Source organism: Lachnoanaerobaculum saburreum DSM 3986, from assembly GCF_000185385.1.
In the GTDB taxonomy this organism is placed as follows: domain Bacteria; phylum Bacillota; class Clostridia; order Lachnospirales; family Lachnospiraceae; genus Lachnoanaerobaculum; species Lachnoanaerobaculum saburreum.
The window spans coordinates 1,225,103-1,282,773 of record NZ_GL622296.1; the positions used below are offsets into that span (position 1 = coordinate 1,225,103).

Below are 57,671 nucleotides of genomic sequence, written 5' to 3' on the forward strand. Positions count from 1 at the left end.
ATATCAGAACAAAGATAGCTTAAGTTGCAGGCACCACCAAAGGTGGTGCTGAAATTTTTATATGGGAAGAATATTTGATAAATTAGTGGGACCGCTTCCGCCTTGTGCATTTCATGAACTTACAGGTTTGTATTGCCCGGGATGCGGAGGTACAAGGGCGGTCAGGTTTTTGGTAAGAGGTAATATAGAAAAAAGCTTTATTTATAATCCGGTGGTATTGTATACAGTTATTGCAACTTTTATTTTTTTCTTTTTTGTAGTAAAGTATAAAATCGGCGGAAGACATTTGAATAAGGATAAACTTATTTTGCCGATGCTGTATATCGGAGTCTTTATAATGCTTTTAAATTGGATTGTGAAGGACTGGTTTCTACTTTTTAGAGGCATAGACTTACTTAAATAGACGGGGATTATAGATGAAAAATACTGAAGAGAAAATAAAAAACAGGTGGGAAAACAGATCCCTCGTATTTGGTATCATATCAATACTGTCATGTATGTGTGCAATGCCTACGTCAGGAGTTCCTTTAGGCATCCCGATTGGAATATTTGCAATTGCATTTGCTGTCATATCTGCTAAAGGCGGAATGAGGGGAAAGGCGGTGGCCGGAATTGTGACCGGAACATTTGGAATAGTTATCGGACTTATTATATATGCCATGATACTTTTTGTGGTAGTACAGCTAAGGGATAAAAGAATTTTAAATCAATTCAGACCGGAACAGCTTAAAGTTATACAGGATTATATTCAACTGTATATAACACATTGATAAGGAGGCAATTTTGACTGACATAGTAAAAATACTTGCGGATGAGTTGGGTATAAATATCTCACAGGTAGAGGCTACCGTTAAGTTGATAGATGAGGGAAATACTATTCCTTTTATTTCAAGATACAGAAAAGAAGTCACAGGTTCACTAAATGATGAGATACTTAGGCAGTTTGATGAAAGATTAAAATATCTAAGGAACCTGGAGGAGAAAAAGGCTCAGGTACTCTGCGCCGTCAAGGAGCAGGGCAAGCTGACTGATGAGCTTAGAAGGGATATTGAAGCTGCCTGTACTTTAGTGGCGGTGGATGATCTGTACAGACCTTTCAGACCGAAGAGGCGTACAAGGGCAATGATTGCTGTTGAAAAGGGGCTTGAAGCCTTTGCAAATGATATATTTGAAGAAAAACTTGAAATAGAGGCAATAAAGGAAGCAAAAAAATATCTCTCTGATAAAGAGGGGCTTGAGGTGGAGACTGAAGCGGATGCTATAGCAGGTGCTATGGATATTATAGCTGAAAAGATTTCAGATGATGCAGGCTTTAGAAATAAGATAAGAGAGATGAGTTTTAAACAGGGTATTTTAATGTCTGCCGCAAAGGATGAGACTACAGAGTCCGTGTATGAAAACTACTATAATTTTGCAGAGAGTGTTTCAAAGGCGGCAGGTTATAAGATACTTGCAATCAACAGAGGTGAGGATGAAAAGATCCTTACTGTAAAGGTTGACCCGCCGCTTGAGGATATTATCAGGTATCTGGAAAGAAATATTATAAAAAAGCACAATAAATTTACAGAGCAGATATTAAAAGATACTATAGATGATGCATATAAGAGACTTATTGCACCTTCTATAGAAAGAGATATAAGGTCAAGTCTTACAGAGGCGGCAGAGGATGAGGCTATAAAGATATTCGGTAAAAATCTGACACAACTTCTTATGCAACCGCCTGTAACAGGCAGGGTGGTACTTGGATGGGATCCTGCTTTTAGAACAGGTTGTAAGCTTGCGGTGGTGGATGAAACGGGAAAGGTTTTGGATACCACGGTTATCTATCCTACAGCACCTCAAAATAAGGTGGAAGCAGCCAAGAAGGTGCTGAAAGAACTTATAAAAAAGTACAATATAAGCCTTATCTCTTTAGGAAACGGTACGGCTTCAAGAGAGTCCGAAAGCATAATTGTAGAGTTGATAAAGGAAGTTGATACTAAGCTTGAATACATTATAGTAAATGAGGCGGGAGCAAGTGTATACTCCGCAAGCAAGCTTGCAACTGAGGAGTTTCCAAACTTTGATGTGGGTCAGAGATCGGCAGCATCAATTGCCAGACGACTTGAGGATCCTCTTGCGGAACTTGTAAAGATAGATCCGAAGTCTATAGGTGTAGGTCAATATCAACATGACATGAATCAAAAAAAGCTCTCGGAGGCACTTGGTGCAGTGGTGGAAGATTGTGTAAATAAGGTGGGAGTAGATTTAAACACTGCATCCGCACCGCTTTTAGAGTATATTTCAGGTATTTCAAAGGCTGTTGCAAAGAATATAGTTGTATACAGGGAAGAGAACGGAAGCTTCAAAACAAGAAAGGAGCTTTTAAAAGTTTCAAAGCTTGGACCTAAAGCCTTTGAGCAATGTGCAGGATTCCTTAGAATAAATGACGGAAAAGAACCACTTGATATGACAAGTGTGCATCCGGAAAGCTACAGTGCTACCAAAAAGTTGCTCGAGAGCCTTGGCTACAGTGACAAAGATATCACTTTATCAGGTCTTGGCGGTATATCAAAGAAAATACTTGATTTTAAAAAGGTAAGTGATGAACTTGAGATTGGTGAAATTACATTAAGAGATATAGTAAAGGAACTTGAAAAACCGGGCAGAGACCCAAGAGATGAGATGCAAAAGCCGATACTTCGTACAGATGTAATGGAAATGGAAGATTTAAAAGAAGGCATGATTTTAAAGGGTACTGTAAGAAATGTTATCGACTTCGGAGCATTTGTGGATATCGGAGTACATCAGGACGGGCTTGTGCATATATCAAAGTTAAGTAAGAAGTTTATAAAGCATCCGCTTGAGGCGGTAAGTGTAGGAGATATTGTTGAAGTAAGGGTGGACAGTGTGGATTTAAAGAAAAAAAGAATATCCCTGTCTATGGTATTTGATTGATATGAATAAAATAAAGATAGATATGAAGCTGAATGCAAAAGATATCTGGCTGTTTTCCATGTATCACAGCAACAGAGGATTTTTACTTATTTTCAATATATTATTCACAGTGGCAATGTATTACTTTATGATTACCACATGGAACAGAATTGATATTCCAAGAAGGATTTTATTTGTGGTAATGTCAAATATGTTTCTTATAGTGCAGCCGGCAATGCTTTACTTAAAGTCACAAAAGCAGGCAAGGACAGATGCCGTTAGGGCAGGCTTTTCTCTTTCGCTTAACGACGAGGGCATAGAGGTGGTATCAGGAGAAGAAAAGGTGGACTTTAAGTGGGAAATCGGATTTCGTTCAAGGATATTACCGGGAATTATAGTGATATATGTGGACGCTATAAGAGGCTATCTTTTACCTGACAGATATACAAAGGCAAATAAAGAAAGGATAGTCGCTATTTTAAAAGAAAAGACAAGAGTGAGCATATTTTAGAATGAGTAAAGTTATTTTTGAGAGCTTTTGTGACAAGGATACATTTGATATTGCATTTAAGATTGCAAATAATCTAAAGGCAAGAAGTACTCCTGTGGCAGTCTGTCTGGACGGCGACCTTGGAGTAGGCAAGACTGTTTTTGCAAAGGGATTCGGTGCAGGGCTTAATATAAAAAAGGATATTGTAAGCCCTACTTTCAATATAGTAAAAACTTATGAGGGTGAGAAAAGACTTCACCACTTTGATGTATATAGGATTAGTGATATAGCGGAGCTTGATGAGATAGGTTTTGATGAGTTTTTGTTTGATGATGCCGTCATCCTTATAGAGTGGTCAAACTTGATAAAAGAAGCATTGCCAAAAGATGCGATAAAAGTGGTTATATCAAAGAACCCTGAAAAGGGATTTGACTATAGACAAATAGCTGTAGAAGGTATGGATGATGAAGATTTTAGGAATTGAAAGTGCCGCATTGGTGGCATCGGTTGCGATAATAGATGAAAATGTGACAATAGCGGAATATACTACAAATTTTAAAAAGACACATTCAGAAACATTATTGCCGATGCTTGATGAGATAGTAAAGATAACGGGAATAAGCCTTAGTGAGCTTTCGGCTATAGCCGTTTCAGGAGGTCCCGGCTCATTTACCGGACTTAGAATAGGAGCAGCAAGTGCAAAGGGACTTGGGCTGTCACTTGATTTACCTCTTATCCATGTTCCCACACTTGACGCAATGGCATTAAATATATATTCAAGTGATGCGCTTATAGTGCCTATAATGGATGCCAGAAGAAATCAGGTATATACAGGGATATATAAAAACGACACAAAACTTGAGGTTAAAGTACCGTCTATGGCGGTGTCTGTAGATGAGCTTTTTGAAATTTTAAAAGAAACAGATGCAAAGGAAAAAGCGGGAAGGGCGATATTCTTAGGCGACGGTGTGCCTGTATTCAGGGAATATATTGACAAAAACCTTGAAATATCACATGATTTTGCACCTGCAAATTTGAACAGACAAAGAGCATCAAATATTGCAATGCTTGGAATGGAAATGTTAAAGAGCGGCAATATTATATCGGCAGATGATATGAGACCGGAATATCTTAGAAAAAGTCAGGCGGAAAGGGAGAGGGATGTGGATAAGACCGATGCTGATCTCTGATATGGAAGCAATAAAACAACTGGAAAAAGATATTTTTGGCGACGCATGGAGCGAAAATAATATAAAAGACTCTATAGAATCTAAATTTGATTACTGCGTGGTTATCGAAGAAGACTATAGAGTCTTAGCCTATATTATTTTCAGAGTAAATATGGATGAGGCCGAACTTTTCCGTATAGCTACAGATAAAAACAGCAGAAACGTTGGGTTTGCACATGAGCTTATGAACTTTATGATTTCATATCTTAGAGATATGAAGGTGAAAAAAGTGTTCCTTGAGGTCAGATGCCAAAATAAAGATGCTATAAGGTTATATGAAGATTACGGTTTTAAAAAGCTTGGCATCAGGAAAGAATATTATAATAATCCTACAGATGATGCTCTGTTAATGGAAGGATATATAAAATGTTAGATATTTGTTTATTAGGTACAGGGGGTATGATGCCGCTGCCTTACAGATGGTTGACTTCAATGATGGCAAGATGTGAGGGAGTAAATCTTTTGATAGATTGCGGTGAAGGCACTCAGATTGCTATAAAGGAAAAGGGATGGAGCCCGAAACCTATAGATGTGATTTGCTTTACACATTATCATGCGGACCATATAAGCGGACTGCCGGGGCTTTTACTTACAATGGGAAATTGTGAAAAGACTACACCGCTTCTTGTAATAGGACCGAAAGGGCTTGAGAGGGTTGTAAATGCTATGAGAGTCATAGCACCTGAACTCCCGTTTGAAATACAGTTTAGAGAACTTAGAGAAAGTGAAGAAGTTATAGATTTTGCCCCTTATAAAATAGAGGCATATAAGGTAAATCACAGAGTGACCTGTTACGGCTACAGGATTTCTATTGAGAGAAAAGGCAAGTTTGATGCCGAAAGAGCAAAGGCACTGGATATTCCTCTAAAATACTGGAACAAATTGCAACATGGTGAGATTATCATAGACGGAGATAAGACCTATACTCCGGATATGGTAATGGGCGAGGCAAGAAGAGGTATTAAGGTCAATTATTGTACAGATACAAGACCTGAGCCTGTTATTGCGGAGTATGCCGCAGATTGCGACCTCTTTATATGTGAGGGTATGTATGGAGAGGATGATAAGGAAGAAAATGCCAAAGGCTACAAGCATATGACTATGACCGAGGCGGCAAACCTCGGAAAAGAGGCAAATCCGAAGAGAATGTGGCTTACACATTATTCGCCCTCAATGAACAAGCCGGATGAATATATTGAAGGTTTAAAGAAAATTTTCCCGGCTATAAGGACTGCAAGAGACGGATGGAGCATAGAACTGGGTTATGAAGAAGAATAATATAAAAATACTTGCAATAGAAAGTTCCTGTGATGAGACTGCGGCAGCTGTAGTGGAAGACGGAAGGAAGGTACTTTCAAATATTATTTCATCACAGATAGATTTACATACAATATATGGAGGAGTAGTCCCTGAGATTGCCTCCAGAAAACATATAGAGAATATAAATTTTGTAATAAGAGATGCACTGAAAGAGGCAAATGTCACCTTTGATGATATTGATGCCGTAGCGGTTACCTACGGCCCGGGACTTGTAGGGGCTTTGCTTGTAGGAGTAGGCGAAGCAAAGGCACTTGCCTACGGATTAAAAAAGCCCTTGATAGGAGTACATCATATAAAGGGACATGTTTTTGCAAATCTTATAGAGCATGAAAATTTGATGCCTCCTTTTGTATGCCTGATTGTTTCGGGAGGACATACGGAAATAGCTATTGTAAAGGATTATAATGATTTTGAAATAGTTGCAACCACAAGAGATGATGCGGCAGGTGAGGCATTTGATAAGGTGGCAAGAAGTGTAGGTCTTGGTTATCCGGGAGGTCCAAAGATTGACAAGGCGGCAAAGCTTGGCAATCCTTTTGCAATAGAGTTTCCAAAGGCAAGAGTAAATGATTCAAAATATGATTTCAGCTTTTCAGGAGTAAAGTCAGCTGTTTTAAATTATCAAAATAAAGCCAATATGACCGGTGAAAAGATAAATGTAAATGATTTGGCGGCATCTTTTCAAAGAGCTGTGGTGGAGGTATTGGTGGAACATACTGTTACTGTAGCAAAGGATTATAATATAAAGAATGTAGCAATGGCAGGGGGAGTGGCGTCAAATACAGCACTCAGAAGTTTGATGGAGGAAAAATGCAGTGAAGAGGGGTTAAAACTTCACTTTCCGTCACCGGTATATTGTACGGATAATGCGGCAATGATCGGTGTGGCTGCATATTATGAATATTTAAACGGAAACTTTAAGGATTTGACATTAAATGCGGTACCAAATCTTGAACTGTGATTGTAAAGATTATTTTGATATTGGAATATGATTATGAAAAGTACGGCGATAATACTGGCTGCGGGCAGTGGAAAAAGATTTAATGCCAAGGAAAAGAAACAATTTGCAAAGCTTTATGATAAGCCTCTATTATACTATTCCCTGAAAGCATTTAGTGAAAGCAAAGCAGATGAGATTATAATAGTTACATCAGAAGCCGATATTGACTATGTAGGAAAAGATATCGTAAAAAAATACGGATTTTTTAAGGTAAAAGATATTGTTTCCGGCGGAAATGAAAGATATGATTCTGTATATAGTGGATTAAAGGCTGTATCAGGGAATATTTGTCTGATACATGACTGTGCCAGAGCCATGATAAATGTGGAACTTATAAACAGATGCATTGATGCAACGCTTAAGTATAGGGCGGTGGTGCCGACAGTAGCTCCAAAGGATACCATCAGAATAAGAGACGGTGAGTTTGGCGGTGAGACAATTGATCGAAATACCCTTTGTATTATACAGACTCCACAATGTTTTTATACGGAACTTATAAAGTCGGCATTTGAAAAGATGTATAAAACCGATTATAAATCTCTTGGAATTACAGATGATGCTATGGTAGTGGAAAAGTTTAGTGATACAAAGGTAAGACTTATAGAGGGTGATTATAAAAATATAAAGGTAACCACACCTGAGGATATAATGATAGCTAAGGCGTTTTTAGATGCCGAGAATGGTTGATAAAAAGCCGATGCAGCATGTGGTTGCATCGGCTTTTTGGGTGTTTATAAGATATATAAATTTGAAGTTGTAAGGGGGAGTAATGGACATGGGTGTTAAACTTATCCAAGCAATAAAAGAAGATATGGAGACTATTTGGAAGATGCAACTGGAAGCATTTGCAGGACTTTTGGAAAAATATAATGATTATGATATAAGCCCTGCCGCTGAAACATTTGACAAGTTAATGTCAAAGTTTGAACAGCCATGCACAACTTATTATTTTATTTTTGCTAATTCCAAAAGAATTGGTGTGGTTCGTATCATCGATAAGAAAGATGGAAGCAGGAAGAAAATATCTCCAATATGGATAATGCCGGAGTTCAGAAATAAAGGATATGCTCAACAAGCCATCAAGGCTGCTGAAAAAATACATGGAAGTGAAAATTGGTGTTTAGGTACTATTTTACAGGAAAAAGGTAATTGCCATCTCTATGAAAAGCTTGGATATCATAGAATTGAAAAGATAGATAATATCAGCGATATTATGGATATAGTGTACTATGAGAAAGATAGCTGAGACTGATAGATCTCGGTTTTTGGTGCTATAACATAATAATTTACATATTTGCAAAACTACATACCGAAAAGGTCAGCATGAGTACCGGTTTCAGTTGCAACGATAATAAGTCTATCATCTTCAACACGATATATTAATAACCAATCCGGTTCTATGTGACATTCTCTAAAGTCTGACATATTACCGGATAGTTGGTGGTCTCTATATTTGGACTCAAGTGGTTTTCCTGTACTAAGTGAATCAAGTACATCTACTAACTTTGCAATATTTTTACCACGCTTCTTGATTCGCTTTACATCACGCTTCATCTTATTTGTAAATAGAATTTGATACATCTAATCCTCCAACATAGCTAAGACAGCTTCTTTAGCAGAATTATACGGTCCATTTAAGTTTCTATGTAACCTTGCATCTTGAATTGCACTAAGACTTTCATTATATTGCTTTTTATGTACAACAGGAAATGGTAATCCATTGTGTTCAAGTGAAGCATTTAAGAAAATCCTTATTGCTGTTGATGTATCCAAACCCAGACTTGAAAATAGTGAGTCGGCGTCTTTCTTTAGCTGCTCATCTATACGAATTTGTAGTGTTGACATATTGCACCTCCAATACTTAAGCAATTATTTGTAATGTAATTATAGTATAAGTTTAGCATATATGCAATGCTGATAACCGGATTAGATAAAATTAGAATTTGACAAAGTTTAAAGGAGATAACTGTGAAGATAGATATTGTTAAAACAAAAGAGTACTACAATTCATTGTCCTTAGATATGCTATGTGACTGTGATTATTGTAAGCTATACTATGTTAAGTCACGAAAAGAATTTCCTGAATTGGCATTATGGCTGGATAAATATGGTATAGACATAGAGAAACCTTTTGAGGTTATGAGTCTTCAACCGGATGAGAGTGGTATGCTTGAATATATAGGAGTACAGTATATTGTTTTTGGTACTTTTTCGAATAATAATTCATATTATGTTGGAGATTTTAATATAAAGATTGCAAATTCACACCCAAATACTGGAATTAGTGATGAACATTTTGTTTTAGAAGTAATTCCCATGAATTCTATAAAATTATCGCTTAACGGATGAATATTAGGTAAGTCAAATTATGGCTCATCTTTTTTAAAATAAATTATGATATAATATATCTGTAAACATGGAGGAATACTATGCTCAGAGTGTGGTTTGGTGACAGAGATAATGTAATATATAATACATCGGTATATTTTAGAAACAGATATAAAGACAGCTGGATTACAGATGAATTTGCAAGAGCCGCTATTAAAGATATTGACCGATCGGAAGTTTTGGATGCAAATACTATTCAAAGCCCTGTTTTAGGGCAAATTCCGCCGGATAAGCTATCAGGTGGTGTAAAGGCTTTGATATTGATGAAAAATGAACCGGGTAAGACATTTAATGCATCTAACTGTGGAGATAATTGTGCAAAATGGATACTAAAGCTTGGGAAAGAAAAAAATTTTACAATAGCTCTATATCATATAATGGATTTTGGAAAGGAAGATTTTGAAATTCGTATTTTAAATGACAAAAAACTCATTGTACATAATATGAGAGAGTTTTTAGATGCGGCGGATAAATATCTTAAGGAGAATATGCAGTAATGATTGGTAGGGTAAGTATTAAGATAAGCAATCAAAGAAACTCTTATAAATTCACACTAAATCGGAATATTACTATTCTTCGTGGAGACAGCGGCACAGGGAAGACCACATTGTATGATATGATTAGAGATTACAACAATCTGGGAAGAGAAAGCGGAGTAAAGATTAGCGGTGGAAATATTGTAACGCTGGAAGGAAGAAATTGGGAAGACGAACTTGATAAGTTGAGTAAAAAAATTGTAGTGATTGATGAAGGAAGTAAGTTTGTATTTTCAAAGGAATTTGTAAATAAGGTAAAGGGTTGCGATAATTACTTCCTAATAATAACAAGAAGTTATCTTTCACAGTTGCCATACAGTGTTGATGAAATATATCGTATTAAGGGTACCGGAAAGAACAAAGAATTTGAGAGAGTTTATACTGATATTGATAAATTTTATGATAATCCTGATCCAAATAGATTTCCATTCATGCCGGATATTATTATTACAGAAGACAGCAAGTCCGGATATGAGTTTTTCTTAGATACTGTAAAAAATACAAATATAAAATGTGAAGCAGCAGGAGGAAAGTCTAAAATTAAAGGACTTTTGAAAAAATATAAGAGTTCTAATATCATTATTGTAGCAGATGGTGCTGCCATTGGTTGTGAGATGGAGAGTCTTGTAAAAGAACAAGAACTCAGTTACGGTAAGTTGGCATTATTTTTGCCGGAGTCCTTTGAATGGCTAATTTTAAAATCAGGTATATTTGGAAACAGTGCCGGAATAACGGAGACCTATGTTTATGCTGACAGTAAAAAATATGAGAGCTGGGAACAGTACTTTACAGATTTATTGATGAAATTAAGTGAAAAGGATGTTTATAAGAAATATAGTAAAGGAAAGTTACCCTTATACTACATACAGCCGGACATAAAGGGGAAAATAATGATGCAGATTGCACATATTAAGTTGGATAATTAAGGTGTAATATGAAAAGAAATAAATTATATTTACTATTGTTTATGATATTTTTTTATTCTCAGGTTGCATGAGAAAAGATGAAAACATCATCACAAGTGAGGGAGCAGAAAGTACAATTATTGAAGATAGTACGGTTGCCAAAGCTAATGACAATGAGAGCAAAGAAGAGAGTTTTAAGGATGTTTGGTGTAATGTTAAACAATAAAGACTTGAAAATTTAGTATGCAAATAACAGGACACCTTTTAGGAAGCTTATTAAAAAAAGTAATTAAGAAATTCCGGTTTACCAGTCAGGATAAATTCGAATTTGGTGGTTTGAAGCATGAATTATATAAGACAAGCAACGATTAATGATTTAGTGAGAATAGCTGAAATATTTGTATTTAACTATAGGCTAAATTTTTATCCGATATTTCAAGAAGATACTTTCTATTTTGAAGAGTTAACAGTTTTTAATATGGTAGAAAGTTTTGCAAAAGAATTAGATAGCATATGGGTATATGATGATGGTGTAGTAAAAGGATTTATTCAAATCGAAAAACGAGAAGTGAAGAGATTATTTGTTGAACCTGTTCTTCAAGGGAAAGCAATCGGAACTGAATTGTTAGAATATGGAATAGCAGAAAGGGATGCTAATCATTTATGGGCATTAGAAAAAAATATAAAAGCAATAGCATTTTATAAAAGACATGGTTTTGACACGACAAATGAAAAGAAATATGAAGAAGACACAACAGAGTTTCTTGTTCGTATGGAGAAATAAATCTCAGTTTGCTAAGCTCGGTAATTATAATTTAAAAAGCCGAATTATAAAAACAATGAGGGACAAATAAAATATGAAATTGAAATTGAAATTAGAAAATATTGAATCGAAAAGAACTGAAGAACCGGCAAATTTAATCAGAGCATACAATAGATCCAATAGAGAGCCATCTAAAAGTGAGCCTTTAAATATTTATTTGGAAGATGAACAGGGCAATTTAAAGGCAGGAATGGTAGCGGAAACTTTTGGCAATTGGCTTGAGATTGAATATTTATATGTCAGTGATGATTTACGGGGACAAGGGATCGGTTCAAAAATTTTGAAAGTGGCGGAAAGAGAGTCAAAAGAGAGAGGGTGTAAGTATTCATTCGTGGATACTTTTAATTTTCAAGCACTGAAATTTTATGAAAAGCATGGTTATAAAGAGGTGTTTGCATTGAAAAAATATCCTTATACAGGTGAGAGATACTATTATACAAAAGAGTTGTGATTTGAAATGTAGTTTGGAAATTAGATTATTTAATATGATAAATATTATGGGTAAATCAGTATTTATAGAGGAGGGATGATGAAAGATATTAGACCGGATTTTAAAGATATAAAATCATTTGAAGAATTTAACAGATACTATTGGTATCGAGAAGAACTTTCACAAATTTGTAAGTCTCTTGGGCTGGAATATAGATGCACAAAGCAAGAGCTGAACTTAATTATAGAACAATTTTTTAAGGGAAATAGAGTAGAAAAATCTGTAAGGAAAGTAAAGAAAAATCAAACTGAATCGATAAATTTAAATATGCCATTGCTTGAATCCGGATTTTCCTTTAACAAAAAATTTAGAGATTATTTTTCTGCCGTAACAGGTGTTAATCCATTTAAATTTAATGCTGATATGGCAACAGCTTGGAGGAAAGTAAAAGCCGAAAATGATTTAAACTTTACGATACAAGATATGCTGAAAGTATATTATGGTGAATCAAATTACGCTAAGTATGATAATTCAGCTTGTCAATGGAATCAATTTTTAAAAGATTTTTGTTTAGATGAATGTAGCAATAATTACTCTGATAAGTTAAAAGCTGCAGCTACCCTTTGGAAAGAAGTTAGAAACTCAAAAAATGAAAAAATATATTCACGGGAACTTTTAAAAAAATATGAAGACAAAATAGAGGAGTACTTAAAGTAAATAAATCTGATTTTAAGAGTTTGAAAGGGGGTATACAGACATTGATGAATTTTATGAAGAGAAATAAATTTTATTTACTGCTTACTATGATTATTTGCATATGCTGGGGTTGTAAGAGTAAAAATATGAATACCGTCACAAATGAGGAAGCAGAAAGTACAATTGTTGAAAATAGTAATGATATAAAAACAAATGATAATGAGAGCAAGGAAGAAAGCACTGAGGAAAGTGCTGTGAAACTTTCGGATTTTATAAATCCTGAGGGCAATACACTTTTTACCCGTTTTATTACTCCAAAGGGATATAAAAGGGTGGAAGCCGCTGAGGGAAGTTTTGCCCATTTTATAGGCAATTATAATTTGGAGCCTGACGGTACTCCGGTATTTTATTTTGACAAAAGACAAAAGGGCGGAGAAGGTCATGTGGCGGTATTTTCCATGGAAGTGGCTGAGGAGGATTTGCAGCAATGTGCAGACAGCATTATGAGAGTATATGCGGAATATTTGTATAAGACAGGAGAGCAGGATAAAATAAGCTTCACATTTGTAGACGGCTTTGTATGCGATTTTAAGCACTGGAGACAGGGGTATAGGGTAAAGTTTTCAAATGATAAACCGTACTGGGAGAAAAGTGCAAATCCTGACAGTGGTGAAGAAACATTTAAAAAGTATCTTCGCATTGTATTTGCCTATTCTTCCACACTTTCCATGGAAAAGGAGTCAAGACCTGTAGATATCTCTGAAATTCGGGTGGGGGATATTTTTATAAAGGGAGGAAGCCCCGGACATGTGGTAATGGTGGCTGATATCTGTGAAAATGAAGCAGGAGAAAAGGCATTCTTACTTGCACAGGGCTTTATGCCGGCACAAAGCTTTCATATAATCAAAAATCCCGCCCACAGTGAGGACCCATGGTATTATGAAGGTGAGATAAAATATCCTTTAAGAACACAGAATTATACCTTTGATGAGGGAAGTTTAAAAAGGCTTGATTATTTGCAATAGATATAGGCGTTAGTTATTGACACCTAACTTAAAAAGGGATAAAATGATAACAAAGTTATCAGAAAGGTAAAGGTATGTCAAACGGAGCATATGATATCACACATAAAAAGATATTGGAAAGTGGAAAGGAACTTTTTTTAAAAAATGGTTATGAAAGGACCAATCTCAGGGAGCTTTGTAAGAAGGCAGGAGTTACTACAGGTGCATTTTACAGGCATTTTGAGGACAAGTCTTCCATCTTTCGAGAACTTGTAGATGATGTGGCAACCGGTCTTTTATCCGGATTTGATAGAGCTGAAGATAAATGCTTTGATAATATAGATACGGGAAATACGGATGAAATCTGGAATATTTCTTCAGATGCTATAAGAGAATTTATACACTATATTTATATGCATTTCGATATATTTAAGCTTATAATTTGCTGCTCGGACGGAACGGAATATAATAACTATATTGACCGCATTGTTGAGCGTGAATTAAACAGTATGTATCGTATGTATGAAGCACTGGATGAAAAGGGGATTTCTTATAATCGTGTTGCAAAGAATGAGTTACATATGATTATACATGCATATTATGCCTGTATTTTTGAAACGGTTTTACATGATTTCAGTAAAGAAACAGCACTGGATTCTGTTCAAAGTCTGTCGAGTTTTTTTACAGCAGGATGGAGGAAACTGCTTCAAATCTAGGATTGTCACAATATGTGGCATATTTTCGACTCAAAGATAACTAAGTGTGCAATCTAAGTTATCATAAATTAGATAAATAAATTCTAGGAGGAATTTGTATGAAAAGTGATAGTTTAAAGACAAAAGATTTGATTCATGTAGGTGTGTATACGGCAATTTATATTGTGGTATTTTTTACAGTGGGAATGATTAATGCAATCCCATTCCTTTATCCTCTGCTGTTTATTTTGGTTCCGCTTATTACAGGAATACCTTTTATGTTATTTTTGACTAAAGTGGAAAAGTTCGGAATGGTAAGTATTATGGCGGTTATTATCGGTATATTTTGGTATATTATGGGATATACATGGATTCCGACTGTAAGCTTTATTGTGTTGGGACTTATTTCCGACTTTGTTATGAAAGCGGGAAAATATAAAAAGTTCAGCATGAATATTCTTGGATTTGTAATTTTTTCTTGCAGTATGCTGGGGCTTCCTGCACCGATGTGGCTGATGACAGAGACCTATATGGCAGGTGTTCGAGAAGCTATGGGTGAGAAATATGTGATGGAAGTAACAAAATTTATGCCGCCATGGATGGGATTTGTGGCATTGGTTTGTATTATTATTTCTTCAATTCTTGGGGCATTTATTGGCAGAAGGATGTTAAAAAAGCATTTTGAGAGAGCGGGAATTGCATAGTATGGAAGAAAATATAATTTATGAGCCTCCAAAACATAGGGGATTATACCTTGATCCTCGTACTAAAGTACTTGTTATGCTTGTACTTGCAACTTTGATTTTTTTCGTTCATAAGAATCTTATATTGAATTCAATACTTGTATTTATTCCTATTTTTTTATTGATTTCAGATAAGAGATATCGTCCGGCTTTTATTTATGGAGGTTTATTTGTAATTACAATCTTTGTAAAAATATATGGAGGAAAGTTTGAATTCCCATATCTGATTTCTATGATTTTAGGACTTATTGTAGAACTTATTTTTAGATTTTTCCCTGTATTTATGTTTGGTTATTATATTATAAAATCAACAAAGCCGAATGAGTTTATATCCGCAATGAATTTGTGGCATGTTCCGGAGGCATTTATTATTCCTGTTTCGGTCGTTTTTAGATTTGTTCCGACCTTGGCAGAGGAGAATAAGTCTATTAGTAATGCAATGAGGATGAGAGAGATAAGATTCGGAACAAAGAAATTCCTGAAAAACCCGTCAATGATTTTGGAATACAGATTGGTTCCACTGATGATGTCTGTTGCAAAGATAGGCGAAGAACTTTCGGCGGCGGCACTTTCAAGAGGACTTGGTGGACTTAAAAAAAGGACATGTATGGTTGAGCTGAGATTTGGAATATGGGATGTATGTATGGCTATTCTCATATTTGCTTTAGTTATATGGACAATAATAGGGAGAATATAAATAGTATGGTTGTGCTTGAAAATGTATCTTTTTCTTATAATACTGTAGAGCATAGTGCCGGCGTTTATGATATCAATCTGGAGATTTTGCCCGGGCAGGTTGTGATTCTTTGCGGTGCTTCAGGCTGTGGCAAGACTACAATTACAAGATTGATTAACGGGCTTTCACCAGCATATTATCCGGGAGAGCTCAAAGGCAGAATATTAATTGACGGCATAGATTCATCTGAATTGACATTATACGAATTGTCACAAAAAATAGGCTCCGTTTTTCAAAATCCTCGTTCTCAGTTTTTTAGTGTGGACTCCACCGGAGAGATCGCTTTCGGATGCGAAAATACCGGTGTATCAAGAGAAGAAATATATAAAAGAATAGGTAGTATAACCAAGGATTTAAATATGGAATACCTTCTTGACAGAGATATTTTCGCTTTGTCAGGAGGTGAAAAGCAAAAGATTGCATGTGCATCTGTTGCAGCAATGTTACCGGAAATTTTTATCCTTGATGAACCATCTTCAAATTTGGATCTTCGTACTATTTCCGATTTAAAGGAGGTAATAAGAAATTGGAAAAAGCAAGGTAAGACTGTTATTATTGCTGAGCATAGGCTGTATTATCTGATGGAGCTTGCGGACAGAGTCATTTATATGAAGGACGGAAGGATTGTAAATGACTTATCTATTGATGAATTTAAAAAAATTGAAGAAACACAATTGCATCAAATGGGACTTCGTTCCGTTTATCCGGTCAAATTTGAGGAAAGGAATGATGAAAACAGTAATAAAAACAACTTCAGTTTTAATAATATTTCATTTTCTTATGGGAAAAGAAAATTTATCGATATTCCTGATATAACAGTTCCATATGGTGCAATTGTAGGAGTTTTAGGGTATAATGGTGCAGGTAAGTCCACTCTTGCAAAGATGATATGCGGACTTGAAAAAAGGGTAAAGGGAAGTTTAAACTATAAATCCGGTATTATTATGGCAAAGGATTGGAAAAATCTAAGTTATATGGTAATGCAGGATGTAAATCACCAGTTGTTTACGGAAAGTGTTTTGGATGAAGTTATTTTAAGTATGGAAGAAGATGATGAGATTGCAAAAGAAAATGCTAAGAAAATACTTAAAGATCTGAATCTGGAGATGTTTTGTGATGTACATCCACTCTCTCTTTCGGGAGGTCAAAAACAGAGAGTGGCAATTGGCAGTGCAATAGCAAGTGATAAGGAAATATTGATTTTTGATGAGCCGACAAGTGGTCTTGACTATGAGCATATGTTGGAAGTTTCTGAAATCATAAAGCATTTAAAAGCTGAGGGAAGAACAAGCTTTATCATAACTCATGATCCGGAGTTTTTAAAGGAATGCTGTGATTATTTGATTTTTTTGGAGAATGGAAAGCTTTTATGGTCAGGAGCATGGACAAAAGAAAATGCGGGAAGAGTGAGTGAATTTTTTGAAATATAAGGCTTATAGCAAAAATCTTAGATATACGGGAGACCAAATGGTAAGAGAGATAAAGGAGAATGTGGTTACTCATGTCGATTATCGCGGCAGTGGCTATGCAAGTGAATGTTGAAATTTTGCCGGAGAGATAGCTAAAAAAGAGAATTGCTATAAGATGATGCTTTTAACAGGCTCAAAGGATGAATCAACATTAAACTTTTATAAAAATGCAGGCTATAATTGTGCCGATAAGACAGCATTTATACAGTGGATTAAATAATATTTATAAAATAAGTAAGGGGTATATCGGGGGAAAGAAAACCTAATTCCGATATACCCTAATAAAGTCAATGGAGTCTTCGGACTACACTGACTTTTTTATTATTTCTAATATATGCTATGTTAATAATTTGAAATATGATAAAATATATAAGCCAATTGTTTGAAATTATAAGGGACCACTTGAAAAACTAATATACACATTTTATTTGGTGACAATGAAAATGTAATGGTGTGGGTTAGTAAGGGTTTTAACGGAGATTTAAACAATATTATAGAATTTATAGAGTATGGAGAATAAATAATGGCCGGAAAAAACAATGCAAATATAGGCTTTGAAAAGCAAATTTGGGATGCAGCTTGTGTTCTTTGGGGGCATATTCCTGCTGCTGAATATAGAAAGGTAATAGTTGGACTTATTTTTCTTCGTTATATATCCAGTGCCTTTGAAAAGCGTTACGAGGAACTTTTGGAAGAAGGTGATGGTTTTGAAGATGACAGAGATGCATATGCAGAAGAAAATATTTTCTTTGTGCCGGAAGAAGCTCGTTGGAGTAAGATTGCATCTTCGGCACATACAGCTGAAATCGGTATAGTAATTGACAATGCTATGAGGGAAATCGAAAAAGAAAATGTGAGTTTGAAAAATGTTTTGCCTAAGAATTATGCCGGTCCTGATTTAGATAAAAGAGTATTGGGGGAAGTTGTAGACTTATTTACTAACGAAGTAAAAATGGATGGAACAGAGGCAAGTAAAGATTTATTGGGCAGGACATATGAATATTGTATTGCTCAGTTTGCTGCCTATGAAGGAACAAAGGGCGGAGAGTTTTACACACCTTCAAGTATTGTAAAAACGATTGTTGCCATACTGAAACCATTTAATAACTGCCGTGTATATGATCCTTGTTGCGGCAGTGGCGGTATGTTTGTACAAAGTGAAAAGTTTGTACAGGCTCATAGTGATAATCGAGGGAGTATTTCTGTTTATGGTCAAGAATCCAATGCAGATACATGGAAGATGGCAAAAATGAATATGGCAATAAGAGGAATTGATGCGAATTTCGGTCCTTATCATGCAGATACATTTTTTAATGATATCCATAAAACATTAAAATCTGATTTCATTATGGCAAATCCACCGTTTAACCTTTCTAATTGGGGAGCGGATAAATTAAAAGATGATGTCAGATGGAAGTATGGAATGCCACCGGCAGGGAATGCAAACTATGCGTGGATACAACATATGATTCACCACTTAGCACCTAATGGGAAAATAGGCTTAGTACTTGCTAATGGTGCATTATCATCTCAAACTTCAGGAGAAGGAGAAATAAGAAAAAAGATTATAGAAGATGATCTGGTGGAAGGTATTGTAGCTTTACCTACACAGCTATTTTATAGTGTAACTATTCCGGTGACACTGTGGTTTATTACTAAGAATAAAAAGCAAAAAGGAAGGACTCTATTTATTGATGCCAGAAAAATGGGATATATGGTTGATAGGAAACATAGAGACTTTACGGAAGGGATACAAGAAGACGGAAGCCTTGGGGATATTGACTTATTGGCAAAGACTTTTGAAGATTTTCAAAATGGAGTATTGAAGGAGAGAAAAGGATTTTCTGCTATTGCTACGATAAAAGATATAGCAAAACATGACTATATCTTAACTCCCGGTCGATATGTGGGTATTGAGGAACAGGAAGATGACGGAGAGCCTTTTGAAGAAAAGATGACAAGGCTGACCTCAGAACTCTCAGATATGTTTAAAAAGTCTCATGAGTTGGAAGAGGAGATTAGAAAGAAACTGGGGGCGATTGGGTATGAAGTTTAAAAGATACGCTCTTTCGGAATTGGTGACGATTAAATATGGAAAAAATCAAAAAAAAGTTCATTCAGATGATGGAAATATTCCTATTTATGGTACAGGAGGATTAATGGGGTATGCGAAAACAGCACTTTATGATAAACCATCTGTTTTGATTGGAAGAAAAGGGACAATAGGAAAAGTTAAATATGTAGAGCATCCATTTTGGACAGTTGATACGCTTTTTTATACTATCATTAATACAGACATTGTAACTCCCAAATACCTATATTATGTTATGTCTCTTATAGACTTAAACAACTATAACGAGGGAACTACCATTCCAAGTCTGAGAACAGAAACTCTTAACAGGCTTGAATTTAATATTCCTTCAATAGAGGAACAAGAAATAGTGCTTTCTTGCCTTAATCCGATAGATGAAAAAATCGAACTGAATAATGCGATAAACAATAATTTAGAGCAGCAAGCTAAGGCTATCTTTTCAAAGGAGTTTTTAACTCTTGAAACATTGCCTGATGGTTGGAATCAAGCTAGTTTGATAGACATTGCAGACTATCTAAACGGTCTTGCTATGCAAAAATATCGTCCAACTGCTGATGAAACAGGCATTCCGGTTCTTAAAATCAAAGAGCTTCGTCAAACCTGTTGTGATGATAACAGCGAACTGTGTTCTCCAAATATTAAAAGCGAGTACATTATTCAAGATGGTGATGTTATTTTCTCTTGGTCAGGCAGTTTGTTAGTTGATTTTTGGTGCGGAGGTATTTGCGGCTTAAATCAACATTTGTTTAAAGTAACATCAAACAAGTATAACAAGTGGTTCTATTATGCTTGGACAAAACACCATCTTGACCGATTTATAGCCGTTGCTGCTGACAAAGCTACAACAATGGGACACATTAAGCGTGATGAACTCGCAAAAGCAAAGGTTCTCATACCTAATGAAGCAGATTACCAACGAATTGGAGCTTTACTTCAGCCAATTTATGATTTGATTATCTCAAATCGAATAGAGAATAAGAAACTCTCTTCATTAAGAGACACTCTTTTACCTAAACTAATGTCCGGCGAACTTGATGTCTCTAACATCGACTTTTAAGCTGCTAATAGACTCGAAAACTGCTCCGCAGTTTCCTCGTTACCGCCTCTGTCAGACACCTTGCCGTCCGTATGCAAGCATTCGTCCGTCTTCGGTGTCTGCCTGCGCTGCTTCGCAGCTATCCGTGCGTTGCACGGATGAGTCGGTAAATTATTGTTTACCTGCTGTTCAGAGTCCAAACTATCTTATTGACCTACGGTCAATAAGCATCGCAAGTCTGCAACTTGCTCAAGTATGGTTTATCATAACTATCATAAAAATATAGAAAGGGAAATTGCTATGACATTAGAGAATAAACTTGGCATTACTGATTCGGTAGAATTAGCTAAGGCTGAAGAAAAAATCAGTAAAAAAAGAGCAATAGAACTATTTGAAAGCGGATATTTAAATAATCTTGAACACGGAACTTTTAAATCTCTTGCTGAAATACACAAATATTTATTTGATCAGATTTATGATTTCGCCGGACAAATAAGAACTGTTAATATTGCAAAAGGTAATTTCCGTTTTGCTCCGCTTATGTATTTGAGAGCATCTCTTGAAAATATCGAAAAAATGCCACAGTCAACATATGATGAAATTATAGAAAAATATGTAGAAATGAATGTTGCACACCCTTTTCGTGAGGGAAATGGCAGAAGTACAAGAATTTGGCTTGATTTGATTTTGAAAAAAGAGTTAGGTAAAGTTGTTGATTGGAGTCTTGTAGATAAGGAGGATTACCTTTCTGCTATGGAACGCAGTCCTGTTAAAACTATTGAAATCAAATATATATTAAAGCAGGCACTGACAGAAAAAATCAATGACCGTGAGATTTATATGAAAGGTATTGATCACAGTTATTATTACGAAGACTATTTTACATTTAAGACAAGTGATTTGTAACTAAAAACTTCTATCAGCGGCAGAAGTCAATGTAAAGAACAGCCGTTGCTTGTCAGTTCTCAATAAAAAAGGAGAAATGACGATGAAACAAAACTTAATAAATGACATTGTTCAAGGTATGTTGCCATATTTGAACAACGCACAAAACGAAAAGTTGCAGGAGGTTTTGCAATATGTCTTTGCAGACTATGAGCTAACAGAAAAGCAAAAACAGGGGAAAACTTCAAAGCAAAACTTTGTAGAACTGTTCTTATCGGCAAAACGCATAGAGGGTTGTTCCGAAAAGTCTCTTAAATACTACAAGGCTACGATTGAAGCTATGCTTAATGAACTACAAAAAGATGTCAAACATATAGTTACAGACGACATTAGGGGATACCTGACAGAATATCAGGAAAAGAAAAAATCAAGTAAAGTTACAATAGACAATATCCGCCGTATTCTTTCAAGTTTCTTTGCTTGGTTGGAGGATGAGGACTACATACTGAAAAGTCCGGTACGACGTATACATAAAGTTAAAACCGGCACAAACATAAAGGAGACCTATTCCGATGAAGCTTTAGAACTTATGCGTGATAATTGCACAGAACTAAGAGATTTAGCAATAATAGATATGCTTGCATCAACCGGTATGCGTGTAGGTGAAATGGTGTTGCTTAACAGAAATGATATTGATTTCAACGAGAGAGAATGTATTGTATTCGGCAAAGGCAGTAAAGAGAGAGTTGTTTATTTTGATGCAAGAACAAAGATTCACTTGCAGAATTATCTTAACAGTAGAATAGATGATAACCCGGCTCTGTTTGTATCATTGAAAGAGCCTCATAAAAGGCTGAAAATAGGTGGGATTGAAGTGAGATTAAGGGAATATGGGAAAAAATTAGGGTTGCAAAAGGTACATCCGCACAAATTCAGGCGTACTCTTGCAACTATGGCGATAGATAAAGGAATGCCTATTGAGCAACTTCAGCAGCTTTTAGGGCATAGAAAAATAGATACGACCTTGCAGTATGCAATGGTAAAGCAAAGCAATGTGAAAATTGCACATCGAAAATATATTGGATAGGAAGGATTGAGCTATGGCTGAAAAACTTGTAACATTAGCTTCACTAACGGTAGATGGAAAAGGTTCATATGGAATTGGAGCAAGTGCAGTCCCTTTTTCAAAAGATTTATACACCTATTTAAGAATAACTGATATAAAAGATGATAGTACACTAAATCTGCAAGATTTAAAATCGGTTGAAGATGAGAAGGCTCGAGAGTATCTTTTAAAGCCAAATGATATTGTTTTTGCAAGAACTGGTGCAAGCACTGGGAGAAACTATTTTTATGATGGAACTGATGGGGAGTTTGTATATGCAGGTTTCCTTATAAAGTTTAGTATTGACGAGAAAAAAGTTAATCCAAAATACATAAAGTATTTCTGCCAATCGAAGCAATATCAAGATTGGATTAACTCATTTAATACAGGTAGTACTCGTGGCAACATAAATGCACAAACACTTGGCAAAATGGAAATACCACTAATTGAAAGAAAAATGCAAGACGCTTTAGTAAGTATTCTTTCAAGCATAGATAAAAAAATTAAGAAAAATAATGAGGTAAACAATAATTTAGTGGCTTAAAGGTCAAGGTAGGAAATATCCAGTTTGCCAGACATGAGCATTGGAAGCAAAGCATCTCTCGTATTAGAGAGCTTCAAGTTTTGAGCCTGATTTTCCCATATTGCTTCAAAAAGCGGGGTGATAGTATCTGTAAATAAAGTCATTTCCTCTTTTGTTGGCAGAATGATATCAGTTTTACGAAAATCAGGAACAGTTAGCTGTTGTTGTGTAGTGCCAGTCCCATGGATATGCATATTCCTCAACCAAAGATAAAGATATTTCGCAGACAGCACATCCGTTTTTGGTATAAGGGTAATGAGGCGAACTATCGGCGTATATGGTATATGCCGTAAACAAACAAAGCCAATAGTACCTCTTGCAGAAACTGTAATACTTTCATCTTTGATTTTGCATTTATTGGTGAAACCATAAAGCCCATCATTGCTGATTCCGTTTGAATAAATGGGATACGGGCAGTTCTCAGTTTGAGTATTAGAAACAGTTTTTGGCTTGTCACCTCCTGCTCCCATTAGTGATACCTCTCCCAATGTGGCTCTTGTCCAGCCATCAGGTAAGAACTTTTGTGTCAAGAATTGATTTCTAAATAATGTCTGCACCTGCTGTTCTAAATTATTGTTTATAATATGTCGCTTACCGAGAGACTGAATAAAAAAGAATTACACTAAAATAAATCTATGAAGGAGAGAGATTTATGCTAGGATTATACACCGAATCCGACTACGAAAACTCAATAATTGAATTATTTCAAAACAACTTGGGGTACGAATACGCATACGGTCCCGATATTGAAAGGGATTTTTATAACCCATTATATGAGGAAGTTCTGCTCGACTCTCTGTATAGTTTGAATAGAGGTTTGCCGGATGACGCTATTCAGGATGCCATGTTCAAACTTAAAAACTTTGAAAACGGTGAGCTTGTGCAGAAAAACTCTGTTTTCATGGACTACTTGCAAAACGGTATTCCGGTAAGATATTTCCTTGGCGGTGAGGAACATTCCTCTATAGTTTATCTTGTTGACTATAAAAATCCTGATAATAACTCTTTTGTAATTGCTAATCAATGGACTTTTATTGAGAATAGTAAAAAGCGTCCTGATGTAGTTCTTTTTTTAAACGGTTTGCCTATTGTATTAATTGAGCTTAAATCCCCATCCCGTGAAGAAACAGATGCATCCGAAGCGTATAGGCAACTTCGTAACTATATGCAGGAAATTCCTTCTATGTTTATTTATAATGCAATTTGTGTTATGAGCGATCAGTTGACATCAAAAGCCGGGACAATCACTTCCGGTGAAGACCGCTTCATGGAGTGGAAAACAAAAGACGGTAATTATGAGAATACTCAGTATGCTCAGTTTGACACTTTCTTTGAGGGAATATTTCAAAAGACACGATTGCTTGATATTATCAAGAACTTTATTTGTTTTTCAAATGAGGGGATTAATACTTATAAAATTCTTGCCGGATACCATCAGTATTTTGCTGTAAGAAAAGCGGTTGAATCAACAAAACATGCTACTGTTACTGACGGTAAAGGTGGTGTGTTTTGGCATACACAAGGAAGCGGCAAATCGCTTTCTATGGTTTTCTATGCTCATTTGTTACAGGAGGTATTAGATAGTCCGACTATTGTTGTACTCACCGATAGAAATGACCTTGACGACCAGCTTTATAGTCAGTTTGCAAAGTGCAAAGACTTTTTAAGGCAAGAACCATTACAAGCAGAAAGTAGAGAGAATCTAAAAACTTTGCTTGCCGGCAGACAGGCAAACGGCATAATTTTTACTACTATGCAGAAATTTGAGGAGTCTAACGAACCTCTGTCTGAACGCCATAATATTATAGTTATGGCTGATGAAGCTCATAGAGGACAGTATGGACTTGCTGAAAAGATTAAGATTACAAAGAATGAAGATGGTGATGAAGTAGCAAAGCGGGTTATCGGTACAGCAAGAATTATTCGTAATACACTTCCAAACGCTACATATATAGGATTTACCGGGACACCTATTTCTTCAAAAGACAGAAGTACTCGTGAGGTATTTGGCGATTATATTGATATTTACGATATGACACAGGCTGTTGAAGATGGAGCAACACGCCCGGTTTATTATGAGAGTCGTGTAATTAAATTAAACCTTGATCAAGCAACATTGAAGATGATTGATGCAGAGTATGATTTAATGGCTCTTAATGCAGATGATGAGGTTATTGAAAAGAGCAAAAGAGAACTTGGTCAGATGGAAGCAGTGCTTGGGAATGATAATACCATAAATTCGCTTGTTTGTGATATTCTTGACCACTATGAAAATAATAGAGAGAATCTGCTTACCGGCAAGGCGATGATTGTTGCATATTCTCGCCCTATTGCCATGAAAATTTATAAGAAAATATTGGAACTGCGCCCGACTTGGACTGAAAAGGTGGAAGTTGTTATGACTTCCGGGAACAACGACCCGGAAGAATGGAGACAGATTATTGGTAATAAACATCATAAGAATGAACTTGCAAAGAAGTTCAAAGATAACAACAGTGCTATGAAGATTGCTATTGTTGTTGATATGTGGTTGACGGGGTTTGATGTTCCATCTCTTTCCACTATGTATGTTTATAAGCCTATGTCAGGGCACAATCTTATGCAAGCAATTGCTCGTGTAAACCGTGTATTTCGTGATAAAGAAGGTGGGCTTGTTGTTGACTATGTTGGAATTGCTACTGCTCTTAAGCAGGCAATGAATGACTATACTTCTCGTGATAAAAAGAACTATGGCGATACGGATGTTGCAAAGGTTGCATATCCGAAGTTCTTGGAGAAATTATCAGTTTGCCGTGATAAGTTTCATGGATATGATTACACAAAGTTTATCAATGGTACTGACCTTGAAAGAGCTAAAACTATCAGTGGTGCTGTGAATTTTATTATGGGTAGAGAAAAAGTTGATGATAAAGATTCCTTCGTAAAAGAAGCCCTTATGCTTCATCAAGCCCTTTCTCTTTGTTCATCGTTAGTTGATGAAGATAGTAGATTTGAAGCAGCATTCTTTGAGGCTGTTCGAGTTCTTGTTTTAAGGCTCACCAATACCGGCGTTGGTAAAAAGATTTCCTTACCTGAAATAAATGCAAGAATAAATGCACTTTTAAAACAGAGTATTAAAAGTGATGGAGTAATAAATTTATTTTCCGACATCAAAGAGGAGTTTTCTTTGTTTGATCCTAAATTCCTCCAGGAAGTCGCAAATATGAAAGAGAAGAACCTTGCAGTCGAACTATTGAAAAAATTGATTGCAGAGCAAGTTTCGGTTTATCGTAGAACAAATATTGTAAAATCCGAAAAGTTCAGTGAGATTATGCAACATGCTATCAATGCATATCTTAACGGGATGCTTACCAATGAAGAAGTTATAGAAGAAATGTTAAAATTGGCAAAACAAATTGCGGCGGATCAAAAAGAAGGTGACAAACTTGGACTTACTGCTGATGAGCTTGCCTTCTATGATGCATTAACAAAGCCACAAGCAATCAAAGATTTTTATGAAAATGAAGAGTTGATTGCAATCACAAAAGAACTTGCGGATACTCTACGTAAGAATAAGACTATTGACTGGCAAAAACGTGAGTCAGCAAGAGCTAAAATGCGTATGCTCATAAAAAAGCTTTTGAAAAAACATAAATATCCGCCTGAAGGAATGGATGATGCCGTTCAGACTGTTATGACACAGTGCGAGCTTTGGACTGATAATAACAGCTTTGGTGAGAATCATAATATTTTTACGTATACAAATAATACAGAAAAAACTCTACCTTTAGTGGCAGAAGAAAGAGTGAGGTATAATTAAAATTATTTTTATATGTACAATATTAAATGATGGAGGATTATCGGTATACAAAAAAATGATATACGATAAAACATCCGAATTATAATAAATAATATGAAAGAGAGTGTATAAATTATAAATAATGAAAATTCTACATTGTGCAGATATACATCTGGATTCGCCTATGGAAACTCATATGACACGAGAGCAAGCAGCAACGAGAAATATAGAAATTTTAAAGTCATTTCAGCGAATGACAGAGTATGCGGCTAGTGAGAAAATAGAGCTTGTTTTGATTGCAGGAGATTTTTTTGACGGAGAACGCGTTACAAGACGTACTGTAGACGGTATTTTTGATGCAGTAACAAGCACACCTAAGATTGATTACTTGTATTTGAGTGGCAACCATGATAACTGGACCAATGCGTTTGTAGATCATGACATTCCTACAAATTTCAAGTGTTTTACAGATAAGTGGAATACATTTATCTATGGTGATGTAGCTGTATCCGGAATAGAAATGACCAAAGCAAATGCAGAGATACTGTATGAGCAGCTACCGGAGCAGAAAAGTCGTATAAATATTGTTATGTTGCATGGTCAAACTTCTACATCAAGTGGGATAGATCAAGTGAACTTGAATCTTTTAAAAGATAAAAATATTCAATATCTGGCATTGGGACATATACATACATACTCTTGCAATCAACTGGACAGAGATGGAATTTACTGCTATCCGGGATGCTTGGAGGGGCGTGGTTTTGATGAATGTGGCAAAAAAGGTTTTGTTTTACTTGATACCGATGTAAGGGAAATTGAACCGACTTTTGTACCTTTTTCATCAAGAGTACTTCATCACATAGAGGTTGATATTACAAGTCTGCTCAACAATATAGAAATTTATAATGCAATGAAGAAGGAAACACAGGATATATCAAAAGATCATATGGTAGAATTTATTTTAACAGGTTCAAGAGATATTGCGTCAGATCTTTCTATAAAATATTTGTACCGCTTGGCTGATACTGATTTTTTCTTTGTAAAAATTAAAGACAATACAAAGTGTATAATTGATCCAAAGGAATATGAAAATGATATTTCTTTAAAGGGTGAGTTTATCAGACTGGTAATGGCAAGTGATTCCAGTGAAGAGGATAAAATACAAATCATTAGGACAGGGCTTGAAGCACTTAGCGGGGAGGAAATTACAGTATGAAATTGTTGAGATGCCATGTAGATAATTTTGGAAAACTATCGAATTATGATTATTCATTTGTTGATGGATTAAATGTTATACAAGAACATAATGGATTTGGTAAAAGCACATTAGCTGCATTTATTAAGGCTATGTTTTATGGATTTCCACGTATTGGAAAACGGAGTATTACAGAAAATGAAAGGAAAAAATATTCACCTTGGCAGGGTGGAAGTTACGGAGGAAGTCTGGATTTTGAGTTTGAAGGAATAAGTTATCGTGTCAGGCGTACCTTTGGTGATAAAGCATCTAAAGATACATATTCGCTTAGAGATCTTAAAAATCATAGAGAAAGTTCAAGGTTTTCAGAGAACTTAGGTGAAGAGTTGTTTCAGTTGGATGCAGAATCATTTATGAGAAGTGTGTATATGTCGCAGGGAAGAGAAACAGACACATTAGCAACTACATCTATGCAGACTAAATTGAGTAATCTGGTGAATAATACGGATGATTTAAATAACTATGATGTGGCGATAGACAGGTTGAGAAAAGAACGAAGCAAATATCAGAAACTTCGTGGTAGCGGAGGTATTATTGATGATATTCAAGATGATATCTGTAAATTGGCAAAGGAATTGTTCGAGGCTGAAAATAAAAAGCCTTTATTAATAGAGGCTACAAAAGATGTAGAAAAGTTGAGTGAACAAACATTAGAACAAGATAAAGAATTGGCGTTACTTCATGATAAGATAACAAAAGCTTCAAAACAGAAAGGCGACAAAGTAATAAGAGAACAATTCATAGAGCTGGAAAAAGATCTAACTCTTACAGAAGAAAATATTGATAATTTAAACAAATTATACCCAAAGGGTTACCCAAAAAAGGAAGAAATTGCATTTAATAATAAAAGAGTTTTGGCCATAGAGCATGCAGAAAAGAGCTTGTCTGAACTTGTAATAAAAGATGAGGATATTGAGTGTGAAGCTAAGTGGAGAGAAGTTTTTGCAGATGAGGAGACAACCTCAAATGATATCAGACTTTGCCAAAATAAATGTGATAAATTGGTGGAAGTGACTACTCAGGCAACAATACAGATGAGTGAAGATGAGCTGACTGAACTGGAAAGCTTAAAAAAGCTTTTTGAGGAAGGTATTCCTACAGAGCAGGAAATGAAAGATTATCAAGATAAGATTGATTTACTGTCTGTAAAGAGGGGGGAATGTAGTGCAATTCAACTAGGAGAGGAAGAAAATGAACAATTATCTAAGCTAGAGAGATTTTTTGATAAAAAAACTGTTGATGAGGACGAACTTAAGCATTGTGAAGAGATCCAGGAAGAGACTAAAATTTTTGAAAATAAACTTCAAGACATGGTTTTGTCGGACGAGGAGCAAAAAGATTGGAATTATCTTAGACGTGTTTTTTCTATCGAGGTACCACAAGATAACACCATTTTTCAAAAACAAAATGATTGCCGACGTATTGATGAACTAAATAGCAAGAAAAATACAAAAACCATGGTATTTCAATCAAATCAAACCTCAAGTGTGCAAAAACAAAAATCTTCTATAGGTTTGATTGTACTTGGAGCGTTACTACTTTTATTAGGGGTATTTGGTTTTGTGTCAAATATTATTGCAATGGGTGCAGTATTTACCATTATCGGTTTTGTAGTTCTTTTGATTTATTTTTGGATACATACAAAGCAGATGGTCAATCAATCTTCAGGACAGGTTGCTGTAGAAAGTAGTGCAATAAGTGAAGAAGAGATTCAAGAACTATATAATTTGCAAAAAAATTTAAAAGAGTTTATTTCCAAATTTTATGATGATAATTCTGATTTAAATGCAAAACTTACAAAACTGATACTGGATAAGCAGAATTATTTGCAGCTGAAAGATAAAAAAGAAGATATTGAAAGTAGAGCAAATACGCTGTGTGGTAAGGTAGAAGAAAATCAAAAAATTTTACTAAGTGTTTTCAATCGTTATTATCCAAATTCAAATTATCAAGATAGCTTTGTGTCAGAACTTCGAGAAAATTGGGCACATTATAAGAATTTGTCAAATCGACAGAATAGCTTACATGCTACCAGAACCGGTTTGATTAAGGAGTTGGATAATCTGGAGAAAGAACTGAGAGAGGCCTTTACAAAGTATTATAATACAATTGATAGTAAAGAATTTTCTACGATATTGTCAAATTTAAAGGCTGATGTTCAGGCATTTGAGACTTTAGATCAAAAATATAATAAAACAAAAAGTTCACGAGCAGAAGCTGAAAGGGAAAGATTTGAACTAATTAATTCTATAGAGCATATTTTAAAAAAGTATAATATATATTTTGAAAATGAATCTTATACTGATTCTATAGAGAACTTGAGAACTCTCTTTTCGGATTATAAGAGAGCTTCAAAAAATGTAATGGATTTACAGAATAGAAAAAAAGAGTTGGAAGAACAAAAGACGAATGCAAAAGAGGGATTGGAACAGTTTGCAAAAGATTATGGACTTAGTATACCAATCAGTGAAGAAGTACTTTCAAAGATTTCAGATGATATTATAAGTTATGAACAGCAGCTGCAAGATAAGGTAGAACTGCTTAAAAAGTTGGAGCATTTTAAGACTCAACATCCGGAGTACAAAGATGGATTGCCACAGGAAGAGTTTGGGCAGGAAGAATTACCATCGACTGAAATATTGATTGAAGAAGAAAAAAATACTAAGGGAAAGCAGAGAGTTACAAATGAAGAACTTCAAGCTGCACGCAATAAACGTAAAGAACTTTTAAATAAAATTGAACAAATTCCGGATATGGAAGATCAGATAAAGCGCTTGAAAATAGAACGAAAGAATGCAGAAAACAGTCGAGATATCTTGGATAAAACTTTGAGTTTGCTTGAAATGGCAAAAAGTAATCTTTCCACCCAATATGTAGGCAGTGTGGAACAAAACTTTTCAAAGTATATGCAGGAACTTATGGGAAATGATTTCAAAAATGCAATGGTAGATCATGACTTGAAAATACAGGTGGATGAGAAGGGTGAAGCACGAGAAATCGGATATTTTAGTGCAGGAATGGCTGATTGTATGATGCTTTGTATGAGACTAGCTTTGATTGACGCACTTTTTAAGCAAGAAGAACCTTTTATTATTTTGGATGATCCTTTTGTGAATCTTGATGATACTCATACATCATATGCTTTGGAAATGCTGAAGAAAATTGCACAAGATAAGCAGATAATATATATGGTATGCAACAGCAGTAGAACTTGATATAGGCAGCATTTTATTTAATGTTATGAAAATTTCATATTTACATAACTATATGAAAATGGTATACTATGGTTGCAACAAAATAAATTTGCCCATATGGGTATTATATATACACTTATTAAGAGTGACGGAGAGTTAAGGATCTGTGATGTCACGGCAACCCCTTTTAGGAAGGTGCCAACCTGAGCGAGAAATCGAGCAATGAGTGGAAACCTTAGTCCACCGATTGGTGGACTTTTTTAATATAAGATATACTTAATTGTTTAGTTTATATTCTAAGGTTTATATAAGTGTAAAAAGATAGGAGAAAGATGGAAGAGAGAAGACTTTTTACTTCAGAATCAGTTACAGAAGGACATCCTGATAAGATGTGTGATCAGATATCGGATGCAATATTGGATGCATATTTGGGTGCGGATCCGGATTCAAGAGTAGCCTGTGAGACAGCTACAACTACAGGAATGGTGCTTGTAATGGGAGAAATCTCATCAAAGGCAACTGTTGATATCCAAAAGATAGTAAGGGAAACGGTAAGAGAGATAGGTTATGACAGAGCAAAATACGGTTTTGATTGTGATACCTGTAGTGTACTTGTAGCACTTGATGAGCAGTCAAAGGATATTGCAATGGGTGTAGATAAGGCGTTAGAGTCAAGAGAGTTTATTGACAAAGAAGATGAGGACAACGGTGCAGGTGACCAGGGACTTATGTTCGGATATGCTACAGATGAAACAAAGGAATTTATGCCGTATCCTATATATATTGCACACAACCTGGCAAAGAGACTGACACAGGTTAGAAAGGACGGTACTCTAAAGTATCTCAGACCTGACGGTAAGACACAGGTTACTGTAGAGTATGATGAGAATGATAAACCTGTAAGGATAGATACGGTAGTACTTTCTACACAGCATGATGAAGATGTAACACAGGAACAGATACATGAGGATATAAGAAAGTATGTATTTGATGAAGTTATCCCGAAGGATATGGTAGATGAGAATACAAAGTACTTTATCAATCCTACAGGTAGATTTGTTATAGGCGGACCACATGGAGATTCAGGACTTACAGGCAGAAAGATAATAGTAGATACTTATGGCGGTTATGCAAGGCATGGCGGCGGTGCGTTCTCGGGAAAGGACAGTACAAAGGTGGACAGATCGGCAGCTTATGCGGCAAGATATGTAGCAAAAAATATTGTGGCGGCAGGGCTTGCAAAGAAATGTGAGATACAATTATCTTATGCTATAGGTGTGGCACATCCTACATCTATTTCCGTAGATACATTCGGAACGGGAAAGATAAGCGACAGTGCAATAGTTGAGCTTATCAGAAAGCATTTTGATCTTAGACCTACCGGAATAGTAAAGATGCTTGATCTTAGAAAGCCGATATTTAAGCAGACAGCAGCTTATGGTCACTTCGGAAGAGATGATTTGAACCTTCCATGGGAGAGACTTGATAAGGTGGAGGAGTTGAAGAAGGGCATCTAATGAAAATCAGCTCCGGTTTATTTTCGGTGGTTTGTATTGTAATAGTTGTACCTTCAATACTTTTGATATATAGTATGAATTATGAAACTGCAAGGAGTGTAGATCTTTGGTTTACAATCCTTGCAGGCATAATAGATATTTTGGCTATTATTATGTGGTTCTGGATTTACAGAAAAATTCTGGTACCGCTTGATAAGATGCGCATTGCTATAAAAAAGATAGCGGACGGTGATTTTGACTATGAGCTGGATGAAAAAGATTTTGTGGAGATTCCTTTTTTGTATAATGATTTTGAGAAGATGAGAATCAAGTTAAAGGAAAATGAGGAAGAGAAGATTCTTTCTGAAAATGCCGCAAGAGAGCTTGTAAGCAATATTTCACATGATTTGAAGACACCGCTTACAGCTATCAGAGGTTATGTGGAAGGGATACTTGACGGAGTCGCCTCCTCACCGCAAAAGGTCAGAGACTATTTGAATACTATATACAATAAGACAAATGATATGACTAAGTTGATTGATGAATTGCTTTACTATTCAAGGGTGACAGGAAATAAAGTTTCTTACAACTTTGAAAGAACCAATGTCAAAGATTTTTTTGATGAGTATGTGAAAGATTTGTACTTGGAACTGGAGACTGTTAAGATAAAATTTTCGTATACCGCCAATGTTGATGCCGATACGGTAATAGATATTGACAGGGAGCAGATAAAGCGTGCCTTGAATAATATAATTTCAAATGCGGTGAAATATATGGACAAGGAAAATCCTGAAATCCACCTTATAGTCAAGGAGACTGTGGATGCTATAAATATAAGAATCTCAGATAACGGAAGAGGTATAGCTGAGAAGGACTTGCCACATATATTTGAGAGATTTTACAGAAGTGATGCATCAAGGAATACCAAGCTTGGCGGAAGCGGTATAGGTCTATCCATCGTAAAAAAGGTGATAGAGATTCATGAAGGCAGTGTTGTTGCTATGTCAAAATCAGGAGTGGGGACGGATATAGACATAGTTTTAAAAAAGTAGGAGATATAAAATGGGCAAAGTTCTTATAATTGAAGACGAAGTAAGCATAGCGGAGCTGGAGAGAGATTATTTAGAGATATCCGGCTTTGAAGTGGATATTTCAACTGACGGAAAAGAAGGACTTGAAAAAGCATTGAGTGAAGATTATGATTTGGTACTGTTGGATTTGATGTTGCCCGGATTAGATGGATATGAAATATGCAGGCGTATAAGGGCGACTAAGGAAATACCTATAGTGATGGTCAGTGCAAAGAAGAATGATATTGACAAGATAAGAGGGCTTGGACTGGGTGCAGATGACTATATGACTAAGCCGTTTTCACCAAGTGAGCTTGTAGCCAGAGTGAAGGCTCATATAAACAGATATGACAGACTTGCAGGTGTTTCAGCCGCCAATAGGGATATTATTGAGGTCAGAGAACTCAAGATAGATTCAAGTTCAAGAAGAGTTTGGAGCTATGGCAAGGAAAGGACATTGACTGCAAAGGAATTTGATATATTGCGTTTTTTGGCGGAGCATCCGAACAAGGTATATGCTAAAGAAGATTTGTTTAAAGAGGTCTGGGGACTTGAGTCAATGGGTGATATCTCAACGGTTACAGTACATATCAAAAATATCAGAGAAAAAATAGAACTTGACAGCTCCAAGCCTCAATTTATAGAAACAATTTGGGGTGTCGGATACAGGTTTAGAGGCTGATTAAAAAAGCTGACACTTTTGTGTCGGCTTTTTTATGCAATAAAATATTCAATTACAAATACCAATGTACAGCATAGCAGTGCCACTTTAAAAAGATTTGCTCCATACCATGCGGCAATGATTCCTATAATAAAGCTTAGAAGTCCTGAAGTCTGTGACATAGTTGCATGCAATATGGCAGGGAAGGTCATTACAGACAGTGTGACATATGGTACATAGTATAAAAATGATCTGATAAATGTGTTTTTCAACTTTTTTCTTATAAGGATGAGCGGAAGCACTCTGATAAGATATGTTACTGCAAACATTATAAAGATATATATCCATTTATTCATCATTATCTCCATTCTTTAGCGGAAAAAATATTGCTCCAATTGCAGATATTATAACAGTTAAAATTATTGTCTTTATTCCCTCCGATATATGGAAAAAATCAAAGGAAAATATATAGCTAAGTACAAAGCTTATAATAACCAGTGAAAGTATTATCTTATCGGCCTTTGCGGCAGGAACTATTATAGCAATAAACATGCCGTAAAGTGCAACACTGAATGCCGATACCAATCGCATCGGTAATATATTTCCTGCTATGGCACCGAAGAAGGTACCGAAAGACCATGCCGGTGAGGCAACAAGCATTACTCCGAATGTGTAGTAGGGATTGATATCTCCGGGTCTTGCAATGGATACTGCAAAAACCTCATCAGTCAGCATATGTGCAATGATAAATATATGGTGAAGCGGTGTACCCTTTTTTATGCGTTGGCTCATTGCAATACTCATTAAAAGATATCTGGCATTTGCTATAAGTGTGATAACAGCTGTCTCTATATATGATGAGGATATGGCAATCATTGAAAATCCTGCATATTCTCCTGCCGAGGCATTGTTTAGAAAACTTGCAACAAGACCTTGAAATGCTGACAATCCTGATTTTGCAGCCATTATACCGAGTGAAAAAGATACTGCAAAATACCCTAAGGCAATGGGTATGCCGTCTCTTATTCCGAGAAAGAAAATATTTTTATTTTTGCCAAACTTGTATTCCATAAAAAACCTTCTAAAAAAATGATGTTTCTGATGCTTCTATTGTACTACAAAATGTACTACAAAAAACATATTGTTGAATAAAAATTTTTAAACGGTGAGGTCAGGCTAAAAGCTTGCATTGTCTTTATCATAAAAAAATGGTATTATTAAGTATCCGAGACGGGGCATATAGCGGCAGGTTTCGGACTTTGGATTATAGATAAACTACGAAATATTTATTCTTTCATAGTTAGGTGGCAGTGCCACAAAAATAAATGACTTTAGACAAATATGATTGGAGGGTTATATGAATAAAGGGCAAATCAATACAAATCTTGGTCAAATAAGCATAAATCCGGATGTTATAGCATTCTATATCGGAATGCAGGCTGTTGAGTGCTTCGGCATAGTAGGTATGGCGGCAGTTTCAGTGACGGACGGTATTGCAAGGCTCCTTAAAAGGGAGAGTATGACAAAGGGCATCAGTGTAAAGATAGAGGACAATAAGCTTATTTTGGATTTTCATATCATAGTTGCATATGGTCTAAGTATCAGTGCAGTAACTCAAAATCTGATAGAAACCATAAAATATAAAGCGGAAAATTTCACCGGAATGGAAGTAAAGAAAATAAATATATTCGTAGAAGGCGTACGAATAATAGACTAAGGAGGGTATTTGTGAGCATAGAGCAGATTGATGCACAATCACTAAGAAGTGCTTTTATAACCGGAGCCAAAAGCTTGGAAGCTAAAAAAGAGTGGATAAATGAACTGAATGTTTTTCCGGTTCCTGACGGAGATACCGGTACCAATATGACGATGACTATAATGTCGGCAGCCAAAAACTTGGCGGCTGAGGAGAGTGATGATATAGCTGAATTGTGTAGGGCTATAGCACAGGGTTCACTTCGCGGAGCCAGAGGAAACTCAGGTGTTATACTTTCACAGCTCTTTAGAGGAGCGGCAAAGATTTTAAAAGAAGCACAGGTGATAGATGTGTTTGAGCTTGCACTTGCTTTTGATAAGGCAAGTGAGACGGCATATAAGGCTGTAATGAAGCCGAAGGAAGGTACAATCCTTACAGTAGCAAAGGCTATGGGAGATAAGGCACTTGAAATACATGAAAATTATAATGATATTATCCCTTTTTTAGAGGAAGTATTAAAATGCGGTGATGAAACTCTTAAGAAAACCCCTGAGATGCTTCCGGTGCTGAAAAAGGCCGGAGTGGTAGATTCAGGCGGACAGGGATTGATGGTTATATTACATGGAATGCTTGAGGGACTTAAGGGCAATGTGATAGAACTTGGAGATGTAGTACTTTCCACCAAGTCTGTAGCCGCAGACGGTGCTGCAAGAGAGGATATAGATACAGCAGATATTAAGTTCGGATACTGCACGGAGTTTATAGTAAATTTGAAAAAAGAATTTACAGATAAGGATGAAAAAGAGTTCAAAAACTTTCTGACATCTATTGGAGATTCTTTAGTATGTGTAGCTGATGATGAAGTGGTAAAGGTACATGTCCATACAAATGACCCCGGACTTGCTATTCAAAAAGGACTTTCATTTGGTGAGCTTACCAACTTAAAGATTGACAATATGCGTGAAGAGCATAGGGAAAGAGTTATAAAAGGTGTAGATAAAATCCTCAAGGAGCAGAACAGGAAAAAGAAAATGGGAGTTATCAGTGTAAGTGCGGGCAGCGGACTTGCCTCTATTTTCAAAGAGATAGGTGTTGATATAGTGGTGGAAGGCGGCCAAACTATGAATCCCAGTACTGAGGATATTATAGAAGCTGTTGACAAACTGAATGCTGAGACTATATATATTTTACCGAATAACAAAAATATTATATTGGCGGCTGAACAGGCGGCAAAATTAGAGGAGGGCAAAAAGGTTGTGGTAATCCCTACAAAGACTGTTCCACAGGGTATAACTGCAATGATCAGCCTGTCTGAGGACAGAAGTATTGAAGAGAATCTTGAGAATGCAAAAGAAGAGATTGCCGATGTGAAGTCCGCACAGATTACTTATGCTGTAAGAAATACCACTATTGATGATGTGGAGATACATGAAAATGATGTTATGGCACTTGGAGACGGCGGTATTATAGGTGTGGATAAGAGTATAGATTCTGCGGTAGATAAGGCACTGTCAAGCATGGTAGATGATTCAAGTGAGCTTGTAAGTCTGTACTATGGTGCTGATGTGAGTGAGGAAGATGCGGCTAAACTTTGTGATGAGTTGGCAGGTAAGTATCCTAAGCTTGAGTTTGAGTTACATAACGGCGGACAGCCGGTTTATTATTATTTTATATCTGTAGAATAATTATTTATAACTAGGTCATCAAATCTTTATTTGATGACCTAGTTAAAACTTTGTTAGGAGATGTTATGCCTGATATATCTGTAAAAAATATAAAAGGTGTAGGAGCAAAAACAGCACAATATTTGGATAAACTTGGCATAAGGACTGTAAATGATCTTTTAAAACATTATCCTGTAAGGTATTTGGAATATAAGCCTCCTACAAAAATTTCTGATATAAAAAAGGATGATAATAGGGATGAAGATGTAGTAATCAAAGCAACTGTTACAAAGAGTCCGGCATTTGTCGGCAGTAATAAAAAAGTACTGACCACAAAGCTTACAGATTATATAGATGTAATAGATGTGATTTGGTACAACTCCGCATACCTCAGTGTAACTTTGAGGCAGGGAGAAAGTTATATCTTTGTCGGGAAGATGTCAAGAAGAAGCAAAAACACATTGGAACATCCCGCTATTTATACTGTAGAAGAATATGAAAAAAAGATAGGAGGCTATAAGCCGGTCTATGGTCTTACGGCAGGTATCAGCAATAATACTATGGAAAAGCTTATAAAGGTTGCATTTGAATATATTCCCAAGATGGACTTTAAAGAGTATTTGCCGCAGTATATAATAAAGAAAAATTCATTGGCGGACAGAGAAAGTGCTGTAAGAAATATTCATTGTCCTATGAATAAAACAGCTCTTTTTGATGCAAAGAGGAGATTGTCATTTGATGATTTTTTTAGATTTTTATATGGTATAAGACTTCTAAAGGATAAGAGGTTAAGGATAAAGACAAAGAATATAATAGCCGATGATAAGAATACATTAGATGAGATAAAATCCGTTTTGCCGTTTAAGCTGACTGCCTCACAGGATGATGTAATAGAAGAGATTTTACATGATATGTCAAGCGGTATTGTTACAAACAGGCTTTTACAAGGAGATGTCGGCTCGGGAAAGACTGTAGTCGCACTGATTTGTCTGTATATGGCGGTAAAGTCGGGATTTCAAGGTGTGGTTATGGTGCCTACCGAAGTCTTGGCAAAGCAACATTTTAAGTCTATGTTTGATATACTGAGTAAGTTGGATAAACCTCCTAATCTTGGTATACTTACAGGTTCTATGACCAAGAAGGAACATTTGCTGATGTATGAAAAAATAGAGAGTGGTGAAATAGATATTCTTATAGGTACACATGCCCTGTTGGTTGAAAATGTAAAGTTTAAAAATCTCGGACTTGTGGTAACTGATGAGCAGCATCGTTTCGGAGTAAGACAAAGAAGCACACTTTCAGGAAAAGGAGAGAATGTTCATGTAATTGTAATGTCCGCCACACCGATACCCAGAACACTTGCAATTATACTGTACGGTGATCTTGATATTTCTACAATAGAGTCAAAGCCTGTAGGCAGACTGCCTGTAAAAAATGCTGTAATCACAGAAAAAGACAGAGAAAAAGCCTATAGGCATATCTTACTTGAGGTAAAAAAAGGACATCAGGCATATATTATATGTCCGATGGTTGAAGATAGTGAAAATATAGAGGCGGAAAATGTGCTTGACTATGGTAAGAAAATAGCAGATAAATTTTCACAAAATTGTAAGGTGGAAGTATTGCATGGGCAAATGCATCAGAAAGAAAAAGATGATATAATGTTACGGTATATAAATAAAGAGATAGATATCTTGGTAGCTACAACTGTAATAGAGGTAGGAGTGGATGTTCCAAATGCTACTGTAATTATGATTGAAAATGCTGAGAGATTCGGACTTGCAACATTACATCAGCTTAGAGGCAGAGTCGGAAGAAGTGCATTGCAGTCGTATGCAATATTTGTGAGGACTTCAAACTCTAAATTGGCAAAGAAAAGACTGGAGATTATAGGAAATTCAAACGACGGATTTTATATTGCTTCCAAAGATTTGGCTTTGCGAGGGCCGGGGGAGCTTTTCGGTTTGGCACAGAGTGGAGAGCCGGATTTCGGTATTGCGGATATATATAATGATAATGATGTATTTGATATGGCGAAAGAGGCGGCAGATATGATACAATGTGACAATATAGGGGATTATGAGAGAAAAAGGCTTGAGAGGGAGATAGATAGCTATATGGATTTACATTATAAAAAGTTGGCGCTTTGATAGGAGTAGTATGTCTGAGAATAAAGAACAACCAAGAAAAAGAGGTAAAAAAGAAAAAAAGAGAATGAATAAAGTTGCTCTTGGAATTATAGTTGCCGGTATTGTAGCGGTGGTAGGTGCTTACAGTGTGAAAGCCAACACATATAGAACAAGATTTTTTCCACATACCGTCATCAACGGTATAGATGCATCTGAGAAAACTGTAGACGAAGTGCGTCAGGTGATGTCAAATCAGATTGATAATTTTGAGAGCACCATAAAATCAAGAGGTAATAATGATGAGATAATCAAGGGAAGTGATGTAGGACTTGCATTTGTAAAGGATAATTCACTTGAGGATTTGTTAAAAGAGCAAAACAGCATGGCATGGATTGCGGAAGTAAACGGCAAAAGAGATTTAAAGATAAAGTCCTCATTTACTGTGGATCCTGATAAGTTTGAAAACACCGTGTCAAAGCTTAAGGCACTTGACGAGTCTAAATTTGAAAGGCCTGTGGATGCAAGGATTTCAGATTTTGTTCCGGGGTCAGGCTACTCTATAATACCTGAGGTGGAGGGTAATGCAATAGATATTGCCAAGGCCAAGGAGTATATAAAGAGTCAGCTGATTACTCTTAACAGTGATATAAATCTTGATTATGAAGATAATGATTTATATGAGAAACCGGCAAAGAGAGCTGATGATCCTACTTTGAATACGGCACTGAATAATTTGAATAAGTATATTTCCGCCAGAATCTCATATGATAAGTTGAATGTATTAAACGGTGATACTATACATAACTGGCTAAGTGTAAACAGTGACGGTTCTGTAAGTATATCAGATGAAGGTGTAGCTTCATTTGTAAAAAAGGTATCAAATGCATATAATACAGTAGGTAAGCCTAAGACTTTAAAGACCTCATACGGTCCGACAGTTACCATAACAGGCGGTTCATATGGTTGGAAGGTAAATGTAGAGAAAGAAAAAGCCGCTATCAAGTCGCTGATACAGGCAGGGGAGACTGCAAAGAGAGAACCTGAGTATTCAAGAAAGGCGGCTTCACATGGTGAAAATGACTATGGAAATTCATATGTAGAAGTGAATCTTACCGCACAACATATGATTTTGATAAAGAACGGATCAAAGGTGCTTGAAAGTGATTTTGTATCCGGAAATATTTCTAAGAATTGGACCACACCTCCGGGAGCATTTCCGCTTACATACAGAACAAGGAATGCTACACTAAAGGGTGAGGGATACTCGACACCGGTTAATTATTGGATGCCGTTTAATGGTGGAATAGGTTTCCATGATGCACCATGGAGAAGTGCCTTTGGAGGACAGATATATAAGACTTCAGGTTCACATGGTTGTATCAACTTGCCGCCTTCCGTTGCAAAGCAGCTTTTTGACTATATAGATGCCGGATTTCCTGTGCTTTGCTATAACTTGACTGAAGCTACTACAGCTCCCGCACCTACAGAAACTACAGCTGCGAGCAGCGGTGAGACTAAGGCAAGTGTGGAAACCAAAGCTACCGAGGCAACTGTTGAGCCTATCAGTGAGAGTGTAAATCCGCCAAGTGATAAACAAACGGTTGAGATAGAGCAGTAGTATGAGAGTTATTTCAGGAATTGCCGGGAGTCTGATATTAAAGACACCAAAGGGCAATTTTACCAGACCTACTACAGACAAGGTAAAGGAAACTCTTTTTAATATGATTGCAAATGACCTGTATGATGCCACTTTCCTTGATATGTTTGCAGGAAGTGGCGGTATAGGCATTGAGGCTCTTAGCAGAGGTGCAAAAAAGGCATACTTTTGTGATATTGACAGAGAGGCTGTTGAATGTATTAAGTACAATCTGTCACATACCAAGCTTTCCGACAGAGCCGTTGTATTAAAAGGCGGTTTTGAAAGCAATCTTGAAAAGCTGAAGAGTCTTGGAGAGAAGTTTGATATTGTTTTTTTAGATCCGCCGTATCAAAAGGGATTTGAGGATAAATGTTTAGACATTTTATTAAATTCTACATTGATTGATGAGTATACATTGATTATAATTGAAGAAGATTTTAAGACTGATACAGCCCATTTGGAAAAGGATTGGGATATAATTAAGGTCAAAGAGTATAAGTCTAATAAACATATTTTTATACATAAGCGAGGGTGACTATGGCTAAAGCTATTTATCCGGGGAGTTTTGATCCTATTACGAATGGACATATTGATATTATTGAGAGATCTGCCAAGATGTTTGATAAGGTTATTGTCGGAGTACTTATCAACTCGGCAAAGGATCCCCTTTTTGCACCGGCTGAGAGAGTGGATATGATAAAGGGTGTAATAGGACATTTACCAAATGTAGAAGTGTTGGAATTTGACGGCTTATTGGTGGATTTTGCACATGAGCAAAAATGTAATATTTTGGTCAGGGGACTTAGAGTAATAACTGATTTTGAATATGAATTACAATTGGCTCAGACTAATAAAATAATCGCACCGGACTTAGAGACTGTTTTCTTGAGCACAAACCTGAAGTATTCATATCTGAGTTCAAGCATCGTTAAGGAGATAGCGGTATATGGTGGGGATATCAGTCATTTCGTAAGAGAAGATATAAGAGAAAAGGTTATGAAGAGACTGAGTGAAAAAGGTCTGAGGAGAAATAATGAGTAGAATCGAACAGGTAATAACAGAGATAGAGGAATTTGTAGACAAGTGTAAAACTGTCGCATTGTCCAACTCGATAATAAAGGTAAACAAAGAAGAGTTTATTGCACTGTTAAATGAGCTTAGGCAGGAAATACCTGAGGAAGTTACGCAGTCACAAAAGATTATCAGCAATAAAGACAGTATACTGCTGGATGCAAAGAACAAGGCTGAAAAGACTATGCTTGATGCCAATTTGCAAAGCAATTCTATAAAAGATGATGCCAAAAGAAAGGCTGATGCTATAATTATCAGCGCAAAAAAAGAGTCGGAGACTATTATGCAGGAAGCCAATAAGCTTAAGTCTCAGCTTGTCAATGAAAATCAAGTTATGCAGGCGGCATATGCAGAATCGGACAGAATAATAGCATATGCGAGGATGGATGCCGATAAGATAGTCTATGAGGCCAATGCGGAAGCAAATGAAATCAGAAAATCATCTATAAAATACGCAGATGAACTTTTGCAAAGCATTCAAGAGATTATTTCAGGAACAATGGTGGACGGTCAAAATAAATTTAATCAGTATTTGAATTCATTGCAGTATTATACAGAAGAGATTGGAAAGAATAGACAGGAGCTTGCAACCAGTATTGTTCCTGTAGATCCGAATTCACAGGAACAATAATTGGGCTGTTTGTCAGCCCATTTTTTGCGTAATTAAGATTGAGGTATATATGATACAGGAAAAAGATTTGCCAAAAGCCTATAAAGATGCAATGCAAAAGCTTTTGGGAGAGGACTATAAAGCATATATAAAGTCATTGGATGAAAAGCCCTATGTAGGTATCAGAACTAATTTGTTAAAACTTGATTCTGATAGACTCAAAGAGCTTCTTGACAGAGATTTTAAGAGTGTACCATGGGTAAAAGAGGGATTTTACTTTGAAGAAGAAAGAGGTGTACTTACCACTCCGTCAATAAAATATAATAAAAAGATAAATAGTATATCAAAAAATCCGTACTATTTTGCGGGGCTTTATTATATACAGGAGCCTTCCGCCATGACACCTGCAAGTATAGCAAAAATAAAACCGGGCGATAAGGTGCTTGATCTTTGTGCGGCACCGGGAGGAAAATCCACACAGATAGCCTCATATCTACAGGGAGAGGGTTTATTGGTGACAAATGATTTTTCAGCGTCCAGAGTAAAAGCACTACAAAAAAATGTTGAGGTAAGCGGTATTGACAATGTGCTTATAACTAATGAGGATCCCAAACATCTTTCAGAGGTGTATAGTGAATATTTTGATAAGATAATTGTAGATGCTCCATGTTCCGGAGAAGGTATGTTCAGAAGAGACAGTGCCGTGTTTAAAGCATATCTTGGAAGAGGTCCTGAAAGTTTTACAGGTATTCAAGTCGGTATATTAAATGAAGCGGCTAAAATGTTAAAGTCGGGCGGCACTTTAGTATATTCCACCTGTACATATTCAAGTATAGAGGATGAGGGAAGTCTTATAAGTTTTTTGGAAAATCATAATGACTTTGATATTGACAGGATTACACCTGAATTCGGGTTTGAAGAGTCCAAGCAATTGCCTGGAACTGTCAGACTTTTCCCACATAAGCTAAAGGGAGAAGGGCATTTTGTTGCAAGGTTAAAAAAGCAGGACGGTAAAAAATATATTGAATTAAAAGAAAATGGGACGGTAAAAAATAAAAAGAAACAAAAGCCTCCAAAACTTCCAAAGGAGCTTTTGGATTTCTTAAAAAAGATAAATCGTAAATGGGATTATGAGAGAATTTTTATTAATAAGGACTATGCGTACTATCTGCCGAAAGATGCACTGATTGATAAGAGTTTACACTATATCAGAACCGGTTTACTTTTGGGAGAGATAAAGAAAAACAGATTTGAGCCTTTCCAGGCATTGGCTATGAATATAAAGTCGGATGAGTGGGAAAATCCGCTTGACCTTAGTGCGACTGATGAAAGAGTGGTAAAGTATCTAAAGGGGGAGACCATAGAGGCGGATGATGAGTACAGTGGAATCAGACTTGTATGTGTGGACGGATTTTCACTTGGATTTGTAAAGCAGAACAAAAGAAGCTGTAAAAATAAGTATTATCAGGGCTGGAGATGGGTATAATGATTGTCAGAGTCGATAAAATTCTGTCCGAACTTGGTTTTGGAAGTCGGACAGAGATAAAAAGATATGTTAAAGCCGGAAAGGTAAGAATAAATGAAAATCCGGTAAAAAAACCGGAGGAGAAGATAAATACTGAGATTGACAGACTCTATTTTGACGGAAAGGATGTGGTCATTGAAGAGTTTGAAACCTATGTGCTTTATAAGCCGGCAGGTTATGTCTGTGCAACCTTTGATAATGTGCATAAAACAGTTATGGAGTTAATAGATTCAAACAGAAAAAACATTGTACCGGTAGGCAGACTTGACCTTGATACAGAGGGGCTTTTGATACTTACAAATGACGGAAATCTAAATCACAGGCTGGTATCTCCGTCATCACATGTGGATAAGGTATACTATGCAAAATTTGACGGTGTACTGGCAGATGATGCTATAGAAATGACGGCTAAAGGGCTTGATATAGGTGACGGTGAAGTCTCAAAACCGGCAAAACTTGAAATTGTATCAAAAAATGAGGTACTATTAACTATACATGAAGGTAAGTTTCATCAGGTCAAGAGGATGATAAAAGCACTTGGAGGTGAGGTGACTTACTTAAAAAGGACAGCTTTTGGAGGGCTTGGACTTGACGATTTAAATCTTAAAAGGGGTGAAAGCAGAAAAATAAGCATGGAAGAGATGAGGAAACTTATATGATAGGGCGTAGACCTGCAATGGATAATACAAACGGTATTTTAGATGCATGGATTATGGTAGAACATTTATCCGAGGGAGAAATCAACTTAAATGATAGAAATATTTTATTATTGGATGATTTGACTGATAAAAGATATAAAGAATACTTTCATACCTTGATGGAAAATTCCGAAAAAAAGAAGTATAAAAGTTCAGGACTTGTGCTGTATTTAGATATCTTTAAATTTACTGAGGTAACAGATTTTCTCAGAAAGAAATTTGGAGTGGAAAAAACACAGAGTGATATAAATTATGGTAACAAGTTCAGTATAGCACTATATTTCGATAGAAATATAAACTTTATCAGTGATAATATTTTTTTTACATGTAGCGGATATATGAGATATCTACATGAGATACCGAGTAAATCGGATTTTCAAGAATTTGAAGAGAAATTTAAAGAGAAAACAGTCAAAAGATTTGACGGCAGTGAGGATAATCGGGAGAAATTTGATAATGCCGTAAATGCTTTGCTAAATGAGTATAATATTGATATAGAGAATTGCCGTGTACAGATATTAAGTAATATTGAAACGGAGGCAACAAATTTGCACTCTTTCTTTATTGAAGACCTTAATAAGGCAAAGGAAATCAATAATATAAATCTTAAAAGGTATTTGACAGGCGGAAATACAAAAGACAGGATAAATTTGGACAGTAAAAAGGACTCTCCAAACTATAATCAATCCGTGTTTGAAAATATATTGGAGCCGCAAAACTATCCACTTGGAAGATTCCCCGGTAAAACCGAGTTTGCACTTTCATTTATGCAACAGGTAGCACTAAACTTGACAATAGGATATGATAACAGCAGTATGAGAAGTGTAAACGGTCCTCCCGGAACAGGAAAGACTACACTTTTAAAAGATATATTTGCTGAATTAGTTGTTAAACAAGCTCATGATATATGTTTATTAACATCAAAATATATAAGAGGAAGTGACGACACTGTATACTATGGTAAGGCTTCAATAGGTGAACTCACAGATAAAATTGCAGAAAATAATATAGTGGTTGCAAGTTCCAATAACGGTGCCGTACAAAATATTGTCAATGAACTGCCTTTAAAGGAGGGAATTGATGATAATATATTGTCTGAACTTGAGAAGGCGGATTATTTCAAAGATATAGCCAATAAGGATATGAAGGAAGAGAGGTTTTGGGGGACTTTCTCTCTTGAAGGCGGTAAGGCTGAGAATATGACAAATATATTGAATAAAATAGAATGTATTGTCAAATATCTGAATGAAGAATATAAGTCGGACGGTGAGATTTATAATAAATTTAAAAAGCAATATACTTATGTGGCCGGTTTAAGAAGTAATGCGAAGGATTTGCAAAAAAAGTATATAAACTATAAGAATGCAAAACAAAATATCAATAATAGTGTATTTGCAAATGAAGAAGCTGAGAAAGTTAAAATAGAATCTCAAAAGCTTGAGTTTGAAAAAACTGTTGAGAAAAACAGAGCCGACATTAATGAGATTACCGGTAAACTTGACACCATAAAGGCGCAAAGGGAGGATTTGGCAAACAGTATTTCCAATCAAAAGATGTCGGTTGAACTGAAAAGAAGTCAAAAGGGCGGATTTTTGGACAGGCTGTTTAACAGTAATAAAAATAAGGCTTTTGAAAACGAAGTAAATGAATTATTAAACAGATTACAAAAACTTATAGATGAAGATGAGACACTCAGAAAGACCGAGAATGAACTGCAAAATAAATGTAACAGTCTTAAGAGTGATATTGATTCGTATAAGTATAGATTGGATGAAGATATTGCAAAGTACGAAACTTTAAGGCAATGCAGGGAAAAGCAAAAAGCGGAGTATAACAGTATAATAGAGGCTTTTGAATCAGATAAAGAAGCTTTTGATAAAGCACTTGATTTTGAGAAAGATTATGACAGCTTACAGATGTCAAATCCATGGTTTGATGAAAGGTATAGGATTGAACAATCAAAGCTTTTTGTGTCGGCATTGCAAGTAAGAAAAGAGTTTCTGTATGAGAATAGAAAAAATCTCAATGCTGCTATAAATATATGGAAATATCAAAACAATTATGTAGAAAAAAATAAGAGATTAATAAATATCGCGTGGAATTGGATAAATCTGTGTATTCCTGTTATCAGTTCAACCTTTGCCAGTTTCTCAAGGATGTTAAAAAACATTGATGAAAATGTATTGGGACATACTTTTGTAGATGAGGCGGGACAGGCATTGCCGCAAGCGGCGGTAGGTGCAGTATTTAGAAGCAGAAATATAATGGTTGTAGGCGATCCGTTCCAGATAAAGCCGGTGCTTACCTTGGATGAAGGAATACTTGCATTGCTTTCAAAAAGTTATAATGTAAGTGAGTTATATTTATCGGAGTCGGCCTCTGTACAAACTTTGGTGGATGCTGTAAGCAAATATGGCTTTTATACAAGTAAAGATATGGACGAGAGTTCATGGATCGGTATTCCGCTTCTGGTACATAGAAGATGTCAGTATCCTATGTTTACCATTTCAAATGCAATCTCATATAATAATCTTATGGTACAGGGCAAGGAAGGTTACGGCAAGACAGGATGGTATGATATAGGCGGCAAGGCTATAAATAAGTATGTTAAGGAGCAGGGAGATTTTCTGTTAAAAAAGATAAAATCAATGATTGAGAAAGACCCTAAAATAATTGATAAAAATGAAAGTGATACCATTTATATAATTTCACCTTTTAAAAATGTTGCTTATGAACTTGGAAGAAAACTTGGGGAAATAGGTTTTACAAGAAAAGAAAAAAATAAGGTGACCAATATAGGAACTATACATACATTCCAGGGTAAAGAAGCACCTGTTGTTTTTATGGTACTCGGTGCGGACACAAACAGCAAAGGAGCGGCAACTTGGGCGGTAAATGAGGCAAATATGATGAATGTAGCCGCTACAAGAGCTAAAAAAGAATTTTATATAATTGGTGACAGGAAGTTATATAGCGGATTGGGAAGTGAAGTTATAACTAAGGTAAATAATATTATTACAGAGTATGGTAATAAACATCCCGAGTTAATAGATGAAAAGACAGATTGGTAAATTATGATAAAGAATATTAAGGCATGTATATTTGACCTGGACGGTACTTTGGTGGATTCTATGTGGATGTGGCCTGAGATTGACAAAGAGTACCTTGGCAGGTTTGGGATTGAATATGACGATAATTTAAAAAATGAGATAGACGGTATCAGCTTTCATGAAACTGCCGTATATTTCAAAAATAAATTCGGTATATCGGACAGTATCGAGAAGATATGTAAGGACTGGGAGGATATGGCATATGATAAGTATAAGAATGAGGTAAAGGAAAAGCGCGGTTGCCAAAAATTTTTAGAGCAGTTAAAATCAAAGGGTATAAAGATGGGGATTGCTACAAGTAATAAAAGATCCATGGTGGATGTTGTCTTGGAATCCTTAGGGATGAAGAATTTCTTTGAGGTTATTACCACATCAGATGAAGTAAAAAAAGGCAAACCTGCACCTGATGTATATTTGACCACTGCAAAGTTGCTTAATGTAGAGCCGAAACACTGCCTTGTATTTGAAGATGTTGTAGCAGGTATAGTAGCAGGTAAGTCGGCAGGAATGAAGGTCTGTGCTGTTGAAGATGATTTTACAAGAGAAGTAAGACAAAGAAAAAAGGAGTTGTCGGATTATTATATTGATGACTACAGTGAACTGCTATGATAAAGAAAAAAGGTGAATACGGTTACAGAAAGTACTTCAAGATAAAGAATGGAATAATGATCGGCTTCTTTATAATTGTTATTCTTGTACTTTTTATAGCTTCAAAGCATACTAAAGAAAATATGTCAAGGATTCTGCTGGTTTCATCTATACTTACAGTACTGCCGATGGCAAATCTTTTATCGCCCTTTTTGGTGGTGTTTAAATACAATTCATGTGAATACAGCCTTGTACAATCATTTTTAGAGGATAAGCATTTTTTATTTGATATTATACTTACTATGAGGGAGCAGGTTATGCCTCTTGATATCATATATATTGACGGAGAGAGGATATTCGGCATTCTTTCAAATAAGGCTGATAAAAGAAAAACCGAAGACTTTATCAAAGAGAGAATAAAACTTGGGGGAATAAGTGTAAATGTAAAGGTCTGTGAAAGTATAAATGAATTAAAAAAGTTTATAAGAGCTTCACAGACTGAAAACAATGTTTATGATAAAGATTATAAATTAAAGGAGATTAGGGCAATATTAAAAAGCCTGTCGGTATAATGGTTGAGATAATTGTAGGTGAAAATGAGAGCGGACAGAGGCTTGACAGAGTATTGGAGAAGATATTTGTCAATGCAGATACAGGTTTTATCTTTAAGATGCTTAGAAAGAAAAATATCACATTGGATGATAAGAGGGCTGACGGCAAGGAAAGACTGAAAACAGGTTCAAGCATCAAAATGTGGTTTTCAGATGAAAGCTTTGAAAAATTGACAAAAAAGACCTGTTTAGCCCCGTCAGGTAAAATCAAAAATAAAGATAATAAGGTATCGGATGTCTTCAAATCATATATAATATATGAAGATGAAAATACTATTATTATAAATAAGCCGGCGGGTCTGCTGTCACAAAAGTCACAAATAAATGATATATCTGTAAATGACATGCTTTTAGAGTATCTTAAATTTGATGAAAATGCTTTACATACTTTTAAACCGTCTATTTGTAACAGACTTGACAGAAACACCTCAGGTCTGTTGGTATGCGGTAAGAGTCTTGAAGGTCTTAGGGTAAACAATGAGCTTATAAAGACAAGGGCTGTAAAAAAGTATTATCTGGCAATTGTAAAAGGCAGAGTAAATGAAAAATGTGCCATATCCGGTTGGTTATATAAGGATGAAAAGACCAATAAGGTCAGCATAAAAAATAATAAGTTTGATAAGGCGGACTATATAGAGACCGAATATAAGCCTATAGGATATTTTGATGATATTACTTTACTTTCAGTAAAGCTGATTACAGGAAAGACACATCAGATAAGGGCGCATCTGGCAAGTATGGCACATCCGATAATAGGTGATTTTAAGTATGGAAAGAGGTCTGTAAATGAATTCTATAAGAAAAAATACGGAATAAAATGGCAACTGCTGCATTCATATAAGCTGATTTATCCTGATGATAATATATCGGATACAAAAACTTTCAAAACACTTAGAGGCAGAAGTTTTGTAGCAGATTATAATAATGATTTTAGAAAGGTAATCGGAGATGGGTACTTGGAAGACAAGAGGTCTTAGAGGTTCTGCACTGGAAGAATATATCAATTACTCTAATGAAAAGTATAGAGAAGCCGGGCTGGCATTGATTCAAAAGATACCCACTCCTATAACACCGATTGATATTGACAAGAGTACCAGACATATCACACTGGCATATTTTGACAAGAAATCTACAGTAGACTATATCGGAGCGGTACAGGGGATACCGGTATGCTTTGATGCCAAGGAGTGTGCGACTTCCGGATTTTCTTTAGCAAATGTACATGAACACCAGTTTAAGTTTATGTGTGAGTTTGAGAAGCAGGGCGGTGTTGCTTTTTTGATTATTTTTTTTAAATCTTTGGATAAGATTATGTATGTGCCGTTGAGTGATCTGAAAGTATTTATGGATAGGATGTATACATGTGGTAAAAAAAGTTTTAAGTTTGAAGAGCTGAACTTAGAATATGAGATACCGAAAAAAGGTGATATTATTGTGCATTATCTTGAGAGTCTAAGTTTATATCTGTCAGATAAATAAAAAAGGAGTTTTTATGAAACATATTGATGCCAGAATTTATAGTGGAAGGACAAATTTTGAATGGAAAGACTTAAAATTAAACCCTGAGGGACTGCTTCCTGTTATCGTACAGGATTATATAGACAGAACGGTTTTGTTATATACACATATGAATGAAGATGCTTGGAATAAAACTTTGTCTACAGGTCTGTTTACTTATTTTTCACATACACATAACAGATCTGTGGTTAAGGGTAAAAAGTATGGTAACTGTCAATATGTCAGAGAAATTTTTTTGAATGCCGACAAGAATGCACTGTTGGTGAAAGTTTACAGGACAGGACCAAAAGATGATAAAAAGAGCTGTTTTTTTAATGAGATAGAGGAAATATAGTTATGAATACTATGTTACTGATGATATCGGCAATTATACTGCTTTGTATAATTTTAAATATCATATCCGGTAAAATAGGTGTACCGGTACTTCTGGCATTTATTTTGCTGGGGATGGCTTTCGGTTCGGACGGTTTTTTTAAGATTAAATTTGATGATTTTGAGCAGGCTGAGACGATATGTTCATTTGCATTGATTTTTATAATGTTTTACGGAGGCTTCGGAACCAATATAAACGAGGCCAAGCCTATTGCATTAAAGGCGGGACTGCTTTCAAGCATCGGTGTGCTTTTGACTTCGGTATTTGTAACATTATTCAGTTACTGTGTTTTAAAGTTTTCATGGATAAACAGTATGCTGATAGGTGCCGTTATCTCATCTACAGATGCCGCAAGTGTTTTTTCAATACTTCGTGACAGACATTTGAATCTGAAAGATAATACCGCCTCTATTTTGGAAGTGGAGAGTGGAAGCAATGATCCTTTTGCGTATATGATTACAATGATAGTGGTAAAGATAATAGCCGGCGGTATTACTCCGGTTGATATCTTTATTATGTTGTTTTTACAACTGTTTCTTGGAATTGTATGTGGAGTTTTGATTGCACTTATATTCAGATATTTTATAAATAAATTTATCATTCATACACCGGGATTTAATATGGTGCTTATAATTGCGGTGGCATTGCTTTCATATGCACTGCCGAATGTATTTGGAGGCAACGGATATTTGAGTGTGTATATCACAGGTACTATACTTGGAAATTCAGATATCAGAGGAAAGAAGGAACTTGTACCTTTCTTTGACGGTGTAACAGGTATAATGCAGATTTTAATTTTCTTCCTGTTGGGACTTTTGTCATATCCGACACAGCTTTTGCATGTTGCAACTACAGGATTTATACTTGCACTTTTTATTACATTTATTGTAAGGCCGCTTGTTATAGCTTTGATTTTAAAACCGTTTAAGGCCGAATGGAATCAGGTAATATTGGTTTCATGGTCAGGATTTAGAGGCGCTTCATCTATAGTTTTTGCAATTGCCGCACTACTGAGTACCAATGCCAACTATGATGTGTTCAATAATGTATTCTTTATTGTTTTATTCTCTATATCGGTACAGGGAAGTCTTTTGCCTTTTGTATCAAAGAAGTTTGATATGATTGATGAGAACTGTGACGTTATGAAAACCTTTTCAGATTATGCGGGAGAGGAGATACCGATTGAATTTATACAGCTGACTGTGAGCAAACAACAGGGCTGGTGTGATAAGTCTGTAAGTGAAATTAATCTTCCGCCGGACACATTGCTTGTTTTAATAAAGCGTGAAGGTGAAGAAATTGTACCGAACGGTCAGACAATTTTAGAATGTGGTGATACTGTGGTGCTGGCGGCAAAATCTATAGATTTTGAAGAAAGCTATAATATTGTAGAACAGGTACTTACAAAGAAAATATTATCAAAGGGAAATACTTTGGCGAAACTTTCAAATGAGTTTGACGGACTTGTTATGCTTGTAATCAGAGGAGATGAATTTATTATTCCAAACGGGGAGACACTTCTTTTTGAGAAAGATATTTTGGTTATAAATAACGGACCGGTATAAAAAATGTCGCAACGATAATTCGTTGCGATATTTTTATGCAACCTTTGATATCAGACCGAAGGATATAAGCATCATTATGATACTTGCCATTAACATACCGAGCAGTATGGCAATGAATGCCTTTTTCCTGTCCATCTCAAGGAAGGCGGCAATGACGGCACCGGTCCAGGCACCTGTACCGGGAAGCGGTATTCCTACAAAGATTACAAGGCCTAAAAAACCGTATTTTTCTATTGAGCCTTTATTTTTCATTATCTTTTTATGTACAAATAAATAAATACCGTTAAAAAGTTTGAATTTTGATTTTTCCATTGCTTTTAAAATTTTATTGATTAAAAGCAGTATAAACGGAACCGGGATAACATTGCCGACTATTGCTATGATATAGCTCTCAAGCGGTGGAAGCTTAAGTAAGGATGCAGCTATAAGACCACCTCTAAGCTCCAATATAGGCAACATTGATATAATAAATACTATCAGTTGTTTGCCGAAACTGAGTGATAAAAGCCCGCTCATCATTCCGATAAGTGATTTAGCTAATTTTTCTGCCATAAAATACCTCTCATTTTTACAATAACCTAGATTGTAACAGATTGAGTAATTACAATCAAGGTGTTAAAATATTAAGAACGGAGGTTGAAGGATGGATATATTAAAGGGAGCATTGTGTTTGGAGGGCGGATCATTAAGAGGGCTTTTTACCGCCGGAGTCTTGGATGCTTTTTTAGATAGTGATTTATATATTGAATATGTAAATGGAGTTTCGGCAGGTTCAATGAACGGAATGAATTATGTTTCAAAGCAGAGAGGCAGATCAAAAAGGATAAATCTTAAATACCTGCATGATAAGAGGTATATAAGCTTCAGGAACATGTTTACATCCAGACAGATATTCAATTTTGATTTTTTATTTGGTGATATTTCTAATAAGTATGATCCGTTTGATTGGGATGCTTTTAATGACAAAGCACAAAGGTATGAGGCGGTTGCCACAGATGTAATAACAGGTGAGAGTGCATATTTTGACAAAGACAGCTGTAGTGATATTATAGCGGCTGTAAAGGCGTCTTCATCCATACCTGTGATGTCAAAGATGATTGATGTTGACGGCAGAAAGTATCTGGACGGCGGTATATCCACATCCATTGCATACAATAGGGCATTTGAGCTTGGATATTCCAAGGTTGTAGCGGTACTTACAAGGGAAGAAGGGTATAGAAAGAAGCCTGTAAATAAGGTTAATGAAGGTATATGTAAAAGATACTTTAAGCCGTTGCCGAAGCTTGTGGATAAACTTATGACTGTGCCGAAGAGGTACAATGAGATGCAGGAGGAAATGGATACGCTGGCAAACGAGGGCAGACTTCTTATTATAAGACCTCCAAAGAAGGTCATTGTGCAAAGACTTGAAAAGAGCGTTGCCAAACTTGAGAGCCTTTATAAGGAGGGGTATGAAGAAGGTATGAAGAATATTGAAAATGTGAGAAAATTTTTGAGCTGAAGTTTCTATAGCGGATATTTTACAAGCGGAATATTATTACTTTATCACTTTAAAGTTTTAAGGTTTAAAGCCTTAAGGTATTGACGTGAAAAACTACTTATAGTATAATCCAATGCATAGTTTAGTTGTGAATGGAAGGAAAGTATATGAAAAAGAATATGTGGAAAATAGCTGTGGCTATGTTGCTTGGAGCAAGCCTTATGGCATGCGGTTCAGGGAAAAGTACTTCAGACAGCGGTAGCGGTGATTCTAAGGCTGAGGTTTCATCACAGACAGGTGAAAATGCAAAGAAAAAGATCGGTGTTTTACAGTATGTACAACATCCCGCACTTGATAAAGCAAATGAAGGATTTGTTGCTGCACTTAAAGAAGCCGGAGTTGATGTAGATATTGAACAGGAGAATGCAGGCGGTGAGCAGTCGGCAGCACAGACTATTGCAAATAAGCTTGTAAATGACAAGAAGGATTTGATTTTGGCTATTGCTACACCGGCGGCGCAGGCGGCGGCAGGTGCTACATCAGATATTCCTGTAGTGATAACGGCTGTTACAGATCCGGCAGACTCGGGACTTGTTGAAAGCAATGATAAACCGGGCGGCAATGTTACAGGAAGTTCAGATCTCACACCTGTAGCCGATCAGATTGAGCTTCTTACAAAAATTTTACCGGATGCAAAGAATGTAGGTATCCTTTACTGTACGGCGGAGGCCAATTCAAAGCTTCAGGCGGGACTTGCTATGGATGCACTTAAGGCAAAGGGACTTAACGGTGTAGAGTACACTGTTTCAAGTTCAAATGAGATACAGAGTGTGGTTGAGTCTATGGTAGGCAAGGTGGATGCTATATATGTACCTACCGACAATGTTATTGCGGCAGGTATGACAACAGTAGCAATGATTGCTACCAATGAGCATAAGATTCCTATTATCGGAGCCGAGGCGGCTCATGTGGAGAACGGTGCATTGGCAACTTATGGTATTGACTATTTTGAGGTCGGTAAGCTTGCAGGTGAGCAGGCTGTAGAGATTCTAAACGGCAAGGCTCCGGCAGATATTCCTATTGCATATTTGCCGAAGGATAAGTGTAAGCTTGTTATAAATGATGAGGTTGCAAAGGAACTTGGAATAGACACATCAAATATTTCAATGGAATAAGAACTTTTTTAAGACCGGTGTATGCCGGTTTTATTATTATGATATAAATTGTGGAGGTAAAGATGTTTACAGCACTTTTGGGAGCCGTTTCACAGGGTATACTTTGGGGTGTGATGGTTCTTGGAGTATATATTACTTATAAATTGCTTGATATTCCGGATTTGACCGCAGATGGAAGCTTTGCTTTCGGCGGTTGTGTATGTGCGGTTATGATTGTCAATTTTAATATGAATCCTTTATTTGCACTTGTATTTTCAACAATTGCAGGTATGATAGCCGGCTTTATTACAGGAGCATTACATACAATATTTGAGATACCTGCGATACTTGCAGGTATTTTGACACAGATTTCTCTTTGGTCAATAAATCTTAGAGTTATGGGAAAGAGCAATGTGCCGCTTTTAAAGACAAAGACCATATTTTCATGGCTTACAGATACTACGGGAATAAGCAATGCAATTGCAGGGGTTATACTTGGCGGAATAATAATTATATTGATTATACTTATTCTATACTGGTTTTTCGGTACGGAACTTGGTTCCGCACTTAGAGCCACAGGAAATAATGAGGCAATGATAAGGGCACTTGGTGTAAATACCGCACATACAAAGCTTCTTGCACTGGTAATCAGCAACGGACTTATAGGGCTTTCAGGCGGACTTATAGTACAGAGCCAAAAGTATGCGGATATAAATGCAGGTACAGGTGCCATAGTAATAGGCCTTGCAGCAATAGTTATAGGTGAGGTTATAATCGGAAGAGTGATTTCATTTTGGATGAAACTTACATCGGCGGTAATAGGTTCTATAGTATATTTTGTTATAAGAGGTATTGTATTACAGTTCGGTATGGATGCCAATGATATGAAAGTACTTTCAGCTGTAATAGTGGCATTGGCATTGGCATTGCCGGTAATCAGTGCTAAAATAAGACTAAACAGCGCATATTCACCAAAGGGAGAGTAAGATGTTGGAGATTTTAAATGTCAGTAAGACCTTTAACAGAGGCACAATAAATGAAAAAAAAGCTTTAAATAAACTGTCACTGCATCTAAATCCCGGTGACTTTGTAACAATTATCGGTGGAAACGGCGCAGGTAAATCTACAATGTTAAATATGATTGCCGGTGTATATCCTATAGACGGAGGCAGGATTATAATAGACGGAGTGGATATATCAAGGATGCCTGAGTATAAAAGAGCAAAGTATATCGGAAGAGTTTTTCAGGATCCTATGATGGGAACAAGTGCAGGTATGCAGATAGATGAAAATCTTGCACTTGCTTTTAGAAGAGGAGAGTCAAGAGGGCTGTCTTGGGGTATAAAAAAAACCGAGAAGGAAAAATACAAAGAGATACTTTCAAAGCTTGATCTTGGACTTCAGACCAGAATGACCTCAAAGGTGGGGCTTTTATCAGGCGGTCAAAGACAGGCACTTACTCTCTTGATGGCAACACTAAAAAAGCCCAAGCTTTTATTACTTGATGAGCATACTGCTGCACTTGATCCTAAGACTGCAAAGAGAGTGCTTGATCTCACCGAACAGATAGTGGATGAGCAAAATCTGACAGCAATGATGGTTACTCACAATATGAAAGATGCACTGAATATTGGAAACAGACTTATTATGATGCATTCCGGAAGAGTAATTTATGATGTAAGCGGAGAGGAAAAAAAGAAACTCA

Annotated in this window: 61 protein-coding genes and 1 riboswitch (1 of these 62 cut by a window edge); of the genes, 55 read left to right on the forward strand and 6 right to left on the reverse strand. The window is 36.1% G+C overall.

What is annotated here, in order from left to right; all coding sequences use genetic code 11:
• Positions 1–61: 61 nt before the first annotated feature.
• From HMPREF0381_RS05735 to HMPREF0381_RS05785, 11 genes are all read left to right on the forward strand, one after another.
• The gene (locus tag HMPREF0381_RS05735) at positions 62–403 is read left to right on the forward strand and encodes a DUF2752 domain-containing protein (RefSeq protein WP_008750974.1); all 342 of its coding nucleotides are present in this window, start codon (positions 62–64) and stop codon (positions 401–403) included.
• Between the two features lie 13 nt (positions 404–416).
• Positions 417–770: a hypothetical protein gene (locus tag HMPREF0381_RS05740; protein WP_008750975.1), complete on the forward strand. Its 354-nt coding sequence runs from the start codon at positions 417–419 to the stop codon at positions 768–770.
• A gap of 13 nt (positions 771–783) precedes the next feature.
• Positions 784–2,937: a Tex family protein gene (locus HMPREF0381_RS05745; RefSeq protein WP_008750976.1), complete on the forward strand. Its 2,154-nt coding sequence runs from the start codon at positions 784–786 to the stop codon at positions 2,935–2,937.
• A 1-nt stretch (position 2,938) separates the two neighbouring features.
• Positions 2,939–3,427, forward strand: coding sequence for a YcxB family protein (locus HMPREF0381_RS05750; RefSeq protein ID WP_008750977.1), 489 nt, complete (start codon positions 2,939–2,941; stop codon positions 3,425–3,427).
• A 1-nt stretch (position 3,428) separates the two neighbouring features.
• On the forward strand, positions 3,429–3,890 hold the full coding sequence (gene tsaE, locus HMPREF0381_RS05755; RefSeq protein ID WP_008750978.1) for a tRNA (adenosine(37)-N6)-threonylcarbamoyltransferase complex ATPase subunit type 1 TsaE: 462 nt from the start codon (positions 3,429–3,431) through the stop codon (positions 3,888–3,890).
• The gene (gene tsaB / locus HMPREF0381_RS05760) at positions 3,868–4,596 is read left to right on the forward strand and encodes a tRNA (adenosine(37)-N6)-threonylcarbamoyltransferase complex dimerization subunit type 1 TsaB (protein ID WP_008750979.1); all 729 of its coding nucleotides are present in this window, start codon (positions 3,868–3,870) and stop codon (positions 4,594–4,596) included. Before tsaE ends, tsaB begins: the two co-directional genes overlap by 23 nt.
• Position 4,597: 1 nt before the next feature.
• On the forward strand, positions 4,598–5,008 hold the full coding sequence (gene rimI / locus HMPREF0381_RS05765) for a ribosomal protein S18-alanine N-acetyltransferase (RefSeq protein ID WP_242824394.1): 411 nt from the start codon (positions 4,598–4,600) through the stop codon (positions 5,006–5,008).
• Positions 5,002–5,913 (forward strand): ribonuclease Z, encoded by a 912-nt coding sequence (locus HMPREF0381_RS05770; RefSeq protein ID WP_008750981.1) that lies wholly within the window; start codon positions 5,002–5,004, stop codon positions 5,911–5,913. Before rimI ends, HMPREF0381_RS05770 begins: the two co-directional genes overlap by 7 nt.
• A complete protein-coding gene (gene tsaD, locus HMPREF0381_RS05775) occupies positions 5,900–6,916 on the forward strand; it encodes a tRNA (adenosine(37)-N6)-threonylcarbamoyltransferase complex transferase subunit TsaD (RefSeq protein ID WP_008750982.1) in 1,017 nt (338 codons plus the stop codon). Before HMPREF0381_RS05770 ends, tsaD begins: the two co-directional genes overlap by 14 nt.
• Before the next feature lie 33 nt (positions 6,917–6,949).
• Entirely contained in the window at positions 6,950–7,642 is a 693-nt protein-coding gene (ispD, locus tag HMPREF0381_RS05780) for a 2-C-methyl-D-erythritol 4-phosphate cytidylyltransferase (protein WP_040461202.1), read from the forward strand.
• 82 nt (positions 7,643–7,724) lie between these two features.
• Positions 7,725–8,201: a GNAT family N-acetyltransferase gene (locus HMPREF0381_RS05785; protein WP_008750984.1), complete on the forward strand. Its 477-nt coding sequence runs from the start codon at positions 7,725–7,727 to the stop codon at positions 8,199–8,201.
• A gap of 56 nt (positions 8,202–8,257) precedes the next feature.
• Here the strand turns inward: HMPREF0381_RS05785 and HMPREF0381_RS05790 are convergent, their stop codons facing one another.
• Positions 8,258–8,536: a type II toxin-antitoxin system YafQ family toxin gene (locus HMPREF0381_RS05790; protein WP_008750985.1), complete on the reverse strand. Its 279-nt coding sequence runs from the start codon at positions 8,534–8,536 to the stop codon at positions 8,258–8,260.
• On the reverse strand, positions 8,537–8,800 hold the full coding sequence (locus HMPREF0381_RS05795) for a type II toxin-antitoxin system RelB/DinJ family antitoxin (protein ID WP_008750986.1): 264 nt from the start codon (positions 8,798–8,800) through the stop codon (positions 8,537–8,539).
• A 123-nt stretch (positions 8,801–8,923) separates the two neighbouring features.
• Here HMPREF0381_RS05795 and HMPREF0381_RS05800 point away from each other — a divergent pair, with 123 nt between their 5' ends.
• From HMPREF0381_RS05800 to HMPREF0381_RS05880, 18 genes are all read left to right on the forward strand, one after another.
• Positions 8,924–9,304 carry a hypothetical protein gene (locus HMPREF0381_RS05800; protein ID WP_008750987.1) on the forward strand — a complete coding sequence of 127 codons (381 nt, stop codon included), beginning with the start codon at positions 8,924–8,926 and terminating at the stop codon, positions 9,302–9,304.
• Positions 9,305–9,384: 80 nt separating this feature from the next.
• Positions 9,385–9,840: a DUF4869 domain-containing protein gene (locus tag HMPREF0381_RS05805; protein ID WP_008750988.1), complete on the forward strand. Its 456-nt coding sequence runs from the start codon at positions 9,385–9,387 to the stop codon at positions 9,838–9,840.
• Positions 9,840–10,805 (forward strand): hypothetical protein, encoded by a 966-nt coding sequence (locus tag HMPREF0381_RS05810; RefSeq protein ID WP_008750989.1) that lies wholly within the window; start codon positions 9,840–9,842, stop codon positions 10,803–10,805. The genes HMPREF0381_RS05805 and HMPREF0381_RS05810 overlap by 1 nt, the downstream gene beginning before the upstream one ends.
• A gap of 67 nt (positions 10,806–10,872) precedes the next feature.
• Complete coding sequence (locus tag HMPREF0381_RS15000) at positions 10,873–11,010, forward strand: hypothetical protein (protein ID WP_008750990.1); 138 nt, start codon at positions 10,873–10,875, stop codon at positions 11,008–11,010.
• Positions 11,011–11,127: 117 nt separating this feature from the next.
• Positions 11,128–11,568, forward strand: coding sequence for a GNAT family N-acetyltransferase (locus HMPREF0381_RS05815; RefSeq protein WP_008750991.1), 441 nt, complete (start codon positions 11,128–11,130; stop codon positions 11,566–11,568).
• A 79-nt stretch (positions 11,569–11,647) separates the two neighbouring features.
• Positions 11,648–12,058, forward strand: a complete 411-nt coding sequence (locus HMPREF0381_RS05820) for a GNAT family N-acetyltransferase (RefSeq protein WP_040461726.1) — start codon at positions 11,648–11,650, stop codon at positions 12,056–12,058.
• A 78-nt stretch (positions 12,059–12,136) separates the two neighbouring features.
• Positions 12,137–12,754, forward strand: a complete 618-nt coding sequence (locus tag HMPREF0381_RS05825) for an SAP domain-containing protein (protein ID WP_008750993.1) — start codon at positions 12,137–12,139, stop codon at positions 12,752–12,754.
• Between the two features lie 44 nt (positions 12,755–12,798).
• Positions 12,799–13,758, forward strand: coding sequence for a DUF4846 domain-containing protein (locus tag HMPREF0381_RS05830; protein WP_008750994.1), 960 nt, complete (start codon positions 12,799–12,801; stop codon positions 13,756–13,758).
• 74 nt (positions 13,759–13,832) lie between these two features.
• Positions 13,833–14,453, forward strand: coding sequence for a TetR/AcrR family transcriptional regulator (locus tag HMPREF0381_RS05835; protein WP_008750995.1), 621 nt, complete (start codon positions 13,833–13,835; stop codon positions 14,451–14,453).
• Between the two features lie 98 nt (positions 14,454–14,551).
• The gene (locus tag HMPREF0381_RS05840) at positions 14,552–15,136 is read left to right on the forward strand and encodes an MptD family putative ECF transporter S component (protein ID WP_008750996.1); all 585 of its coding nucleotides are present in this window, start codon (positions 14,552–14,554) and stop codon (positions 15,134–15,136) included.
• A gap of 1 nt (position 15,137) precedes the next feature.
• Entirely contained in the window at positions 15,138–15,872 is a 735-nt protein-coding gene (locus HMPREF0381_RS05845; protein WP_008750997.1) for an energy-coupling factor transporter transmembrane component T, read from the forward strand.
• A gap of 5 nt (positions 15,873–15,877) precedes the next feature.
• Positions 15,878–17,341, forward strand: a complete 1,464-nt coding sequence (locus tag HMPREF0381_RS05850) for an ABC transporter ATP-binding protein (RefSeq protein ID WP_040461206.1) — start codon at positions 15,878–15,880, stop codon at positions 17,339–17,341.
• Positions 17,322–17,453 carry a hypothetical protein gene (locus tag HMPREF0381_RS15705; RefSeq protein ID WP_330370239.1) on the forward strand — a complete coding sequence of 44 codons (132 nt, stop codon included), beginning with the start codon at positions 17,322–17,324 and terminating at the stop codon, positions 17,451–17,453. The genes HMPREF0381_RS05850 and HMPREF0381_RS15705 overlap by 20 nt, the downstream gene beginning before the upstream one ends.
• Before the next feature lie 450 nt (positions 17,454–17,903).
• Positions 17,904–19,436 (forward strand): type I restriction-modification system subunit M, encoded by a 1,533-nt coding sequence (locus HMPREF0381_RS05860; protein WP_008751000.1) that lies wholly within the window; start codon positions 17,904–17,906, stop codon positions 19,434–19,436.
• Complete coding sequence (locus tag HMPREF0381_RS05865; protein WP_008751001.1) at positions 19,426–20,529, forward strand: restriction endonuclease subunit S; 1,104 nt, start codon at positions 19,426–19,428, stop codon at positions 20,527–20,529. The genes HMPREF0381_RS05860 and HMPREF0381_RS05865 overlap by 11 nt, the downstream gene beginning before the upstream one ends.
• A gap of 279 nt (positions 20,530–20,808) precedes the next feature.
• The gene (fic, locus tag HMPREF0381_RS05870; RefSeq protein WP_040461209.1) at positions 20,809–21,414 is read left to right on the forward strand and encodes a protein adenylyltransferase Fic; all 606 of its coding nucleotides are present in this window, start codon (positions 20,809–20,811) and stop codon (positions 21,412–21,414) included.
• A gap of 82 nt (positions 21,415–21,496) precedes the next feature.
• Positions 21,497–22,480 carry a site-specific tyrosine recombinase/integron integrase gene (gene xerA, locus HMPREF0381_RS05875; protein ID WP_008751004.1) on the forward strand — a complete coding sequence of 328 codons (984 nt, stop codon included), beginning with the start codon at positions 21,497–21,499 and terminating at the stop codon, positions 22,478–22,480.
• Positions 22,481–22,493: 13 nt separating this feature from the next.
• Positions 22,494–23,042 carry a restriction endonuclease subunit S gene (locus HMPREF0381_RS05880; RefSeq protein ID WP_008751005.1) on the forward strand — a complete coding sequence of 183 codons (549 nt, stop codon included), beginning with the start codon at positions 22,494–22,496 and terminating at the stop codon, positions 23,040–23,042.
• Here the strand turns inward: HMPREF0381_RS05880 and HMPREF0381_RS05885 are convergent.
• Positions 23,039–23,638, reverse strand: a complete 600-nt coding sequence (locus HMPREF0381_RS05885; protein ID WP_008751006.1) for a restriction endonuclease subunit S — start codon at positions 23,636–23,638, stop codon at positions 23,039–23,041. The genes HMPREF0381_RS05880 and HMPREF0381_RS05885 overlap by 4 nt on opposite strands.
• Positions 23,639–23,733: 95 nt before the next feature.
• Here HMPREF0381_RS05885 and HMPREF0381_RS05890 point away from each other — a divergent pair, with 95 nt between their 5' ends.
• The 6 genes from HMPREF0381_RS05890 (at position 23,734) to HMPREF0381_RS05915 (ending at position 34,556) form a co-directional block, all read left to right on the forward strand.
• Positions 23,734–26,880, forward strand: a complete 3,147-nt coding sequence (locus tag HMPREF0381_RS05890; protein WP_008751007.1) for a type I restriction endonuclease subunit R — start codon at positions 23,734–23,736, stop codon at positions 26,878–26,880.
• Positions 26,881–27,001: 121 nt separating this feature from the next.
• On the forward strand, positions 27,002–28,075 hold the full coding sequence (locus HMPREF0381_RS05895; protein WP_008751008.1) for a metallophosphoesterase family protein: 1,074 nt from the start codon (positions 27,002–27,004) through the stop codon (positions 28,073–28,075).
• Positions 28,072–31,329 (forward strand): AAA family ATPase, encoded by a 3,258-nt coding sequence (locus HMPREF0381_RS05900; protein ID WP_008751009.1) that lies wholly within the window; start codon positions 28,072–28,074, stop codon positions 31,327–31,329. The genes HMPREF0381_RS05895 and HMPREF0381_RS05900 overlap by 4 nt, the downstream gene beginning before the upstream one ends.
• A 112-nt stretch (positions 31,330–31,441) precedes the next feature.
• Positions 31,442–31,537, forward strand: a riboswitch (SAM riboswitch).
• Between the two features lie 103 nt (positions 31,538–31,640).
• Complete coding sequence (gene metK, locus HMPREF0381_RS05905; RefSeq protein WP_008751010.1) at positions 31,641–32,825, forward strand: methionine adenosyltransferase; 1,185 nt, start codon at positions 31,641–31,643, stop codon at positions 32,823–32,825.
• Positions 32,825–33,856: a sensor histidine kinase gene (locus HMPREF0381_RS05910; RefSeq protein WP_008751011.1), complete on the forward strand. Its 1,032-nt coding sequence runs from the start codon at positions 32,825–32,827 to the stop codon at positions 33,854–33,856. The genes metK and HMPREF0381_RS05910 overlap by 1 nt, the downstream gene beginning before the upstream one ends.
• Positions 33,857–33,866: 10 nt before the next feature.
• A complete protein-coding gene (locus HMPREF0381_RS05915) occupies positions 33,867–34,556 on the forward strand; it encodes a response regulator transcription factor (RefSeq protein WP_008751012.1) in 690 nt (229 codons plus the stop codon).
• A gap of 32 nt (positions 34,557–34,588) precedes the next feature.
• Here the strand turns inward: HMPREF0381_RS05915 and HMPREF0381_RS05920 are convergent, their stop codons facing one another.
• Positions 34,589–34,891 (reverse strand): AzlD domain-containing protein, encoded by a 303-nt coding sequence (locus HMPREF0381_RS05920; RefSeq protein ID WP_050784245.1) that lies wholly within the window; start codon positions 34,889–34,891, stop codon positions 34,589–34,591.
• The gene (locus tag HMPREF0381_RS05925) at positions 34,884–35,606 is read right to left on the reverse strand and encodes an AzlC family ABC transporter permease (protein ID WP_008751014.1); all 723 of its coding nucleotides are present in this window, start codon (positions 35,604–35,606) and stop codon (positions 34,884–34,886) included. The genes HMPREF0381_RS05920 and HMPREF0381_RS05925 overlap by 8 nt, the downstream gene beginning before the upstream one ends.
• 286 nt (positions 35,607–35,892) lie before the next feature.
• On the opposite strand from HMPREF0381_RS05925, the gene HMPREF0381_RS05930 reads away from it, so the two are divergent.
• From HMPREF0381_RS05930 to HMPREF0381_RS06005, 16 genes are all read left to right on the forward strand, one after another.
• Positions 35,893–36,252: an Asp23/Gls24 family envelope stress response protein gene (locus tag HMPREF0381_RS05930; RefSeq protein ID WP_008751015.1), complete on the forward strand. Its 360-nt coding sequence runs from the start codon at positions 35,893–35,895 to the stop codon at positions 36,250–36,252.
• 11 nt (positions 36,253–36,263) lie between these two features.
• On the forward strand, positions 36,264–37,916 hold the full coding sequence (locus HMPREF0381_RS05935; protein ID WP_008751016.1) for a DAK2 domain-containing protein: 1,653 nt from the start codon (positions 36,264–36,266) through the stop codon (positions 37,914–37,916).
• Positions 37,917–37,981: 65 nt separating this feature from the next.
• Complete coding sequence (gene recG, locus HMPREF0381_RS05940; protein WP_008751017.1) at positions 37,982–40,045, forward strand: ATP-dependent DNA helicase RecG; 2,064 nt, start codon at positions 37,982–37,984, stop codon at positions 40,043–40,045.
• 10 nt (positions 40,046–40,055) lie between these two features.
• On the forward strand, positions 40,056–41,642 hold the full coding sequence (locus HMPREF0381_RS05945) for a L,D-transpeptidase family protein (RefSeq protein WP_008751018.1): 1,587 nt from the start codon (positions 40,056–40,058) through the stop codon (positions 41,640–41,642).
• Position 41,643: 1 nt separating this feature from the next.
• Positions 41,644–42,198, forward strand: a complete 555-nt coding sequence (gene rsmD, locus HMPREF0381_RS05950) for a 16S rRNA (guanine(966)-N(2))-methyltransferase RsmD (RefSeq protein WP_008751019.1) — start codon at positions 41,644–41,646, stop codon at positions 42,196–42,198.
• Between the two features lie 2 nt (positions 42,199–42,200).
• Positions 42,201–42,704, forward strand: coding sequence for a pantetheine-phosphate adenylyltransferase (gene coaD, locus HMPREF0381_RS05955; RefSeq protein ID WP_008751020.1), 504 nt, complete (start codon positions 42,201–42,203; stop codon positions 42,702–42,704).
• Positions 42,697–43,365: a hypothetical protein gene (locus HMPREF0381_RS05960; protein ID WP_008751021.1), complete on the forward strand. Its 669-nt coding sequence runs from the start codon at positions 42,697–42,699 to the stop codon at positions 43,363–43,365. The genes coaD and HMPREF0381_RS05960 overlap by 8 nt, the downstream gene beginning before the upstream one ends.
• Positions 43,366–43,414: 49 nt before the next feature.
• Positions 43,415–44,830: an RsmB/NOP family class I SAM-dependent RNA methyltransferase gene (locus HMPREF0381_RS05965; RefSeq protein ID WP_008751022.1), complete on the forward strand. Its 1,416-nt coding sequence runs from the start codon at positions 43,415–43,417 to the stop codon at positions 44,828–44,830.
• Positions 44,830–45,528, forward strand: coding sequence for a pseudouridine synthase (locus tag HMPREF0381_RS05970; RefSeq protein WP_040461214.1), 699 nt, complete (start codon positions 44,830–44,832; stop codon positions 45,526–45,528). Before HMPREF0381_RS05965 ends, HMPREF0381_RS05970 begins: the two co-directional genes overlap by 1 nt.
• Positions 45,525–48,638, forward strand: coding sequence for an AAA domain-containing protein (locus tag HMPREF0381_RS05975; protein ID WP_008751024.1), 3,114 nt, complete (start codon positions 45,525–45,527; stop codon positions 48,636–48,638). Before HMPREF0381_RS05970 ends, HMPREF0381_RS05975 begins: the two co-directional genes overlap by 4 nt.
• Before the next feature lie 3 nt (positions 48,639–48,641).
• Positions 48,642–49,286, forward strand: a complete 645-nt coding sequence (locus tag HMPREF0381_RS05980; RefSeq protein WP_008751025.1) for an HAD family hydrolase — start codon at positions 48,642–48,644, stop codon at positions 49,284–49,286.
• Complete coding sequence (locus HMPREF0381_RS05985; protein WP_008751026.1) at positions 49,283–49,837, forward strand: hypothetical protein; 555 nt, start codon at positions 49,283–49,285, stop codon at positions 49,835–49,837. Before HMPREF0381_RS05980 ends, HMPREF0381_RS05985 begins: the two co-directional genes overlap by 4 nt.
• Positions 49,837–50,853 (forward strand): RluA family pseudouridine synthase, encoded by a 1,017-nt coding sequence (locus HMPREF0381_RS05990; protein ID WP_008751027.1) that lies wholly within the window; start codon positions 49,837–49,839, stop codon positions 50,851–50,853. Before HMPREF0381_RS05985 ends, HMPREF0381_RS05990 begins: the two co-directional genes overlap by 1 nt.
• Positions 50,825–51,355 (forward strand): Holliday junction resolvase RecU, encoded by a 531-nt coding sequence (locus tag HMPREF0381_RS05995; protein WP_008751028.1) that lies wholly within the window; start codon positions 50,825–50,827, stop codon positions 51,353–51,355. The genes HMPREF0381_RS05990 and HMPREF0381_RS05995 overlap by 29 nt, the downstream gene beginning before the upstream one ends.
• Positions 51,356–51,368: 13 nt before the next feature.
• Complete coding sequence (locus tag HMPREF0381_RS06000) at positions 51,369–51,728, forward strand: phosphoribosyl-AMP cyclohydrolase (RefSeq protein WP_008751029.1); 360 nt, start codon at positions 51,369–51,371, stop codon at positions 51,726–51,728.
• Positions 51,729–51,730: 2 nt separating this feature from the next.
• Positions 51,731–53,332 carry a potassium/proton antiporter gene (locus tag HMPREF0381_RS06005; protein WP_008751030.1) on the forward strand — a complete coding sequence of 534 codons (1,602 nt, stop codon included), beginning with the start codon at positions 51,731–51,733 and terminating at the stop codon, positions 53,330–53,332.
• Between the two features lie 33 nt (positions 53,333–53,365).
• On the opposite strand, the gene HMPREF0381_RS06010 is transcribed toward HMPREF0381_RS06005, so the two are convergent.
• Positions 53,366–53,884, reverse strand: a complete 519-nt coding sequence (locus HMPREF0381_RS06010) for a COG2426 family protein (protein WP_008751031.1) — start codon at positions 53,882–53,884, stop codon at positions 53,366–53,368.
• 91 nt (positions 53,885–53,975) lie between these two features.
• On the opposite strand from HMPREF0381_RS06010, the gene HMPREF0381_RS06015 reads away from it, so the two are divergent.
• From HMPREF0381_RS06015 to HMPREF0381_RS06030, 4 genes are all read left to right on the forward strand, one after another.
• Positions 53,976–54,833, forward strand: a complete 858-nt coding sequence (locus tag HMPREF0381_RS06015) for a patatin-like phospholipase family protein (RefSeq protein ID WP_008751032.1) — start codon at positions 53,976–53,978, stop codon at positions 54,831–54,833.
• Between the two features lie 146 nt (positions 54,834–54,979).
• A complete protein-coding gene (locus HMPREF0381_RS06020; protein ID WP_242824398.1) occupies positions 54,980–55,987 on the forward strand; it encodes an ABC transporter substrate-binding protein in 1,008 nt (335 codons plus the stop codon).
• A gap of 62 nt (positions 55,988–56,049) precedes the next feature.
• Positions 56,050–56,952: an ABC transporter permease gene (locus HMPREF0381_RS06025; protein WP_008755063.1), complete on the forward strand. Its 903-nt coding sequence runs from the start codon at positions 56,050–56,052 to the stop codon at positions 56,950–56,952.
• A 1-nt stretch (position 56,953) separates the two neighbouring features.
• On the forward strand, positions 56,954–57,671 hold the 5' portion of the coding sequence (locus HMPREF0381_RS06030) for an ABC transporter ATP-binding protein (RefSeq protein WP_008751035.1). Its footprint extends 80 nt past the window's final position; the window shows 718 of its 798 coding nt (coding positions 1–718); it begins with the start codon at positions 56,954–56,956; its stop codon lies off the right edge, out of view.

Bases quoted from the DNA above. Each gene is read 5' to 3' on its own strand.
- HMPREF0381_RS05735 (WP_008750974.1), top strand. From the start codon at position 62: ATGGGAAGAATATTTGATAAATTAGTGGGACCGCTTCCGCCTTGTGCA.
- HMPREF0381_RS05740 (WP_008750975.1), top strand. From the start codon at position 417: ATGAAAAATACTGAAGAGAAAATAAAAAACAGGTGGGAAAACAGATCC.
- HMPREF0381_RS05750 (WP_008750977.1), top strand. From the start codon at position 2,939: ATGAATAAAATAAAGATAGATATGAAGCTGAATGCAAAAGATATCTGG.
- tsaE (WP_008750978.1), top strand. From the start codon at position 3,429: ATGAGTAAAGTTATTTTTGAGAGCTTTTGTGACAAGGATACATTTGAT.
- tsaB (WP_008750979.1), top strand. From the start codon at position 3,868: ATGATGAAGATTTTAGGAATTGAAAGTGCCGCATTGGTGGCATCGGTT.
- rimI (WP_242824394.1), top strand. From the start codon at position 4,598: ATGGAAGCAATAAAACAACTGGAAAAAGATATTTTTGGCGACGCATGG.
- HMPREF0381_RS05770 (WP_008750981.1), top strand. From the start codon at position 5,002: ATGTTAGATATTTGTTTATTAGGTACAGGGGGTATGATGCCGCTGCCT.
- tsaD (WP_008750982.1), top strand. From the start codon at position 5,900: ATGAAGAAGAATAATATAAAAATACTTGCAATAGAAAGTTCCTGTGAT.
- ispD (WP_040461202.1), top strand. From the start codon at position 6,950: ATGAAAAGTACGGCGATAATACTGGCTGCGGGCAGTGGAAAAAGATTT.
- HMPREF0381_RS05785 (WP_008750984.1), top strand. From the start codon at position 7,725: ATGGACATGGGTGTTAAACTTATCCAAGCAATAAAAGAAGATATGGAG.
- HMPREF0381_RS05790 (WP_008750985.1), bottom strand. From the start codon at position 8,536: ATGTATCAAATTCTATTTACAAATAAGATGAAGCGTGATGTAAAGCGA.
- HMPREF0381_RS05795 (WP_008750986.1), bottom strand. From the start codon at position 8,800: ATGTCAACACTACAAATTCGTATAGATGAGCAGCTAAAGAAAGACGCC.
- HMPREF0381_RS05805 (WP_008750988.1), top strand. From the start codon at position 9,385: ATGCTCAGAGTGTGGTTTGGTGACAGAGATAATGTAATATATAATACA.
- HMPREF0381_RS05810 (WP_008750989.1), top strand. From the start codon at position 9,840: ATGATTGGTAGGGTAAGTATTAAGATAAGCAATCAAAGAAACTCTTAT.
- HMPREF0381_RS15000 (WP_008750990.1), top strand. From the start codon at position 10,873: ATGAGAAAAGATGAAAACATCATCACAAGTGAGGGAGCAGAAAGTACA.
- HMPREF0381_RS05815 (WP_008750991.1), top strand. From the start codon at position 11,128: ATGAATTATATAAGACAAGCAACGATTAATGATTTAGTGAGAATAGCT.
- HMPREF0381_RS05825 (WP_008750993.1), top strand. From the start codon at position 12,137: ATGAAAGATATTAGACCGGATTTTAAAGATATAAAATCATTTGAAGAA.
- HMPREF0381_RS05830 (WP_008750994.1), top strand. From the start codon at position 12,799: ATGAATTTTATGAAGAGAAATAAATTTTATTTACTGCTTACTATGATT.
- HMPREF0381_RS05835 (WP_008750995.1), top strand. From the start codon at position 13,833: ATGTCAAACGGAGCATATGATATCACACATAAAAAGATATTGGAAAGT.
- HMPREF0381_RS05840 (WP_008750996.1), top strand. From the start codon at position 14,552: ATGAAAAGTGATAGTTTAAAGACAAAAGATTTGATTCATGTAGGTGTG.
- HMPREF0381_RS05845 (WP_008750997.1), top strand. From the start codon at position 15,138: ATGGAAGAAAATATAATTTATGAGCCTCCAAAACATAGGGGATTATAC.
- HMPREF0381_RS05850 (WP_040461206.1), top strand. From the start codon at position 15,878: ATGGTTGTGCTTGAAAATGTATCTTTTTCTTATAATACTGTAGAGCAT.
- HMPREF0381_RS05860 (WP_008751000.1), top strand. From the start codon at position 17,904: ATGGCCGGAAAAAACAATGCAAATATAGGCTTTGAAAAGCAAATTTGG.
- HMPREF0381_RS05865 (WP_008751001.1), top strand. From the start codon at position 19,426: ATGAAGTTTAAAAGATACGCTCTTTCGGAATTGGTGACGATTAAATAT.
- fic (WP_040461209.1), top strand. From the start codon at position 20,809: ATGACATTAGAGAATAAACTTGGCATTACTGATTCGGTAGAATTAGCT.
- xerA (WP_008751004.1), top strand. From the start codon at position 21,497: ATGAAACAAAACTTAATAAATGACATTGTTCAAGGTATGTTGCCATAT.
- HMPREF0381_RS05880 (WP_008751005.1), top strand. From the start codon at position 22,494: ATGGCTGAAAAACTTGTAACATTAGCTTCACTAACGGTAGATGGAAAA.
- HMPREF0381_RS05890 (WP_008751007.1), top strand. From the start codon at position 23,734: ATGCTAGGATTATACACCGAATCCGACTACGAAAACTCAATAATTGAA.
- HMPREF0381_RS05895 (WP_008751008.1), top strand. From the start codon at position 27,002: ATGAAAATTCTACATTGTGCAGATATACATCTGGATTCGCCTATGGAA.
- HMPREF0381_RS05900 (WP_008751009.1), top strand. From the start codon at position 28,072: ATGAAATTGTTGAGATGCCATGTAGATAATTTTGGAAAACTATCGAAT.
- metK (WP_008751010.1), top strand. From the start codon at position 31,641: ATGGAAGAGAGAAGACTTTTTACTTCAGAATCAGTTACAGAAGGACAT.
- HMPREF0381_RS05910 (WP_008751011.1), top strand. From the start codon at position 32,825: ATGAAAATCAGCTCCGGTTTATTTTCGGTGGTTTGTATTGTAATAGTT.
- HMPREF0381_RS05915 (WP_008751012.1), top strand. From the start codon at position 33,867: ATGGGCAAAGTTCTTATAATTGAAGACGAAGTAAGCATAGCGGAGCTG.
- HMPREF0381_RS05920 (WP_050784245.1), bottom strand. From the start codon at position 34,891: ATGAATAAATGGATATATATCTTTATAATGTTTGCAGTAACATATCTT.
- HMPREF0381_RS05925 (WP_008751014.1), bottom strand. From the start codon at position 35,606: ATGGAATACAAGTTTGGCAAAAATAAAAATATTTTCTTTCTCGGAATA.
- HMPREF0381_RS05930 (WP_008751015.1), top strand. From the start codon at position 35,893: ATGAATAAAGGGCAAATCAATACAAATCTTGGTCAAATAAGCATAAAT.
- recG (WP_008751017.1), top strand. From the start codon at position 37,982: ATGCCTGATATATCTGTAAAAAATATAAAAGGTGTAGGAGCAAAAACA.
- HMPREF0381_RS05945 (WP_008751018.1), top strand. From the start codon at position 40,056: ATGTCTGAGAATAAAGAACAACCAAGAAAAAGAGGTAAAAAAGAAAAA.
- rsmD (WP_008751019.1), top strand. From the start codon at position 41,644: ATGAGAGTTATTTCAGGAATTGCCGGGAGTCTGATATTAAAGACACCA.
- coaD (WP_008751020.1), top strand. From the start codon at position 42,201: ATGGCTAAAGCTATTTATCCGGGGAGTTTTGATCCTATTACGAATGGA.
- HMPREF0381_RS05960 (WP_008751021.1), top strand. From the start codon at position 42,697: ATGAGTAGAATCGAACAGGTAATAACAGAGATAGAGGAATTTGTAGAC.
- HMPREF0381_RS05965 (WP_008751022.1), top strand. From the start codon at position 43,415: ATGATACAGGAAAAAGATTTGCCAAAAGCCTATAAAGATGCAATGCAA.
- HMPREF0381_RS05970 (WP_040461214.1), top strand. From the start codon at position 44,830: ATGATTGTCAGAGTCGATAAAATTCTGTCCGAACTTGGTTTTGGAAGT.
- HMPREF0381_RS05975 (WP_008751024.1), top strand. From the start codon at position 45,525: ATGATAGGGCGTAGACCTGCAATGGATAATACAAACGGTATTTTAGAT.
- HMPREF0381_RS05980 (WP_008751025.1), top strand. From the start codon at position 48,642: ATGATAAAGAATATTAAGGCATGTATATTTGACCTGGACGGTACTTTG.
- HMPREF0381_RS05985 (WP_008751026.1), top strand. From the start codon at position 49,283: ATGATAAAGAAAAAAGGTGAATACGGTTACAGAAAGTACTTCAAGATA.
- HMPREF0381_RS05990 (WP_008751027.1), top strand. From the start codon at position 49,837: ATGGTTGAGATAATTGTAGGTGAAAATGAGAGCGGACAGAGGCTTGAC.
- HMPREF0381_RS05995 (WP_008751028.1), top strand. From the start codon at position 50,825: ATGGGTACTTGGAAGACAAGAGGTCTTAGAGGTTCTGCACTGGAAGAA.
- HMPREF0381_RS06000 (WP_008751029.1), top strand. From the start codon at position 51,369: ATGAAACATATTGATGCCAGAATTTATAGTGGAAGGACAAATTTTGAA.
- HMPREF0381_RS06005 (WP_008751030.1), top strand. From the start codon at position 51,731: ATGAATACTATGTTACTGATGATATCGGCAATTATACTGCTTTGTATA.
- HMPREF0381_RS06010 (WP_008751031.1), bottom strand. From the start codon at position 53,884: ATGGCAGAAAAATTAGCTAAATCACTTATCGGAATGATGAGCGGGCTT.
- HMPREF0381_RS06015 (WP_008751032.1), top strand. From the start codon at position 53,976: ATGGATATATTAAAGGGAGCATTGTGTTTGGAGGGCGGATCATTAAGA.
- HMPREF0381_RS06020 (WP_242824398.1), top strand. From the start codon at position 54,980: ATGAAAAAGAATATGTGGAAAATAGCTGTGGCTATGTTGCTTGGAGCA.
- HMPREF0381_RS06025 (WP_008755063.1), top strand. From the start codon at position 56,050: ATGTTTACAGCACTTTTGGGAGCCGTTTCACAGGGTATACTTTGGGGT.